This is a genomic window from Actinoplanes sp. NPDC026670, from assembly GCF_040638175.1.
GTDB lineage: Bacteria > Actinomycetota > Actinomycetes > Mycobacteriales > Micromonosporaceae > Actinoplanes.
Genome location: NZ_JBEZXU010000011.1, coordinates 154754 through 212424, shown reverse-complemented (window position 1 = coordinate 212424; position 57671 = coordinate 154754). Strand labels below are relative to the sequence as shown.

The window sequence follows — 57671 nt, the reverse complement described above, 5'->3', positions numbered from 1 at the left end:
AGGAGAAGCTGGCCTTCTCGAAGGTCTTCGCCGACCTGCCGGGCGCGATCGTGGGCAGCTCCGGCCGGGAGGCGGTGACCATCCCGGCGCAGTCCTCGGTCACCGACGACCCGGCGAAGAGCCCCTACCCGGTGTGGCGTCTCACCGCCCAGTACGTCCGCGGCTACAAGGTCGTCTGGCACGGCGTCGTCTACGAGGCGAAGTGGGCCAACCAGGGCACCGACCCGTCGGCCGGCGGCGACTCCACCACACCCACCCCGTGGTCGGTGATCGGCCCGGTGACCTCGACCGATGTGGCGCCGTCGCCGAGCCCGACGGTCACCGGCGTGACCGACGAGTGGGACCCGAAGACGATCTACTCGCGCGGGCAGAAGGTGATGTTCAACGGGTTGCCGTACGAGGCCCGCTGGACCAGCACCGGGGACGCGCCGTCGACCGAGTACCCGATCAGCCCCGACGACCCGTGGAAGCCGTTGTTCATCGTGCCGGGCGAGCCGGTCACCAACTGAAACCTGTCTGACGTCCGGCTAGCCGGACGTCAGACAGGTATGACGAACGGCTAGCCGGACGTCAGACAGGTATGACGAACGTCCCCGGGCCGGCCGGCCCGGGGACGTTCGTGTCATTTCAGGCGCCGCCGCACGTCCTCGGCGGTGCTCGCGCCGGGCGACCACGGGGCCACCCACGGCGCGTCCGACGGCGGGTGGATCACGCCCTCCTCCACGAAGGCGTAGCGGCCGGACAGCACCCGCTCGGCGGCCGTCACGTCCAGCCGGTCGGTGTTGTCCCACAGGGCGGCGAACCTCGCCTCGGCACGCAACCGGGCCTGCCGGCAGAACAGGTCGGCCAGCTCGCGGCCCTCGGGGCGGTCGTCGCGCTCGGCGTGGGCGCGCACGCACACGGCGGTCATCGCGAACAGTTCGGCGCCGATGTCCACGATCCGGCCCAGGAACGCCTGCCTGCGCTCCAGCTTTCCCTGCCAGCGGGACATCGCGTAGAACGTGGACCGGGCCAGCTTGCGGGACGTGCGTTCCACGTACCGCAGATGCGCCGCCAGCGGGCCGAATTCGCCGTACGCCGCCGGATTCTGACCTTGACCCACCGCAAGGGTGGGCAGCCACCGTGCGTAGAACGCCCCGGCCCGTGCCCCGGCGCGGGCCTTGCGGCCGAGATCGGCCTCCGGGTCGATGATGTCGCCCGCCACCGAGAGGTGCGCGTCCACCGCCTCCCGGGCGATCAGCAGATGCATGATCTCGGTCGAGCCCTCGAAGATCCGGTTGATCCGCAGGTCGCGCAGGATCTGCTCGGTCTCCGAGGGGCGCTCGCCGCGGGCGGTCAGCGACTCGGCCGTCTCGTAGCCGCGGCCGCCGCGGATCTGCACCAGCTCGTCGGCGACCTGCCAGGCGATCTCGCTGGCGAACAGCTTGACCAGCGCCGCCTCGATCCGGATGTCGTTGCGGGCGTCGTCGGCGATCAGGCAGCAGAGATCCAGCATGGACTCCATGGCGTAGGTGGACGCCGCGATGAACGCGATCTTCTTGGCCACCGCCTCGTGCGAGCCGACCGGACGGCCCCACTGCACCCGGTCCGCCGACCACTCCCGGGCGATCGCCAGCGCCCGCTTGCCCGCGCCCACGCACATCGCCGGCAGCGACAGCCGGCCGGTGTTCAGGGTGGACAGCGCGATCCGCAGCCCCTTGCCGAGGCCGCCGATCACGTTCGCCTCCGGGACGAACACGTCGTGGAAACGGGTCACGCTGTTCTCCAGGCCGCGCAGCCCGAGGAAGGCGTTGCGCCGTTCCACCGTGATGCCCGGCGAGTCGCCCTCGACCACGAACGCGGTGATGCCCTTCTCCGGGACCCGGGCCATCACCACGAGCAGGGTGGCGACCGTGCCGTTGGTGGCCCACAGCTTCACGCCGTTGAGCTTGAAGCCACCCTCGACCGGCTCGGCCACGGTGCCCAGCCGGGCCGGGTCGGAGCCGACGTCCGGCTCGGTGAGCAGGAACGCGGACACCTCACCGGCGGCCAGCCGGGGCAGGAAGGCCTTCTTCTGCCCGGGTGTGCCGAACATCTTCAGCGGCTGGGGCACACCTATCGACTGGTGCGCGGACAGCAGGGCGCCGACGGCGGCGTTCACCGAACCGGTCATCGTGAGCGCCTGGCAGTAGTGCAGATTGGAGAGCCCGAGCCCGCCGTACTCCTGGTCGATCTTCATGCCGAAGGCGCCGAGCTCGGCGAGGCCGTGGAAGACCTCGTCGGGGATGCGGGCCTCGCGCTCGATGCGGGCGCCGTCCACCTCGGAGCTCAGGTAGCCGGCCAGGCGGTCGAGGAATTCGGGCCGTGGCGCGGGCGCCGGCCGTGGGTGGATCAGGTCGAGACGGAAGCGGCCCAGGAAGAGTTCCTTACCGAAGCTGGGCTGGCGCCACTCGGACTCGCGAGCGGCTTCAGCGGTCTGCCGTGCCTGTTTCTCCGAGACGTTCGTGCTCATCACATACCCCCTCCTCCGGGCCACGCTACGCACTCGCGTTACCGAGTGGTAGCCGTCGGTAGGCATTCGGTTGCACCCCTTCGCTGCGGTCCGGGCGGGCCGAACAGTCCTGGCGTAACCAGCCAGCCACTGGAAAGTTCAGGAGAGTCAATTGCTCGAGTCGAAGCTCAACCGCCGTTTCTTCCTCGGTGCCGGCGGTGCCGTTGCCGGATCGATCGCCCTCGGCGGTCTCGGATCGTCGGCCGCGATGGCCGCCGACGCCGGACTGACCCCGGACGCGGTCCTTGCGAACCTGCTCGCCGGCAACAAGCGCTTCGTCGCCAGCAAGTGCAAGCACCCGCACCTGAGCCGCGAGCGGATCGGGGTCGTCTCGAAGGGACAGCACCCGTTCGCGATCATCCTGGGCTGCGCCGACTCGCGGGTCGCTCCCGAGCTGCTCTTCGACCAGGGTGTCGGTGACCTGTTCGTGAACCGGGTGGCCGGCAACGCGGTCGACCCGCTGCTGCTGGGCAGCATGGAGTACGCGGCCGAGGAGTTCGTGCCGCCGCTGGTCATGGTGCTCGGCCACGAGCGCTGCGGCGCGGTCGCGGCCACCCAGGGCTGTGTGCGCACCGGCGGCACGGCGCCCGGCCACATCCAGGCGGTCGTCGAGGCTCTCACCCCGATCGTCGGCCCGTACGCCGGTGACGGTGACGCCGCGGTCGAGAACGGTGTCCTGGCGAACATCAAGGCGCAGGCCGCGGCGGTTCTGGCGCAGAGCGACATCATCCGGGAGAAGGTCGAGGCCGGGCACATGAAGGTGGTCGGCGCCCGTTACGACCTGGACTCGGGCAAGGTCACCGTCCTGGCCTGACGCACGTTTCGGGGGCGGCACCGTCACGGTGCCGCCCCCGCATGCGTTTCTAGTGGCGGGTCAGCGTGACCGACGTGCACGTGGTGGCGGCCGGGCAGAGCCGGACCTGCACGCTGGTGTCGGTCGCCGCGATCGGGCTGGTGAACGATCCCCGGGCGCCGCGCAGCACGGTGAGCCGGGTGGTCGCGCTCGACCTGGTGACGGTCACCGCGATCGAGCTGTACGAGTTGTTCACGGCCGTCCCGGACAGGACGTTGCTGTCCCAGTTGACCAGGCCCGACACTGACGCCGCCGAGCAGTTCAGCGGGTACGCGCAGAGGTTGAACGAGTCGGTCGCCGCCAGAGCCGGTGATGCGAACAGGCCGGCTGAGATCGTCATGCCGGCCGCCGCGGCCACGGCGAGATTGCGGGCGCGTGCCATGGTGGTGCCTCCATATCCCCGTTGAGCCCGGTGTCCCCGTTAACATCGGACTTCTTCGATACCATTGCACTGCCGCCGGGTGTCGGCAAGGCGGCGATATGCCACATTCATGAAGCTGTGGTGGATTTTGCGTCCCGGAAACCATCAGAACTCTCATGGCGAATTCCTAGGAAACGCTTCTAGGGTCGATGAATGCAGAGTCCGGTGGTCGCATCGTGATGACGGTGCTCCGCCCGGACGGGCCGGTCGCGCCGGAGCCCGTCCCGGAGGAGCCGAAAAGACGGTGGAACGCCCCTGAGCTGCGACGCAGGGTGCTGATCGGGGCGATCGTGACCTGGGCCGTGGTGATCACGGCGGTGGTGGCCGTGCGTGGCGGGGGTGGTGATCCCGCGCCGGCCGCGGCCCGCCCCTCGGCGTCGCCCTCCGCGTCCGACGCGCCGCTCACCGTGGCCGAGATCTACCAGACGCTCACCCCGTCGGTGGTGCTGATCCGGACGACCGGGCACGACTCGCAGAACCGTCTGGAGGCCGGCACCGGCACCGGTGTGATCGCCAACGCCGACGGCACCATCCTGACCGCTCTGCACGTCGTCGACGGCGCGGAGAGCATCGAGCTCACCTACGCCGACGGGACGACGGCGGCCGCCCAGCCGGCCAGCGAGGACCCGGCCCGCGACATCGCCACCCTCACCCCGGACAAGCTGCCCGAGACGCTGATCCCGGCGGTGCTCGGTGGCGGCAGCCGGGTCGGCGACGACGTGGTGGCGATCGGCAACCCGCTCGGTCTGACCTTCAGCACCAGCAGCGGTGTCGTCTCCGGCCTGGAGCGGGTGCTCAACCGCGATCAGGGCGAGGCCGACATCGAGGGCCTCATCCAGTTCGACGCGGCGGTCAACCCGGGCAACTCCGGCGGGCCGCTGATCAACGACCGGGGTCAGGTGGTCGGCATCGTGATCGCGCTGGCCAACCCGAGCGGCGCCGGCACCTTCATCGGCATCGGCTTCGCCGTCCCGATCGGCGCGGCCCTCGGCGGCACCGGCGAGGGCGACGGCCAGTCGCCTCCCCTCTGAGCTAATGAAAGTGACGGACAAATGAGCTGGACCGACGCCCCGCCCGCCTCCGCCGGCCCGATCGAGAAGGTGCTGTACGAGGTCAAGAAGACCATCGTCGGCCAGGACAATCTGCTCGAGCGGCTCATCGTGGCGCTGCTGGCCCGCGGGCACATCCTGGTCGAGGGCGTGCCCGGTCTGGCCAAGACGCTGGCCGTCAAGTCGCTGGCCGAGGCGATCGGCGGTGACTTCCACCGGGTCCAGTTCACCCCCGACCTGGTGCCCGCCGACATCGTCGGCACCCGGGTCTACAACCAGCAGAAGGCTGAGTTCCAGGTGCAGCTCGGCCCGGTCTTCACCAACCTGCTGCTGGCCGACGAGATCAACCGGGCGCCGGCCAAGGTGCAGAGCGCGCTGCTGGAGACGATGCAGGAGCGGCAGGTCACCATCGGCCGGGAGACCCACAAGCTGCCCAGCCCGTTCCTGGTGATGGCGACCCAGAACCCGATCGAGAACGAGGGCGTCTATCCGCTGCCCGAGGCGCAGGTCGACCGGTTCATGATGAAGGTCGTCGTCGGCTACCCGAGCGTCACCGAGGAGTTCGTGGTCGTCGAGCGGGCGCTCGGCCGGGCCGCCGCGATCCAGAAGATCATCGACCCGGTCACGCTCGCCGCGCTCCAGGAGGAGGTCGACAAGGTCTACGTCGACCCGTCCCTGATCGAGTACGCGGTGAACCTCGCCCACGCCACCCGTGACCCGGCCCGGGTCGGGCTGACCGATCTGGCCCGCTACGTGACGTTCGGCGCGAGCCCGCGGTCGTCGATCAGCCTGGTGCTGGCCGGGCGGGCGCTCGCCTACATTCGCGGGCGCGAGTACGTCGTACCCGAAGATCTCGCTGACCTTGCCCTTGATGTTCTGCGGCATCGGCTGGTGCTCTCCTACGAGGCGCTGTCCGACGAGGTCACCCCCGATCTGATCATCGCGAAGATCCTGGCGAACCTGTCGTTCCCGGAGCCCGCGGGCCGGGGGCGGTAGATGGCCAGCGCCCCTGACCGGCTGCTGCGGCGTCTGGAGTGGAAACTCGGGCGCCGCCTCGACGGGCGCCTTCAGGGCTCCTATCGGACCGTGTGGCACGGCGCCGGGCTCGATTTCACCGACCTGCGGGCGTACACGCCGGAGGACGACGTCCGGCACATCGACTGGAACGTCACGGCGCGGCTCGACGAGCCGTTCGTCCGGCAGTACACCGAGGATCGAGAGATGACCGCCTGGATGGTGATCGACAGGTCGGCGTCGATGCGCTTCGGTGGTGGCGCCGGTAAGGAGTCGACGGCCTCCGATCTGGCGGTGGCGATCGCCCGGCTGATCTCCCAGGGCGGCAACCGGGTCGGCGCGATCCTGTTCGACAATCAGTCCCACAAGGTCATTCCGCCGCGCGCCGGCCGGGATCAGGTACTGCGGATCGCTCGTGAAGCGACTAAAGAAGTCACGAAAAAGTCGGACAAAACGACCGACCTGACCGGGATGCTGCGGCTGGCCGCCGCGACCACCGCACAACGGCGCAGCCTCGTCTTCGTCATGTCCGACTTCATCGGCGACCCGGGCTGGGACCGTCCGCTGGCCCAGCTCACCCACCGCCACGAGGTCGTCGTCATCCGGGTCGTCGACCCGGCCGAACTCGAACTGCCCGACCTCGGCCTGATCCTCGTCGAGGACGCCGAGACCGGCGAACAGCTGCTCGTCGACACCAGCGACCCGCTGCTCCGGGCCCGGCTCACCGAACAGGTCGGCGCCCGCGAGGACGAGCTGGCCGCCGGGATGCGCAAGGCCGGCGTCGACGCCCACCGGATCACCACCGACCAGGACATGCTCGCCACCCTGGTCGACATGGTCCGCCGCTCCGGACGGAGGCGCCGGTGACCTTCCTCTACCCGGCCGTCATCGGCGTGGCGGTCCTGGTCGGCGCCGCGGCCGTCGCCGGTTACGTGGCCCTCCAGAAAAGGCGTGCCGCGGCGCTGAAACAGGCCGGCTTCGCCACACTTCAAAAGAGCCGGCTCCGCCAGCACCTGCCGTACGGGCTGCTGCTGGCCGCCCTCCCGGTCATGCTGATCGGCCTGGCCCGCCCGCAGGCCGAGGTCGCCGTGCCGCGCGTCGCCGGGACCGTGCTGCTCGCCTTCGACATCTCCAACAGCATGTCCGCCACCGACGTCGCCCCCAGCCGGCTCGGCGCCGCACAGGAGGCGGCCAAGGCGTTCGTCGAGGAGCAGCCGGACACCGTGGACGTCGGTGTGCTCGTCTTCGGCGACCAGGCGTTGCTCACCCAGGCGCCCACCGACGACCACGCGGCCGCGTCCGCCGCCATCGGGCGGGTCACCCCCAGCGGCGGCACCTCCCTCGGGCAGGCCATCCTCGTGGCGCTCGGCACGATCACCGGCAAACCGGTCAGCCTCCCGGCCGAGGGGCAGGCGCCGACCACCCAGGACCTTGGTTACTGGCCGTCGGCCACCATCGTGGTCTTCTCCGACGGCGAGGAGACCGGCGGGCCCGACGTGCAGGCCGCCGCCGAACTCGCCGCGGCCGCCGGAGTCCGCATCCAGACCGTCGGCGTCGGCACCGCCAAGGGCGCCACCGTCGAGGTCGACGGCTTCCAGCTGGGCACAGCCCTGGACGAGACGCTGCTGACCACCGTGGCGCAGGTGACCGGTGGGGCGTACCAGCAGGCCGGCGACGCGGCCGCGCTCACCGACAGCACCAAGTCGATCGACCTGCGCCTGACCACCGAGAAGGAGCCGATCGAGCTGACCGCCGGATTCGCGGCGGCCGCCCTGCTGCTCCTGACCCTCGGCGGGCTGCTGGGCGTCCGCTGGCACGGAAGGATCGTCTGATGTCGCTGAGCTGGCCCTGGGCGCTGGCCGCGGTCCTCGCGGTGCCACTGCTGCTGCTCGCCCGCTGGTGGTTCAACAGGCGCCGCAAACGCACCGCGGTCACCGTGTCCAGCATCGCCCTGATCCGGGCCGCGCTGCCCGGCCGGACCGCCTGGCGCCGCCGGATCCCGGTCTACCTGTTCCTGATCGGGCTCGTCGCGCTGGCCGGCGGCATCGCCCGGCCGCAGGCGTCGGTCGCGGTCCCGTCCAACGACACCACGATCCTGCTGGCCATCGACGTGTCCGGATCGATGTGCAACACCGACATCGCCCCGAACCGGCTGGCCGTCGCCGTCGACGCGGCCCGCGAGTTCGTCGAGGCGCAGGAGGGCGACACGAAGATCGGCCTGGTCGCCTTCTCCGGCATCGCCGGTCTGCTGGTCCCGCCGACCACCGACAAGGACCCGCTGCTCGAGGCGATCGAGAACCTCAAGACCGCCCGCGGCACCGCCATCGGCCAGGCCATCCTCACCTCGATCGACGCGATCGCCGAGATCAACCCGGACGTGGCCGCGACAGGCGTCGAACTCGACGGGACCATCCCGGACGGCACCGCCGCCGACTACGAGCCGGACACCATCGTGGTCCTCACCGACGGCTCCAACACCACAGGCGTCGACCCGGTCACCGCCGCCGAACAGGCCGCGGCCCGGCGGCTGCGCGTCTACACGATCGGGTTCGGCACCACGAACCCGCAGCAGATGGTCTGCACCGCCGAACAGGTCAGCGGCGACTCGGCGTTCACCGGCGGCGGCTTCGGTGGCGGCGGGTTCGGCGGTGGCGGTGGCGGGCGCGGCGGCGGCAACCGGGAGATCGACGAGGACGCGCTGACCGAGGTCGCCGACCTCACCGGCGGCCGCTACTTCAAGGCCGAGGACGCCGAGCAGCTCACCGACGTCCTCGGCGACCTGCCCCGCGAGTTCGGGCTCACCAAGCAGAACGTCGAGGTCAGCGTCTGGTTCCTGCTGCTCGGCACGTTGCTGGTCAGCGCGGCCGTCGGCCTCTCCCTCTGGTGGAATCGCGGCCCGGCGATCCGTCGCCCGCAAAACCAGGTGTAGTACGCCCGGGACTGCCCCCGACCGCATCGGGGCGGTCCCGGGCCTACGCCGCGACGCCCGGCGGTCCGTCCCGGCCGAAACGCGTCCGCCGGGCTGAAGCGGCCCGCCACCGGAGACCGCCGGCCGTCGCTCACCCCTGGAATGCGCGAGGTATTCCGTGGCTCAGCGACGGCTCGCGGTCCGGCGCCGCGGCCGGAGGCCGTCGGCCGTCGTTGAGGACGGGAAAGCGGGCGCCATAACCGCGGTGGGCGACGGCTCGCGGTCTGGTTGCGCGACTCAGGGACGTCAGCCGTCGCTCACCCCTGGAAAAGGGCGTCATAACCGCCGTGGGCGACGGCTCGCGGTGTTCGGTGACGGGCCGCTTCAGCCCCGGCGGGCGCGTTGCGGCCGGGACGGGCCACCTGCGTCGCGGGGTAGGGGCGGGGCTGGGTGGATTCTGCGGGCGGGGTGGCCGTACCGCATCAGGGGTTGAGGCGGTGGTGACGTTGAGCCGCCATCCGGACCGGGGCGTTGGGCTCGCCGAAGCGGTCGTAGCCGGGGCGGCGTTCGACGATCTCGAAGAAGACGCGGCCGCCGAAGACCGGGGTGTAGAGGTGTAGCAGTTCGTGGCCGGACGGGTCCCGGTCGTAGAGGATTCCGTGGGCGGCGAGTGTGGCCACGAAGTCGGCGTCCAGGGCGAACCGGGCGGCCAGGTCCTCGTAGTAGTTGTCCGGGACCGGTAACGCGGGGACGGTCAGGGCGGCGGCCGTGGCGATGATGTCGGTGGTGCTGAAGGCCACGTGCTGGGGATCGGCGACCGCGGGCGCCCAGTCGCCGCGGCGGAGCAGGGCCACCGTCAGGGCCAGCCGGACGGCGCGGGACGGGTTGGCGATGGCCCGGGAGCGCATCAGGCCGAACGGGGCGGCGTATTCCTCGGTGGCCAGATGGTCCAGATTGAGCACCGAATGGTAGAAGAGTCCCGCCTCGTCGAAGTGGTCGAACGGCTGGGCCAGTCCGAGATGGTCGACCGCCAGCAGTCCGGCGCCTTCTCCGGCGGGAACGCCGGTGGGCAGGAAGTCGGATCGCCAGTCGTCGCCCGGGTGGGTCACGAAGACGCTGGTTCCGTCGGGGGCGGTGATGGCGGCCAGTTCGGCTTCGCCGGGTTCGCGGACGTTCGGGTGGGCCGGGGCCAGCAGCGCCTCGGCCCGCGCCAGGGAACGGCTCGGATCGGCTGAGGTGACCGCGAACGCGCTGATGGCGGCCGGTCCGGGGTGGGTCACGGCGCTGTTCAGGACGATCCGGGCGGCGCCCTGTTCCCAGAGTTCGACGGGCTTGGTGCGGTGCTGGCCGGTGTGGGCGAAACCGAGGCCGCGCAGGGCCGTTCGCAACTCCGGGCCGGAGCGGCCGTCGACGGCGAACTCGGTGAAGGCGTGGCCGGTCAGTTCGGGCGCGTCCGGCAGCCGGCGGGTGCCGAGGTCGTCCTCCAGCGCGATCAGGGAGCGCATCGCGTCGATCGCGGTACGGGCCGGGTCGGACTGGCGGAACACGTCGTTGAAGACCTCCAGCGACAGTGGGCCGTCGTAGCCGGCGGCCAGCACCAGGCGTACGAAACCGGACAGGTCGAAGGCGCCCTGGCCGGGGAAGAGCCGGTGGTGGCGGCTCCACTGGAGGACGTCCATGCTCAGGTGCGGCGCGTCGGCCAGTTGCAGGAAGAAGATCTTGCCGGGGGTGATCCCGGCGATCCCGGCCGGGCTGACCTCGCGGGACAGCACGTGGAACGAGTCGAGGCACAGCCCGAGCGCGGGATGGCCGGCCTGCTGCACGATCCGCCACGAGCGGTCCCAGGTGGAGACGTGCCGGCCCCAGGCCAGGGCTTCGTAGGCGATTCGCATGCCGTGGTGATCGGCGCGTTCGGCCAGTTCGGTCAGTTGCGCGGCGGTTCGGCTGTCGTCCGCCACGGCGTCCGGGGCGACCGAGGAGCAGACCAGGACGGTGTTCACCCCGAGCGCGGCCATCACGTCGAACTTCCGCTCCGCCCGGTCAAGACTCTTCCGGAAATGTCCGTCCGACGTGGAGTCCAGATCGCGGAACGGCTGGTAGAGGTCGATGCTCAGGCCCAGGTCGGCGCACCGTTTGCGGACCTCGGCCGGCGCCATCGGCGACACCACGAGATCGTTCTCGAACAGCTCGATGCCGTCGAAACCGGCCGCGGCTGCCGCCGTCAGTTTGTCGTCGAGGGTTCCGGAGAGGCAGACGGTGGCGATCGACCGGCGCATGCGGGACTCACTTTCGTAGATAGCCGGTCACCAGGTCGCCGAGCATCGTGCGGTAGTGCTCCCTGCGCTCCGGGTCGAGCAGGTCCCGGTCGAAGAGCGCGCCCCACGTGTGGCGGTTGGCGACGCGGAAGAAGCAGAACGAGCTGATCATCATGTGGACGTCGAGGGCGTCGACGTCGTCGCGGAACAGGCCGTCGTCGACGCCCCGGGCCAGGACGCCGCGGAGCAGGTCGACCGCCGAGCTGTTCAGGTCGACGAGCCGGGCCACGTGGTTCATGTGTTTGGCGTGCTGCGCGTTCTCCACGCCGACGAGCTTGATGAACGCGGGGTGCGCCTCGTGGTGGTCGAAGGTGACCTCGGCGAGCCGGCGGACGGCGGCGACCGGGTCGAGGTGGTCGACGTCGGCGGTCCGCTCGGCGGCGCGGATCTCCGAGTACGCCCGCTCCAGGACCGCCAGGTAGAGCTGCTCCTTACCGCCGAAGTAGTAGTAGATCATCCGTTTCGTGGTCCGGGTCCGGGCGGCGATCTCGTCGACCCGGGCACCGCTGTAGCCGTTCTCGGCGAACTCTTCGGTGGCCACGTCTAGGAGCTCGGTGCGGGTCCGCTCGGGGTCGCGCTGTCGCTCTGCCACGGCCTTCTCCTGCGTCATGGAACCAAGTCTGCCGTGGGCCTTGACAGTGTCACCCGTCACACCCGATAACTAACGTACCAGTTCGTACATTAGCTGAGGAGATCACAGTATGGCGGCCTGCCGATGCGGGTTGATCGGGACCGGGATCGGCGCGTCGCTGTCGCCCGCACTTCATGAGGCCGAGGGGAGCCACCACCAGCTCGGGCTCACCTACACGCTGTTCGACGCGGAGACTCCCGCGGACCTCGAACGGCTCCTGGCCGAGGCCGAGCGGGCCGGCTTCGCCGGGCTCAACATCACCCATCCCTTCAAGCAGCTGGTCATCGAGCACCTCGACGACCTGTCGCCGAACGCCCGGAACATCGGCGCGGTGAACACCGTGGTCTTCCGGAACGGGCGGCGGCAGGGGCACAACACCGATGCCTACGGGTTCGCCGAGTCCTTCCGGACCCAGCTGCCCGGCGCGGCCACCGGCCACGTCGTGCAACTGGGCGCGGGCGGCGCCGGCGCGGCCTGCGGTCATGCCTTGCGTGATCTCGGCGTCGAGCGGCTGACGATCGTGGATCCGGACCGATCCCGCGGTGGGGAACTCGCTGAACGCCTGGGCGCGGACCACCGGACAGGAGCCGATCCGGCCCTCCTGAAGAACGCCGACGGGCTGGTCAACACCAGTCCGATCGGCATGCGCCACCACCCGGGGATCCCGCTTCCCGCAGAGTCGCTCCACCGTGGCCTGTGGGTCGCCGACATCGTTTACATGCCGGTCGAGACCGAGCTGCTGCGTGCAGCCCGGGCCGCCGGACTGAAGGCGGTCGGCGGCGCGGCGATGTGCGCCTATCAGGCCGCCGCCGCGTTCGAGCTGTTCACCGGGCGTACCCCCGATATCGCGCGGATGTTGCTTCACCTCTCCCAACTCCTGGAGCACGGACATGTTGACCGAGACCACCACTCGTGAACTTCCCGAACCACCCGGACTACGCAAGATGGTCGGGCCCGGCGTCGTCGCCGTCGGCATCGGCATGGCGGCCGGCGAGATCATCCTCTGGCCCTACCTCACCGCCATCGGCGGCCTCGGCCTGCTCTGGCTGGCGTTCACCACGCTGGCCGTGCAGTTCGTGATCAACATGGAGATCGAGCGCTACACGCTGGCCACCGGCCAGACCGTGGTGGCCGGGTTCTCCCGCTGGTGGAAGGGCTGGGGCATCATCATCTGCCTGGCCGGCGCCTTCCAGTACGTGTGGCCCGGCTGGGCGACGAGCGGCTCGACAGTCTTCACGTACCTGATCGGCGGCGGCGACCCGGTGTGGATCACGGTCGCCACCCTGGTGGTCATCGGCGCGCTGCTGTCGCTGTCCAAGGTGGTCTACAAGACCGTCGAGCGGGTGGAGACCGTCAAGGTCGTCCTCACGCTGTTCTTCCTCGCCGTCGTGGTCGTCTTCGTCATCTCGCTGAGCACCTGGGGCGACGGCGCGAAGGCCACGGTCACCGAGTTCGGGCAGATCCCGGACGGCATCACGTTCACCATGCTGCTCAGCGCGATCGGCGCGGCCGGCGCCGGCGGTGTGCACAACCTGGTGCTGAGCAACTGGATCCGGGACAAGCGGTACGGCATGGGCGCGCACGTGCCCCGGCTGGTGTCCCCGATCACCGGCCAGGAGGAGGCGGCCGGTGGCGGCGACCGCTACCAGTTCCCCCTGGACGAGACGTCGATGAGCCGCTGGAACCTGTGGTGGAAGCGGGCCAACGTCGAGCACCTGGTCACGTTCGTGGCGGTGTGTTTCGTGACGATCGGTGTGATGAGCCTGCTCGCGTACGAGACGCTGTTCGGCCGGGGCGACCTCAAGTCGGACCCGTCGTTCCTGCGGATCCAGGGCGACATCTTCGAGGCCGAGGTCGGCACCTGGCTGAAGCTGCTCTTCCTGGCGGTCGCGGTCGTCTCGCTGTGGGCGGCGGCGATGGGCCTGCTCGACATCATCGGGCGGCTGGCGTCGGACTTCCTGCGCCGTAACTACCTCACCGACTCGACGCGGTGGACCGAGCCGCGGCTCTACCTGCTGGTGGTGTGGATCGAGATCGTGCTCGGCTCGGCGATCCTGCTGGCCGGGTTCACCCAGCCGCTCGGCCTGCTGATCGTCTCCACCTGCGCGGCTTCGGTGGTGACGCTGCTCTACTCGATCCTGCTGGTCCGGCTGAACACCAAGGACCTCCCGGCCCCGATCCGGGTCCGTGGCTGGCGACTGGGCGGCCTGCTGCTGGCGATTGCCTTCTACGGCTTCTTCGCGATCGCCATGGTGGTCACCCAGCTCGACAAGCTGTAGGTGATCGGGGGCCGTCCAGACGGACGGCCCCCGATGCTCAGACCCGGCGGCGGCGGGTCCAGGAGAAGCCGACCAGGCCGGCGAGGGCGGCCAGGACGCCGCCGCTCGCCGTCCAGATCCAGCGGGACGAGAAGTCCGGGAGCCAGTCGAAGTAGTCCTCATCCGAGACCGGCGAGGCAACCGGCGCCGGTGTCGTGAGGATCTCGCCGGGGCGGTTGTCCGGGACCAGCGGGGCGGCCAGTGAGCCCTGGTCGGCGCCGGTGTCACCGGTCGGCGCGGTGAGCCTCAGGTTCACCTCGACCGGCAGGCCCAGGTCCTTCTCCGGCAGGTCGGTGCTGGACAGCCGCACGTAGTAGGTGCCGGGCAGGGGATCGCCGTCCCACGGCTCGGCCCACGAGCGGACCTGCCGCAGCCGGCAGCCGAGCGTCACCGCCGTGGCCGACGTCTCGGCGACCGGGCTCTGCTCGCCGCCGACACAGGCCTGCCGGCGGCGCAGCCCGTCGAAGACCTCGACGGTCCACGCGTGCTCGCCGGTACGGCCTTCGGCGGGCAGTTTCACGTCGATCGCGAGTTCGGGCCGCTGCCCGGCGTCCGCCGGGAACTGCCAGTAGAGGTAGTCGCCGGTCACCGCGGAGACCTTGACCGGCTGATCCGCCGAGATCGGCACCGCGGTCAGGTACGACGTGCCGGCGCTGCTGACCAGCGGAGCCGGCCCGGCCGACGGGTCGGCCAGGAGGAGAGCCGCGGCGAGTACGAGCTGCTGCATGATCAGTTCTCCTTCCACTTGGCGACCCACCAGCGGGTCAGCCAGCCGGCCAGCACCCCGGCGATCAGGCCGGCGATCACGAGCACGAGAAGCAGCAGGAAACCGCTGCCGAGGCCGGGGGCGTCGGGCGCCTGGGAGGCGGCGACCAGGCCGATGCTCAGCTCGACCGGCATGCCCGGCGCGCCGGCCGCGGTGGCCGAGGCGAACGAGTTGCTCACGATCAGGCAGATGTCCGAGGTCGCGGAGAGCGCCGGTTCCTCGTCTCCGGACCAGCGCAACCCGGCCGAGATCACGTCGGCGCGCCCGCTGCCCGCGTCCACGCCGCGGACCAGTTCCCGGCCGTCCACGGTGGCCGCTTTGACCAGCACCCCGTAGTCCCGGTTCAGCGGCCGGTCCAGGGCGATGCTGACCGAGGCCCGCAGTTCGTCGCCGTCCCGGACGGAGACCCGGTAGAACCGGTGCTCGCCGATCAGTTCCCGGTCGGTGTAGACGCCGGCGGCGAGCAGGGGCGCGGTCGCGCAGTCCGGCGCGCCCTTGACCACGGCCGGGGTGACCGGCGGCGGCTGCGCGGCCCGGTCGACGAGCTGCTTGATCCGGTCGGTCAGCTCCTCCTCGCTCTGCGCCGCGGCGTACGTGCCCCCGGTCGCCTGGGAGATGCAGACCAGCTGCTTGCGGGTCTTCTCGTCGGGGGCCAGGCCGAGCGTGTCGACGACCAGGTCGGTGCCCTGGGCGGCCAGCTCACGGGCCACGTCGCAGGGGTCGGGCGGGGTGCAGGTGTCCTCGCCGTCGGTGATCAGGACGATCCGGCGGGCCGATCCGGCGCCGTCGAGGTCCTTGGCCGCCTCGCGCAGGGACAGGCCGATCGGGGTGAACCCGGTCGGTTTCAGGGTGGCGATGGCGTTCTTGGCGGCGACCCGGTTGACCTGGCCGACCGCCACGATCTGCTGGGTGTCCTTGCAGCCGAGCTTCTTGTTCTCGCCGCCGTAGGTCGCGCCGAGCACCCGGATGCCGAGCTGGGTGGTCTCCGGCAGCGCGTCGACGACCTCGTTGAAGGCACGTTTGGCGACTGCCATCCGGGTCTCGCCGTCGATGTCGGCGGCCTTCATCGAGCCGCTGACGTCGAGGACCAGCTCCACCACCGGGGGTTCGGGGGTGGTCTCGTCGGCGTGGGCGGGGGAGGCGCCGAGAACGGCGGCCGCGATCAATCCTATTGCTGCCACTATGGACAGTTTTCTGTGGATCACGCGGCAAGATCATAAACATACTTCATCGGTACGGGTCTCTCGGGGCGGCGCGACCCATGGATGAACGTGTGATGAACAGCTCGCTCCGGCGTACGTATTGGCGGGTATTTGCGGCGGTTTCTGGCAGGTCAGGCGGTCGTACTATCCGGTCCCGAGCACCTCGATGCCGTCCGGAGTGGAAATGCCCGAGCAGAGCGGCCGCTATCAGAAGATCACGCTGCTGGGAAAGGGCGGGATGGGTGAGGTGTGGGAGGCGCTCGACAGCCACACCGGCCGGACCGTCGCGCTCAAGCTGCTCACCTCGGCCGCCCTCCTCGACCCGGAGCTGCGGGAACGCTTCCTGCGGGAGATGCGCCTGGCCGCCGAGATCGAGAACCCGTACGTGGTGGCCGTCTACGACTTCGCGGCGACGCCTCAGCCGTACATCGCGATGCGCCTGATCCGTGGCATCACCCTGGCCGAGGAGATCCGGATCGCCCCGCTCAACCCGGCGCGGGCGGTCGACATCGTCCAGCAGATCGCGTCCGCGCTGGCCGCCGCACACGCCAAGGGCCTGCGGCACCGTGACGTGAAACCGTCCAACATCATGCTGGAGCGCGGGCACCGGCAGGGGCACGATCACGCGTACCTCTTCGACTGGGGTATCGCGCACCGGATCGACACGGCCGACCCGGAGATCACCCGGGGTGGGCAGATCGTCGGCACGCCCTCCTACATCGCCCCGGAACGCCTGCTCGGCACCCAGTCGGACCATCGCGCCGACATCTACTCGCTGGCCGTCGTGCTCTACCAGGCGCTGACCGGGAAACTGCCGTTCGGCGACACCGGCATGCCGTTCCCGCTGCGGGCGCACCTGTTCGACCCGCCGCGCGGGCTGCCGCCGACGATTCCGGCCGAGTTGCGGCGGGTCGTCGAGAAAGGCCTGGCCAAAGACCCCGATCAGCGGTACGCGAGCGCCTCCGACTTCGGCGAGGAGGCCTGGGCGGCGCTGAACCCGCAGGCCGAGGCGCCGTCCCGGCTGTCCCGGGACGTGGCGTGGCCGGCCGGCGGCGGTGTGCTGGGCGCGGCCGCCGGACTGGGGCTGGCCTCGGCCGGCCTGCTCGACGCGACCTCGGCGCTGTGGGCGCTGCCCGCGCTCGCCGCCGCCGGCGCCTTTCTCGGCTGGGGCGTCCGGCCGGGCACCACCGGCCGGGACGACTCGACCCGCCTGATCGACGGAGCGACCCGATGAGACTCCGGCTGCTCGCCGTCGCCGTGGCGGTGCTGCTCATTCTGGTCGTCGTCTGGCGGGTGGCCACCCGTGAGGAGGCCGTGGCCACCGGCACGTGCGCCACGGCACCGACCGAGGTCAACGGCATCGTCGGCTCGGAGAAGGAGGCGTACCTCAAGGATCCGCGGGTCGTCGACGTGTTCCGCTGCGCCGGGTTCACGCTGCGGATCGACGCGGACGGCTCCCGTGACATGGCGAAGCGGGTCGCCGACGGGTACGACTTCGCGTTCCCCTCCAGCACCCCGACCGCCGAGAAGATCATGGAGGAGCGCGGGATCACCGAGTCGTACAAGCCGTTCTCCTCGGTGATGGGGGTGGCCACCTTCAAGCCGACGGTCGAGGTGCTGCGCGGCAAGGGCGTGGTGCGGACGGTCAAGGGCCGCGACGTCGTCTCGATCGCACGACTGGTCGAGATGAGCCGGGCCGGCACCACCTGGAAGAACATCAACCCGGGCTCGCCCAACGGCAACGTGGTGATGCTGCGGACCACCGACCCGGCCGACTCCAACTCGGCGATCATGTTCCTCTCCATCGCGTCGGCGGTGCTCAACGGCGACCGGCCGGTCAGCGGCGCCGACGCGCTGCCGAAACTGGTGCCCGACCTGTGCCGGCTGGTCCTGGACCAGGGCACCAAACCGAACACCAGCGGCGTGCTCTTCGAGGAGTACCTGACCGGTGGCCCGGAGCGGATCCCGATGGCGCTGGTCTACGAGTCGCAGTTCCTGGACACCGTCTCCGAACAGCGGGTGCCCGCCGACGGCGAGCGGGTGCTGCTGTTCCCCGACCCGACCGTGTACGCCTGGCACACCCTGGTGCCGCTCACCCCGGCCGGCCGGGAGGTCGGGAAGCTGCTGCGTGACGACGTGACCCTCAAGGACATCGCGGCCGAGTACGGGTTCCGCCCGCAGGGCCGCACCCTGGCCGACCGCCCGAACCCGCCGGTGGTCGTCGAGCCGCCCGACTACCAGGTGCTCGAACTGATGCTCGACAAGCTCGCCGAGCAGCGGAAGGCCGCACAGTGCCCGAAGTGAGACGTGTCCTGGCCGCCCTGCTCGCGGCGACGATCCTGGCCGGCTGCACGGGGGCGGAGACGCCACCGCCGCCGTCCCTGCTTCCGGTGAGCTCCGGACCGCCGGCGACGCTGCGGGTGCTGGCCGGCAGCGAACTGGCCGACATGCAGCCGATCCTCGACGAGGCGGCGAAGGCGACAGGCGTCTCGGTGCAGATGGACCTGATCGGCAGCCTGGAAGGGGCCGAGACGGTCGCCACCGGTAAGGCCGACGGGAAGTACGACGCGCTGTGGTTCTCCTCGAACCGCTACCTGGAGACACTGCCCGAGGCGAAACAGCGGCTCGGCAACGCCACCCGGATCATGGGCTCGCCGGTGGTGCTGGGCGTCCGCGCATCCACCGCACAGCGCCTCGGCTGGACCGGCCGGACCGTCACCTGGACCGACATCGCGACCGCCGCCGGCCAGGGCGAGCTGACCTTCGCGATGACCGACCCGGCTGCCTCCAACACCGGTTTCTCGGCGCTGGTGGCGGTCGCCTCGGCGCTCGACGGCAGCGGCCGGGCCCTGGACGCGGCCGCGATCGATCGGGTGGCCGCCCCGCTCACCGCCTTCTTCAGCGGGCAGCGGATCACCGCCGGATCGTCCGGCTGGCTCACCGACGCGTTCCTCGGGCGGATGACCGGCGCCGATCCCGGTCCGGCGGTGGACGGGCTGATCACGTACGAGGCGTCGCTGCTGGAGCTGAACACCTCCGGCAGGCTGCCCGAGCAGCTGACCGTGATCCGGCCGGCCGACGGGGTGATCAGCGCCGACTACCCGCTGACCCTGCTCACCGGCGCCGCCACCGGGATCCGTGACGCGCACGAGCGGCTGGCCGCCTACCTGCGCGGCGCCGCCGTCCAGGACCGGATCGTGCGGGACACCCGACGGCGGCCGGCGGTCACCGGGATCACACTGCCCGCCGAGTTGCCGGCCGCCCCCGTGGAACTGTCCTTCCCGGACACCCGGGAGGCGATCGACGCGTTGCTCACCGCCTACCAGGACCGGCTGCGGCGGCCGTCCCGGACGGTGTACGTGCTGGACGTGTCAGGCTCGATGCGGGGCGCCCGGATCACCCAGCTGAAGACCGCGCTCGCCGGGCTGACCGGCCTGAACACCTCGCTGACCGGGGAGTCCTGCCGGTTCCGCAGCCGCGAGGAGGTGGTTCTGCTCCCGTTCAGCTCGAAACCGGCGGCCGCGCAGCGGTTCACCGTGGACGCCGCCGACCCGCAGCCGTCCCGCGACCGGATGCGGGCCGCCGTCGGCCGGCTCTCCGCCGGCGGGGACACCGCCGTCTACGACTCGCTGCTCGCCGCCTACCGGGAGCTGGACGGCGCTGCCGACCGGAACCGGTTCGCCAGCATCGTGCTGATGACCGACGGCGAGAGCAACCGCGGCCGGGCCCTCGCCGACTTCACCGCCCAGCTGCGGAGACGACCGGCGACCGCCGAGCCGGTGCCGGTCTTCCCGGTGCTGTTCGGGGAGGCCGCCGAGGAGCAGATGCGGCAGGTCGCCCAGGCCAGCGGCGGCGAGGTGTGGGACGCGCGGGGTGGCGACCTGACGAAGGCGTTCTGCCAGATCCGCGGTTACCAGTGACCGGCACACACGCTATTTGAAGGCCGCGTGGCCGGTGAGGGCCTGGCCGATCACCAGCGTGTGGATCTCCGAGGTGCCCTCGTAGGTGAGGACCGACTCGAGGTTGTTGGCGTGCCGCAGCGGCGAATACTCCAGGGTGATGCCGCTGCCGCCGAGGATGGTGCGGCACTCCCGGGCGATGGCCAGCGCCGTCCGCACGTTGTTGAGCTTGCCGACGCTGATCTGGTGCGGCTTGATCGTGCCGGCGTCCTTGAGCCGGCCCAGGTGCAGCGCGAGCAGCGCCGACGTGTTCAGATCGACCGCCATGTCGGCCAGTTTCCCCTGGGTGAGCTGGAAGGCGGCGATCGGCTTGCCGAACTGGACACGCGACTTCGCGTAGTCGACCGCGGTACGCACGCAGTCGAGCGCCGCGCCGGCCGAGCCGAACACGATGCCGAACCGGGCCTCGCTCAGGCAGCTCAGCGGCGCCCCGAGCCCCTGCGCGCCGGGCAGCTGCGCCGACGCCGGCAGCCGTACCTCATCGAAGGAGAGCTCGCCGGTGATCGAGGCCCGCAGCGACAGCTTCTTCTTGATCGTCCGGGAGGTGAAGCCGGGCGTGTCTTTAGGGACGAGAAAACCCCTGACCCCTTCTTCGGTACGGGCCCAGACGGTCGCCACGTCGGCGATGCTGCCGTTGGTGATCCACATCTTGGACCCGTTCAGGATCCAGTCGTCGCCGTCCCGAACCGCCCGGGTGCGCATGTTCGCCGGATCGCTGCCGAAATCGGGCTCGGTGAGACCGAAACACCCGATCGCCTCCCCGGCCGCCATCCGGGGCAACCACTCCTGCTTCTGCTCCTCCGACCCGTACCGCCAGATCGAGAACATCGCCAGCGAGCCCTGCACCGAGACGAAACTGCGCAGACCCGAGTCGCCGGCCTCCAGCTCCAGGCAGGCCAGGCCGTACGCGACCGCGCTCGTCCCGGCGCACCCGTAGCCCTCCAGGTGCATCCCGAGGACCCCGAGCTTGCCCAGCTCGGGCGCCAGCTCGCGGGGGAAGGTGCCCTCCTCGAACCAGTCCGCCACGTGCGGGCGCACGTGGTCGCTCACGAACCGCGCCACCGTCTCGCGGATCTGCCGTTCCTCGTCACTGAGCAGGCTGTCGATGTCCAGCAGATCGAGCGGGTCGGTGAGGGTCATGACCTGATTCTGCACCGGCGGGCTCGTCAGCGTTCTCTCAGAGGGGTGATCTAGCCTCTTGATCATGGCGGCCTCGATACCTGGACTCAGCGACCTCGTCGATCCGGACGTCCGCGACCGGGTCGCGGAGTTCCTGACGGAGGTGGAGCAGGGGCTGCTGGCCGCGGTCACCAGTTCCGACCCGCTGATCGACGAGGCCGCGGCACACCTGGTGCGAGCCGGCGGCAAACGGTTCCGCCCGCTCACCGTCGCGCTCGGCGCCCAGCTCGGCGACCCGTCCCGGCCCGAGCTGCTGACCGCCGCCGTGATGATGGAGCTGACCCACCTGGGCACCCTGTACCACGACGACGTGATGGACGAGGCGCCGCTGCGGCGCGGCGCGGCCAGCGCGAACTCCCGGTGGAGCAACCGGATCGCGGTCTACGTGGGCGACTTCCTGCTGGCCCGGGCCGCGGAGATGGCCGCGAGCCTGGGTGACGAGGCGGTCCGCCTGCAGGCAGGCGTGCTCGTTCAGCTGGTCCGCGGGCAGCTCGCGGAGACCGTCGGCCCGCGCGGCGGCGACCCGATCCGGCACCACCTCCAGGTCGTCGAGGACAAGACCGCGTCGCTGATCGCCACGTCGGCCCGGTTCGGGGGTCTCTTCTCCGGGCTGCCCGAGCAGCACGTGCGGACGCTCGCCGAGTACGGCACCGCGATCGGCATCGCCTTCCAGCTCTCCGACGACCTGCTCGACATCGCCTCGGAGACCGCCCAGTCCGGCAAGACCCCCGGCACCGACCTGCGCGAGGGTGTGCCCACCCTGCCGGTGCTCTACGTGTTGTCCGACACTTCGTCAGGCAGCCCCCGTTTGCGGGAACTCCTGTCGAAAGGCCCGTTGACCGACGATGAGGAGCACGCTGAGGCGCTCGGCCTGCTGCGTGAGTCGGCGGCGCTGAAGCAGGCGCGGGAGACCGTGCACGGTTACGCCGAGGCGGCCCGGCGCAGCGCCGGCACCCTGCCCGCCGGGCCGGCCCGGAAGGCGCTCGAACAGCTCTGCGAATACATCGGCGAACGAACCGGCTGAGTTTTCTTCACTCCCCCGGCCTGGTGCCGATGGACGCTGTGCCAATTCTCTGGAAGAGCACAGCTGGGAGTGAGATGCGACGGGAAGAAGACGAGGGCTTCACCATCGTCGAGCTCATTGTCGCCTTGGCGGTTCTGAGTGTCGCCATGGCAGGCCTGGGCATGTTCTTCGTGGACGGCACATCAGCCGTTTCACAGCAGCGCGACGAGCGTCAGGCGTCACAGGTGGCGGCCACCGCCCTGGAGCAGATCCGGGCTCTGGAGGCCAAGGCGCTGATGGTGGGCCGGGGCAAGGACTCCGTCACGGCGCAGTGGAAGGCCGCAACCGACACCAGTGCCTTCAAGGAGCGGCTCAAGCCGTACCTGAAGAGCATGGAGATGGAGTGGTCGGCCGACGCCGACCCGGCGGCCGGTGACGAGGCGGCCATCCCCACCAAGACCAAGACGGTGACCGTGGGTGGCATCACCTTCGAGCAGTCGATCTTCGTGGGTGGCTGCGAGGTCTACTTCATGACGGCCGACGACGACTGCGTCGACCCGTCGACGGCCGCCAAGCGGCCCGCCGACACGACCACGATCCTGGAGTACTTCCGGGTCGTCGTACTGGAGACCTGGCCGCACAAGAGCTGCCCGGAGACCGGGGGGCGCTGCGCGTACATCGCCTCGACCCTGGTGTCCCGGGTCGCCGAGCCGGTCTTCGACGTCAAGCGCCCGTCGCCGGTCGTCCGGGATCTGACCCTCAACCCGGTGCCGGTCTTCTACAACGGCGTCACCATCGCCAACCCGTTCCAGTTCAAGGCCACCGGCGGCACGCTGCCGAACACGTGGACCTTCACCGGCCTGCCGCCCGGCATCACCGGCTCGGCGGACGGCTTGCTCAGCGGGAAGCCCACCAAGACCGGGACCTACTCCGGCGCGACCGCGAAGGTCACCGACGACTCCGGCCGCACGGACACCCTCAGCAACATCACCTACCGGGTGGTGGACCCGCCGACGATCACCCTCGCCTCGGCTCCGCGGACCCACGTCGGCGAGGCCGCGACCATCCAGCCGACCGCGGCCGGCGGTGACCTGACCGGCAGCCCCAAGTACGTGTTCAGCGCGACCGGGCTGCCGGCCGAGATGGCCATCAACAGCAGCACCGGGGCGATCACCGGCAACGCGATCGCCACCTACACGGCGGTCATCCGGGTCACCGACATCAACGGCGCCTTCGCCGAGGTCACCTACACCCACACGGTCTACCCGGACCTGGTCCTGGTGAAGCCGGCCGACCAGCAGGTCAGCTCCGGCGCCTCGGTCAACGCCACGGTGTCCGCATCAGGTGGTTACGGCACCTACACCTACGCGGCCACCAACCTGCCGACCGGCGTCACGATCAACACCAGCACCGGCAAGATCACCGGTGTCCCGCTCATCCCCGGCCGCTACCTGCCGACGGTCAGTGTGACCGACGGCCTGAGCCTGACGAAGAGCGACCGGTTCGTGCTGGTCGTCTCGAACCCGGCGGCTCTGGGCTTCACCTCGCCGACCACGGAGATGACCTCGACCTTGAACCAGGCGGTGACCGTCCCGGTCACCACCAACGCCGCGACCCTCGGCAACAAGGCCACCACGGTCACGGCGGTCGGCCTGCCGCCAGGCCTGACCTACAACAGCGGCAAGGACACCATCAGCGGTACGCCGACGAAGGCCGGCACCTACGTGGTGACCCTGACCGCGGTGAGCGTGACGCCGGCCCAGACCGCGATCACCACGTTCGTCTGGACCATCGCATGAAACTGATGAAGAGAAGGGAGAAGCGGGTGCGGCGGCGCGGCGATGAGGGCTATTCCCTCGTGGAAGTCCTGGTTGCGGCCAGCCTGATGTCCGTGGTGATGGCCGTGTCGGTGACCGCCATCCTGCAGATCTACTCAAGCATCAACCGCACCGAGGAGACGGTCTCGGTCCGCGACGCCATCGACGTCAGCTTCCGGCGGCTCGACCGGGAACTGCGGTACGCCACCTGGGTCTCCGACGCCAAGGCGGTGAACGGCCGCTGGTACCTGGAGTACGCGCTGCCGCTGGACAAGAACTCCGAATACCCGTGCCGGCAGATCAAGCTCGAGAACGGGGTACTCACCCTGGCGTCCTGGAAGCTGCCGTCGACCAGTCCGGCGAATCCGTTCGTCATCGCCTCGGGCGTGACCGCGGACACCACCAAGGGGCCGGTCGAGCTCTACGCACCGGGCGCCAAGCCGTACGCCTCGGCCGCCGCCGGCACCGCTGGTGTCGGCACCTCGTTCGAGACGCAGTTCCAGCAGATCCGGCTCAAGTTCGCGGTCAAGGTCGGCAAGGTCTCCCTGCCCTTCGACAGCGTCTTCACCGCTCAGAACATCGCCCGCGGATCGTCGTCGTTCAACGACTGCAGCAAGGGAAGGCCGACCTCATGACCACGCTCCGCTTCTCCCGCGATGATCGCGGTTCGCTGCCGATGGCGATGATGATCGTGACCGTCGGTGTCGTCATGGCGGCCATGATGCTGCCGGTCGTCGTCCAGCAGATCAAGACCACCCGCGGCATCGTCGACCGCAATACCGCCCTCAACGGGGCTCAGGTCGGCCTCGACGTGGTGATGGCGCGGGTCCGGGCCGCCTCCGCCGACAAGGACGGCGACGGTCAGTTGGAGGGCCAGCTCGAAGACATGCCGAAGTGTCTGGTCGAGGGTGACGCCGGGGTCTCCGGCACCGGCGAGAAACTCAAGTACAAGGTCGTGATCGAGTACTTCAACCAGGATGGTGACTCGTTGCTGTGTCCGCTCACCAAGGTGCCGGCCACCGCCAAGGTGACGTCCATCGGGTTGTCGCCGCAGTCCGCCGACTCCACCGATGAGAAGAAGCAGTTGAACGGGTCCCGCAAGCTGACCGCTACTTACGTCTTCTCCACCAGCAACACCAACATCCCGGGCGGCGCGATCCGGATCGCCGCGACCACGACCGGCAGCCTGTGCTTCGACGCCGGCTCGGCCAAGCCGACGGCCGGCACCGCCCTGGTGGCGAAGGTCTGCAACGGTTCCAGCAGCCAGCAGTTCGGCTACACGGCGGACCTGTACCTCAAGCTGATCAACTCGGAGAGCGGGACCAACAACAACCTCGGCATGTGCCTGACGCCGGCCAGCACCACGCACGCCAACAACGTCGCCCTGGTCTTCAAGAACTGCCCGGACGTGACCCGGTCCACCGAGTACCAGTGGAGCCTGGACGGCAGCAGCCAGTTCCACTCGACCAGCACCAAGTCGGCGATCGAGAGCTACTGCGTCAACCTCAAGGCCGCGAACACCATCGGCACCGCGGTCATCCTCAACACCTGCTCGGGCAACACCTCGCTGGTGATCTGGCGGTCCGACCCGGGTGTCGGCGCCGGCATGGCCGGTGACACCACCAACCAGCTCGTCAACTACGCCCAGTTCAGCCGCTGCCTCGACGTGACCAGCAAGAACACCAGCTCGTCGTACATGATCGCGTGGTTCTGCAAGCAGAGCCCGGCCGCCGCGGTCGACTGGAACCAGATCTGGACCCACCCGATCCCGGTCGCCCCCGAGTACAAGAAGACCGGCCCGATCGCGGTCAGCTCGAACAACAAGGACTACTACTGCTTGAAGTCGCCGCAGAGCACGTCCTCGACCATCTACGTCACGACGGTGTCCTGCGACCCCAAGTCCACGACGCTGGCCGACAACCTGATGTGGACCGTCTACCACGCCACCGACAACTACGCCTCCAGCTACCGGATCATGGACAGCAAGGGCTACTGCCTTCAGCCGACCGACCTCAACGCCGCAGTCAAGGACACCCACAGCGACGGCACGAGCAAGGTGAAGGTGGAGAAGTGCAGCAGCTCCGAGCTGCAGAAGTGGAACGCGCCCGCGAACATCAGCAAGCTGACGCCGATCACCGACGTCAATGAGGAGTGAGAAGGGCTCTTCCCCGGACTCGGGCTTCACCCTGGTGGAGACCATGGTGGCGATCGCCGTCGTCCTGGTGGTGACGGGATCGCTGACCGGGCTGTTCGTCGGCACGAGCCGGCTCGCGCATCTGCACGGCGACAAGCTGATCGCGATCCAGCTCGCCGACGACGCCATGGAACGGGTGCACGCTCTGAAGGTCGCGGCCGTCCTCACCGGCCGCGACCGGCAGAGTGTCACCGCGCAGTGGGCCGCACCGCTCGACGCGGTCGGCCCGATGCTCGACACCGCCCTCACCGACATCGTCTACGACACCGACGCCGCAACGGGCGCCGGCGCCACCGCGAAGCTCCCGACCACACCGCTGGAGCAGACCCTCAACGGGCTGACCTACCGGCAGCACTTCTACATCGGCAGCTGTGTCCGGCCGAGCGCCGACTCGTCCGAGTGCATCGCCGCCTCCGTCGCGGCCGGGCGTAGCAACCTCATCCCGTTCTACCGGGTCGTCGTCGCGGTGACCTGGCCCGGCATCCTTTGCCCGGACGACCTCTGCACGTACGTCAGTTCGTCGCTGATCGGCAGCAAGACCGAGGAACCGGTCTTCAACACGAACAGCAGCGCCGGCGTGCTGACCATGACCACCGAGATGGACGCCGTCGTCTACAACGACGTCACGCTGCCGGTGTCACTGAGCTTCACGGCCAGCGGCGGCGAGGGCAACCGCAACTGGTCGGCGCTGAACCTGCCGGCCGGACTGTCGATCAACGCGAACACCGGCGCGGTCAGCGGCACTCCGACCACGGCCGGCACCTATGCGACCCGGGTCATCGTCACCGACATCTACGACCAGGAGGACTACGTCGCCTGGAGCTGGCAAATCAAGGCGCTGCCGGTGATCAGCACCAGCAACACCAGCGCGTCGACGATCAGGGGCGGGGTCGCGTACACCAAGACCTTCGCCGTGACCGGTGGCTCCCCGACGCTCGTCTGGTCGGCGACCGGCCTGCCGCCGGGCCTCACCATGGCCTCCGACACCGGTATCGTCTCCGGCACCCCGACCGCGGTCGGTAGCTGGACCTCGACGGTCACCGTCACCGACGGCTACGAGCAGGCGGCTTCCAAGACGTTCACCTTCACGGCCGCGTCCCTGTCGCTGAGCGTCGCCGCACAGACCTTCACGATGGGTACGGCCACCACGGTCACGATCGCGGCGGCCGGCGGCATCCAGCCGTACGTGTACACCGGAACCAACCTGCCCACCGGGCTGACCATGGACTCCTCGACCGGTGTGGTGACCGGGACCCCGTCCAAGGCCGGCAGCTGGACCGTCGTGATCAAGGTGACCGATGCGGCCGGCAGCACGCTCAGCCGGAACGCCACCTGGAAGGTGACGTGATGAGGCGGCGTGACGACGGTTTCACCCTGGCCGAGCTGATCGTCGCGACGTCGCTGATGGGGGTGGTCACCGCGGTGACCACCGTCGCCATCGTGCAGATCTACCGGTCGTACAACTCGATCGACGCCGAGATCGAGGCGCAGACCCAGGTCACCGCCGCGTTCCGGACCCTGGACCAGGAGATCAGGTACGCCCGGAGCATCAGCGACCCGGCGACCATCGACGGTGACTTCTACGTCGAGTACCTGGTCAACCTCGACGACGTGGACACCTGCGTGGAGTTGCGGCTGCGCCCGTCGACGAGCGAGCTCCAGCGCCGCCAGTGGGTCAAGAACGCCGCTTCGCTCGCCCCGACCAGCTGGACCACGCTCGCGTCGCTGACCACGTCGGCGCAGCCGTTCACGGTCACCCCGGCCGACGCCAACGCCCTGGACGCCTTCCGCTATCAGCGGCTGCGGGTCTTCTTCACGGCGAAGGTCGGCTCCGGCGACGCCTCGGCGAGCCGGGTCACCGACATCACGTTCACCGCGCTCAACGCGACCGCCGACGACAACTCGGGCACCTGTACCGAGGCCAGGGGAGTGAGCTCATGAGGTCGTGGCGCCGCCGCGGGGACGACGGGTCGCTCCCCATCGCCGTCCTGATCACGCTGGTCGGCGTCAGCCTGAGCGCCATGCTCACCTCGATGGTGGTCAACGCGATCAGTGACTCCAACCTCCAGGCCCGGCGGGTGCTGGCACTGCACGCCGCGCAGGCCGGGCTGGACATCGGGCTGGCCCAGGTGCGTGGCGCGGTCAAGACCAACGCCATCACCGGCGCCGAGGAGGGCGACCGCTCCGCGCTGCCGTGCAGCCCGCTCACCGGCACCGTCGGGGCCGGCAACGCGTCGTCGTACACGGTCTCGGTCAACTACTACCGCACCGATCCGCAGGGCAAGGACGCCGCCTGGCTGACCGACAACGCGATCTCCTGCGCCACCGTCAACGGGCCGCAGTACGTGCCGGCGTACGCCCGGTTCACCGCGGTCGGCAAGGCGGTCACCGGCGGGCGCACCCTGACCCGGACGCTGAGCGGCACCTACGTGCTGCACACCACGAACGCCAACATCTACGGCGGGCTCATCCACGCCTATCGGACCAGCAGCAGCGTCAAGGACTACTGCATCGCGGCCAGCTCCGGCGACCCGTCCACCACCACCGTCACCATGCAGCTGTGCAGCCCCGGTGCGGTGTCGCAGACGTGGGCGTACACCGACAATCTCCAGATCGTGCTGGTCGCCTCGCAGAAGCCGTCCCGCCCGCTCGGCATGTGCCTGGAGGCGGGCACCACCCACGTCACCGGCAACGTGGTCACCGTGCAGCCGTGCCAGGGCTCCAAGCCGTCGATGTACCGGCAGCAGTGGAGCTTCAACGGCTCCGCCGAGTTCGTCGGCTCCGAGCTGACCGCCGGCACCAACACCGACGGGTCCTGCTTCTACCGGGAGTTCGACGGCGTCGCGGACAGCCAGCTCCTGCTGATCGTCAACTCGTCGGCGTGCAACACCAGCTCGGTCAACGCCCGCCGGTGGTCGCCGGATGCCGCGGTCGGCGCAGGCATGGCCGCCTCCCCGGCCGGGCAGGCGGTCGGCCAGCTGGTCAACTACAACCAGTTCGGCAGGTGCCTCGACGTCACCGAGAAGAACGTCAACTTCGGCCACCTGATCGCCTGGCCGTGCAAGCAGAACCCGAACCCGGCCAACGTCGAATGGAACCAGCGGTACAGCCTGCCCGCGCTCGACTCGTCGAAGGCCGGCACCGCCGACAACCACGCCACCGGGACGATCACCACCAACAACGGCACGCTCTACTGCCTGACCAGCCCGTTGTCGACCGCGGTGGGCCAGTACGTGCAGACCAAGACCTGCACCGGCGCCGCCAACCAGCGATGGACCGTGTACGGCGAGACGAACAAGTACGCCAGCAGCTACCAGATCATCGACAGCACCGGGCGGTACTGCCTCCAGCCGCGTGACCCGAAGTCGGCCAATCCGGACTACTACCAGCCGACCACGTACAAGATCAGCAAGATTTATGTCGCCGAGTGCGACGGCTCCACTCTCCAGAAATGGAACGCCGACCAGAACGTCATTGCCGCCCTCGCCCTGAAGGACGTCAAGGAAACGAACTAGGTGGGAAAGAACTAGGTGGGGAAGAAGTTGCCGTAGACGTCGAGTGCGGCGCCGGCGGTGGCAGCGATCGCCTCGTAGGTGTCGCCGCCGGCGTTGCGCCCACCCGTGGGGTGGGTGTACTTCGCGGTGAACGTGTACGTCCCCGGGGCCAGCGTGTCGTCCGGGGAGAGGGTGAACCGGTAGAGCAGGGCACCCGCCTCCTCGGTGACCGTGGTGCTGACGCTGCCGCCGGGGACCTGCTTGGTGCCGCCGCGCGACACCAGCCCGTCGGTACGCGCCACCCGGATCACCACTTCCAGGTCGGTCAGCTCCTCGGTGGTCTTCACCGTGACGACGCTCGCGCCCTGGGTGTCGCCGCTGTCCGGGTCGATCGAGCCGTCCGACCAGAGCGGCCCCTGACTGACCCGGGTGAAACCGGGTTGCCCCTTGGTGAGCGACGGCGACGGGGTGGCGGACGGGGTGGTCCGGTCCGGGGTCGGCCGGTTGGTCGGCGGCTTGGCCGGGCTGCTGGTGGCGGGACTGGACGGCGCGACGCTGACCGGATCGGTGGAGACCGGGCTGGCCTCGGTGGTCGCCGGGGCGATCGACTGCACCGGAGCGGCCTCGTCCCGGTCGTCGGCGCCGGCCAGCGCCCACGTGCCGATGCCGCCTCCGCCGAAGACGGTCACGACGGCGGCGACCACGGCGGCCATCCGGAACCGGGGGCCGCGCCGGGCGCCCGGCAGGACAGCCCGCCGGCGGCCGTGGCCGGTGTCCTGCATCGCGGCCATGGTGATCCGGTCCAGCATGGCGTCACGGTCCGGGCGGTGCCGGTCCGCCTCGGCCCGCAGCGCCGCCCGGAGCCGGTCGTCGGAGGGTTTCATCGTGCCGCCTCCCAGCCGTCGATGCGGACGTGGTCACCCAACAGTTCGGCCAGCTGTTTCGCCCCGCGCGAAGTGGAGCTCTTCACCGCGCCGACGGAGATGCCGAGGATTGTCGCGACCTCGCGTTCCGGCAGGTCGAAGGCGTAGCGCAGGACCACGCAGGCACGCCGGCGGTGCGGGAGCCGGCGCAGCGCACCACGGACGTCGAGGACGGCGGGCACGTCGGTGTCCCGGCCGCGGCGCAGCGACTCGAACGACAGCAGGCGCTCCCGGCTGCGGCGGCGTACCCAGTTGCGGGCCAGGTTCATCACGATGCCATGACCGTAGGCCACCGGGTCGTCGGCCGCGATCACCCGGTCCCAGTGCCGCCACACCTCGGTCAGCGCATCGGCGGCCAGGTCGTCGGCGACGTCGGACTCGCCGGTCATCAGGTACGCCAGACGCGACAGTGAGGCATGATGCCGCTCGAAATACGCGTGGAAGGCATCGTCACGCAACCGGCACACACCTCCTCGTTGCCATCAGACCGGACGGCGGTAGAGATCAGACCGGACGACGTTAGAGATCGGGCCGGGTCCGGGGCAAGGGCTGTTCGGCCGGTGAGACGTGGATATCAGCGAGCCATCGTCTACCTTCTCGATCATGGAAATAGGGATTGCCGGATTCCTGGCCGGCTTCCTCATCTCGATCGTGACCGCGCCGGTGGGTGTCTCCGGCGCGGTGTTCCTGCTGCCCGTCCAGCTCAGCATCCTGCACGTGCCCAACCCGGCGGTCACCCCGACGAACCTGCTCTACAACGTGGTCGCCGGCCCCGGCGCCCTGCTGCGCTACCCGCGGCAGGGCGGGTTCGACAGGCCGCTGACCCGGCTGCTGATCGCCGGCACCCTGCCCGGGGTGGTGCTGGGAGCGTTCCTGCGGGTGTTCGCGCTGCCCGGCCCGCGGGTGTTCCGGCTGGTCGTGGCGGCGGTGCTGCTGCCACTCGGGGTCTGGCTGTGCCTGCGCGCGGTCCGGCCCGCCCCGGTCGTCGAGCGGCGGCGTGACCTGCCGATCGTCTGGCTCGGGCTGGGCGTCGGCACGGTCGGCGGGATCTACGGCATCGGCGGCGGCTCGCTGCTCGGCCCGATCCTGGCCGGCAGTGGCATCCCGATGGCCACGGTGGCGCCGGCCGCGCTGGCGTCCACGTTCGTGACCTCGATCGCCGGCGCCGGCACGTACGGCCTGATCGCCCTCACCACCGGCGGCGCCGAGATCGCGCCGCACTGGACGCTCGGCCTGCTCTGCGGTCTCGGCGGCCTGATCGGCGGCTACCTGGGCGCCCGGTTGCAGCGGCACCTCCCGGAGGCGGCGCTGCGGTTCCTGCTGGGCGCCCTGGCGATAACCCTGGCCGTCGTCTACCTGTTCCAGGCCTCCTAGCCCGCGGGAGGCCTGGAACCGTCACGTCAACGGAGCGACCGGCACCGGGCTGACCCGCCAGATCCGGGCGGCGTAGTCGGCGACCGTCCGGTCCGAGCTGAAGAAGCCACTGTGCGCCGTGTTGAGGATCGACATCCGCGTCCAGCGGCCCGGATCGCGCCAGGTCTTCTCCACGTGCTCCTGGCACTCCAGGTAGGAACGGAAGTCGGCGAGCGTCAGGTACTCGTCCCAGTCGAGGAGGCTGCCCGCCACCCGCCGGCCGACGTCACCGAAGACACCGGAGGTGAGGGTGTCGATCGCAGCCCGCAACTCCTCGTCCCGCTCGTAGAAGTGCCGCGGGTGGTAGCCGTTCATCCGGGCCTGGGCGGCCTCGTACGCGTCCATGCCGAAGAGGAAGAAGTTGTCCTCACCGACCCGGGCGCGGATCTCGATGTTCGCGCCGTCCAGGGTGCCGATGGTGACGGCGCCGTTCAGGGCCAGCTTCATGTTGCCGGTGCCGGACGCCTCCTTGCCGGCCAGCGAGATCTGCTCGGACAGGTCGGCGGCCGGGACGATCCGCTCGGCCAGCGTCACGTTGTAGTTGGCGGGGAACACCACCTTGAGGTACGGCGACGCCACCGGATCCGCCTCGATCCGGGCCGCGACCGTGGCGATGAGCTGGATGATGTCCTTCGCCGCGTGGTAGGCGGGCGCGGCCTTGCCGGCGAACAGCACCGTGCGCGGCACCCAGTCGGCCGCCGGGTTCTGCCGGATCCGCTGGTAGAGCGTGATGACGTGGAGCAGTTTCAGCTGCTGCCGCTTGTACTCGTGGAACCGCTTGATCATCACGTCGGTGAGCGAGTCGGGGTCGCCCACGGCCAGGTCGACCTTGTTGGCCCGCTTGATCGCCTGCCAGCGCTCACGGAACGAGGCGTCGTCGGCGAGCCGCTCCAGCCCGGCGAGTTTCTCCAGGTCACGCAGCCAGCCGTCGTCGCCGAGGCCCTCGGTGATCAGATCGGACAGCCGCGGGTTGGCCAGCTTGACGAACCGGCGGGGCGAGACGCCGTTCGTGACGTTCTGGAACTTGGCCGGCCACAGGGCGGCGAAGTCGTCCAGGACCGTCTCGCGCAGCAGTTTCGAGTGCAGCTCGGCCACCCCGTTGACGGCCTCGGTGCCGACCACCGCGAGGTGCGCCATCCGAACCCGGCGCTCCGGCTCCTCCTGAATGATCGACATCCGGCGCAGGCGGTCGTGGTCGCCGGGGAACCGGGCCTCCACCTCTCGCAGGAACAGCATGTTGATCAGGTAGACGATCTCCAGGTGCCGGGGGAGCAGCTTCTCGAACATCCGGACCGGCCACGTCTCCAGGGCCTCCGGCAGCAGGGTGTGGCAGGTGTACGCGAAGGTGCGCCGGGTGATCTCCCAGGCCTTCTCCCACTCCACCTCGTACTCGTCGACGAGCAACCGCATCAGCTCGGGGATCGCGATCGTCGGATGGGTGTCGTTGAGCTGGATGACGGTCTTGTCGGCGAACGTGTCCCAGCCCTCGTTACGCAGCCGGAACCGGCGCACGATGTCCCGCAGCGAGCAGGAGACCAGGAAGTACTGCTGCTTGAGCCGCAGTTCCCGGCCCAGTTCGGTGCTGTCGTCAGGGTAGAGGACCTTGCTGATGTTCTCGGCGCGGACCGCCTCCTGCACGGCCTCCGCGTACTGCCCGGCGGAGAACCGGCTCAGGTCGAACGAGGCCTCGCTGGCCTTCGCGCTCCACAGCCGGACGATGTTCACCGTCTCGGTGCCGTAGCCCGGAACCAGCATGTGGCTGGGCTCGCCGAGCACGATCTCACCCGGCACCCAGGTCTTGCGGGTCTCCGAACCGGCGACCGGCTCGGTGTGCCCGTAGAAGCCGACCGCCTGCCTGTCGTCGGGCGCCGGGAACTCCCACGGATTGCCCTGGAACGCCCAGTCGTCGGGCAGCTCGGCCTGCCCGTGCTCGGTGATGATCTGACGGAAGATGCCCAGGTCGTAACGGATGCCGTAGCCGACCGCGGGGATGTCCCGGGTGGCCAGCGAGTCGACCAGGCAGGCGGCGAGACGGCCCAGGCCGCCGTTGCCGAGGCCCGGCTCGACGTCCAGGTCCTCCAGGTCCTCCAGGCTGAAGCCGAGGGCCTTGACCGCCTCGGCGGCCAGCTCGCCGGTGCTGGAGTAGAGCAGGTTCTGTTCGAGCTGCGCGCCCAGCAGATACTCCGCGGAGAGGTAGTACACCCAGCGCGGATTGCTGGCGAACTGTGCCGCGGCGGTCCGGGCCCGGCGCTCGGCGAGATGGTCGCGCACGGTCTGGGAGAGAGCCTCGTACGCATCCCGTGCGCTCGCCGACTCCACCGTCGTGCCGCGCCGGTAATAGAGGTTGCTCAACAGGTCCTGCTGGAACTCATCGGTGGTCCTGCCCAGTTTGCGTAGACCGATGCCCTGTCGAAGATCCATGCCGTCATTGTGCCCTCCGGAGGTTTCAGAACACCCCTCTTGGAGCTAACGGCCGGAGCGTCCCCTTTCCGACACGACGTCAGGTCCGGGTCATTCGCCTGGTCAGCTCGGTGCGGCGGGCTTGCTGCACCGACCTGGCCTTGCCGGTCACGAAGCCGCGCAGCGGTCCGGGCGAGCGCACCTCGATCGTCTCGGTCACCTCGGTGCCGGCGCCGTCCGCGACCAGATCCACCGTGGAGTCCAGCCGCACCGCGCCGGGACTGACCACTGAGCTGATCACCTGGCCGTCCAGGGCCGTCATCGTCACCCGGATCGGGTTGTCCCACCGCAGCGGGCCCCACCGGAACCGTTCCACGGCCACATACGACACGGCGTCGCGCCCGAGGTCGTCGCGCGCCGGACGGACATCCCGGACGACCACCACGAGCGGGGACAGCCCGACGTAGCTCTGTGGGTCGGTCAGATGGGCGAACACCTCGGCGGGTGGCGCGCCGACGGTATAGGTGACGCTGAACCGGTCGATCGGCATGCGCCATTCTCGCAGTCCCACCCGAGCCGTAGCCGCACGGCCGGGGTGGGACACTTCCGTGTGCTCCAGGAACTGCTGCCGCCCTCCGTGATCACCGCCGAGGCGTTCACCGACGACCCGGACGAGCCGTGCTTCCCCGGCGAGGAGGATCTGGTCGCGAGGGCTGTCGACGGCCGCCGCCGGGAGTTCGTGACCGCCCGCCGCTGCGCCCGCGAGGCCCTGGCCCGGCTCGGCTACGCCCCGGTGGCGATCCGCCCCGGACCGCGCCGTGAACCGGTCTGGCCGGACGGGGTGGCCGGCAGCATCACCCACTGCGCCGGCTACCGGGCCGCCGCCGTCGCCCGCATCACCGACGTGACCAGCCTGGGCATCGACGCCGAGCCGCACGCCCCGCTGCCGCCCCGGGTGTTCCCGGCGGTGACCACGCCCGGCGACCGGGAACACCTGGCCCACCTGGCCGCACAGGACCCCACGGTGCACTGGGGCCGGCTGCTGTTCTCCGCCAAGGAAGCCGTCTACAAGGCGTGGTTCCCGGTGACCCGGCGCTGGCTCGGCTTCGAGGAGGCGAGCCTCACCATCGACCCGGAGCGGGGCACCTTCGCCGCCCGGATCCACATCGAATCGCCCTGGCCGGCCCTGCACGGGCGCTGGCTGGTGTCCGAAGGGCTCGTGCTCACCGCGGTGACCATCAGCCGGTGAAGTCGCCGGTGAAGTCAGTCGTAGTGCTGGAGCTCCGGCCAGACCAGGGACCACGGCCGGTCCATCCGGCACACGTGGACGCGGATGCCGACCTCCTCGTTCTCCACGCCTGACGAGTTGCGCAGGGTGGTCTTGGCCGCGCACGTCCCGAGCCCTTCGGGCGGGGTGTCCAGCACCGCGATCACGATCTTCTTCGAGTCCGGCGGCGGGCCGTACTCGTGCAGCGCGTTGTGCCCGCTGTAGACCTCCGGCAGGCGCAGCGACGGGCCGTACCGATCGAGCGCCCCGGCCTCGCCGTAGTTGCCGGTGAACAGCACCGACCGGGCCTTGTCGGCGGCCGACAGCCCGGCCCACACCGTGCCGATCTGCCACACGTAGTCCCGCCAGCCGACCTGGTCGGCGATCGTCTGGTTGACCTCGGCCGGCAGTGTCCCGGCCAGATCCTCCTCCGGGATCACCGGCAGCGACGACACCACGGCGGCGGCCGACATGACCAGCGCCGCGCCGCCGGTCAGCAGCTGACGGCCGCGCCGGCCGGCTGCCCAGCGCGCCACCGCGACCGCGCCGATGGCATGGAGCCCGAGCAGGAGCCCGGCCGTGTAGTAGGGCTGCCCGGCGACGACGAAGACCACGACGAGCATCAGCGGGTACGCCACCGCCAGCGCCCGCAGCCGCCGCAACCTCGGATCCCGGACCAGCACGACCAGCCCGGCGATCCACACCGGAGGCAGTGCCAGCCACGCGAACTGGAGCGGCAGCAGCATCACCCGGGACTCGTCGCCCTTGTTCTCCGCGATCGCGGCCGCCATCTCCGCCTGCGGGAACCCGTTCACCACCTGGTAGATCAGGTTCGGCGCGCCGATCACCAGAGCCGCCGCCACCCCGAACCAGAGGTGCCGGGACCACAGCACCGGCCGTGGCCCGGCCAGCAGCAGGCCCGCCGCCAGACAGACCAGCAGCAGCACGACGAGATGCTTGTTCCACAGGCCTAGCCCGGCGACGATCCCGGCGCCGAGCCACGCCCACGGGCGGCCCCAGAGCAGCGCCCGGACCACGAAGAACAGCACGCCGGCCCAGACCAGCAGGTCGGGTGTGGAGGTCGAGGTGACGTGCGCCGACGACAGCGGGAACACCCCGAACACCGCGGACGCGGCGAGCGCCTGCGCGGCCGTCCCGCCGCCTGCCTCGCGGGCGATGGCGGCCACCACCAGCGCGGTGAGCATGAGCAGCACGGCGGCCGGCACCCGGATCGCCCACAGGTTGTCGCCGAACATCTCGATACCGAGCCGGACCAGCATCGGCGTGAACGGCGGCTGGTCGGGGTAACCCCATTGCGGGTGCTCGCCGAGGACCCGGAAGTACAGCTCGTCACGGTGGTAGTCGTAGTCACTGGCGGTGATCAGAAGCAGTAGCCCGGCGGCTGACGCGATCAGGCCGACGGGCCACCAGGCGTACGGCGGGCGGGCGGATTCCATACGATGCGTGTCCACATTGCTACTCAGCGCGTCGACCACTGATTCACCGTACGGGTTGCCGCCCACCGGCCGCCAATGTCAACTCGACCAGCCCGCCCCCAGGAGGCAGGTGCCACACCCACGGCACGCCCCGTCACCCTCGACCGTGCCGTCGGCACGCAGCGCGTACGGGCAGGGTTCACCGGTGGGTGTCGGATACCGGCGGTCCGGCTCGACCTCGGGCGGCTGTTCCGAAACGGTCGTGGTGGTCATGCCTCCATTGGCCCACGGCACGCCCCGCCGGGAACCGGGCCGGAAGTCCCGCCGATTCGGGCGGGTCATCCCGTGGATCCCCGGTGCAATCATGAGTTCGGCAACATCCGTCGATGTCCACGGAGGAGTGTTGACCGAGCCCCGACCGAGTGAGCCCGACGGGCCGGCCGCGATCCAGCGGGCCCGTGCCGGCGTGCGCTCCTGGGTGCGGGCGGCCGGTCAGCGGACCCGGTCCGGGCTGCGGTCGGCCAGCCCGTACGCCATCCTCGCTTTTCTCACCGCCTCGGCGGTCGCCCCGATCGCCGGCGCCGGGCTCGGCGCGTCCGACGCCTTCACCGTCGCCCTCGACCAGGTCGGCGGCCTGGGCAGCAACTTCCTCGCCGACACCCTGAACGAGACCGCGAAACGGCTGCGCGAGCAGGACCCGAAGGCGACCGGCTGGACCGAGGAGCAGTGGCGTGACGCGATCGCCGCCGATCTGCTGCCCCGGCTCGCCGCGGCCGACGAGCGGGGCCGGGCCCTGCACGACGAGGTCTCCCGGGTGCTGCGCGAGGTGGACGCGGTCGGCGCCGCGATCACCGAGGCGGCGAACACCGACGAGGAGCTCCGGCACGCGCTGGAGGCGGCGTTCCGGGAGCTCGGCATGGGCGTCGGCGAGCTGGGCTGGATGCTCACCGAGGTTCGGCAGAGCGTCGACGGTCTGCGCCGGCAGTTCGCGGTGCAGAGCCTGGAGCTGAGCCGGCAGCTGGAGCAGGTCCGGCGGCACCTGGCCGAGGTGACCCGGGAACAGCTGCCGGCCGGCGACGAGGTGCCGGCCGATGTGCCCGGGGGAGTCGTTCCGCCGTACCCCGGTCTGGTCAGCTTCCAGCCGGAGGACGCGCCCCGCTTCCGTGGCCGGGAGACGCAGATCGCGCAGCTGCTCAGCCGGCTCGCCGAGCAGGCGGTCGGCGGCCCGCCGCTGATCGTCACCGGGGTGTCCGGCGCGGGCAAGTCGTCGCTGCTGCGGGCCGGTCTGCTGCCCGCCCTCGGGGCCGGGGTGCTCGGTGACGAGCCGGCGTCCTGGGCGTGGGTGCTGACCAGTCCCGGCTCGTCCCCGCTGGCCGACCTGGTGGCCCGCCTGCGCGGTCTGACCGGCCCGGACCGCGAGGTGCCGCACGACGACCTGCTCGAAGCCGTGCGCGAGGAGCCGTACCGGCTGGGGGCGCTCGCTGCGAAGGCGGCCGCCGCCGGTCGCCGCCCGGTCGTGGTGATCGACCAGTTCGAGGAGCTTTTCACCCAGTGCCCGGACCCGGCGGAACGGCTCGCCTACGCGTCCGCGCTGGCCTCGGCGGCGCCCGCGCTCGTGGTGATCGCCGTCCGCTCCGACTTCTACCGGGAGTGCGCCGCGCTGCCCCCGCTCGCCCGGATCCTCGCCGCCGGGCACGTGGTCCTCGGCGCGCTGGACGCCGACGCGATCCGCCGGGCCGTCGTCGAACCGGCCGAGCACGCCGGCCTGACCGTCGAGCCGGGCCTGCCCGACCTGCTCCTGCACGATCTGGGCGCGGACGGGCGGGACGGCTACGAGCCGGGGGCGCTGCCGTTGCTGGCCCACGCGCTGCGCGCCACCTGGGACCGGCGCGAGGGGATCCGGCTCACGGTGGCCGCCTACCGGGCCACCGGCGGCATCCGGCACGCCATCGCTGAGACCGCCGAGGGCATCTACCTGGACCTGCCGCCGGACGATCGGGACCGGCTCCGGGACGCGCTGCTCGCGCTGGTCGCGGTCACCGGCGACGGCACGGCCGTGCGCCGCCGTGGCGAGCGGGCGGCGAGCGACTCCCGGGTGCTGCGCCGCCTGGTCCGGGCCAGGCTCGTCACGGTCGGCGCGGATACCGTGGAGATCAGCCACGAGGCGCTGCTGACCAGCTGGCCCCGGCTGGCCGGCTGGGTCGCCGAGGCCCGCGAGGACCTGCTGCTGCGCCAGTCGGTGACCGAGGCGGCCCGCGACTGGGACCGGTCCGGCCGCGACCCCGACCTGCTGCCCCGTGGCTCCCGGCTGCTGGCCGCCCGCGAGCGGGTGCCGGCCGGGGACGGGGTGCCCCCGCTGGTCGGGGAGTACCTGGCGGCCGGGGGCGCGGCCGCCGAACACGAGCAGCGGGCCCGGGAGCGGGCCACCCGGCGGCTGCGCCGGATGGTCGCCGGCCTGGCCGCGGCGCTGCTGCTGGCCGTCGGCGGCGGCCTGGTCGCGGTGGAGGGCCAGCGCACCGCCGGCGCGGCCGGCCGGGACGCCCGGTCCCGGCAGTACGCCGCCGAGGCCCTCGCCCTGCTGGATCACGACGAGCCGGCCGCGGTCCGCCGGGCGCTGGCCGCGTGGGGTGAGGAGCCGACCGCGGAGGCCCGGGGCGCGCTGCTCTCCACCCAGATGGTGCGGTTCGCCGGGCACCTCGGCACGGTCCCGGGCGGCAACTCGGCGGCGGTCAGCCCGGACGGGTCGCGGATCGCGATCGGCGACAACAGGGGTGTGGTCCGGCTCTGGGACACTGCGACGCTCACCGAGGTCGGCCCGCCGCTCGCCTACCCCGCGCCGCCGGCCGGGCTGGACAAGGTCTGGGTGAACTCGGTGCAGTTCTCCCCGGACGGCCGCTATCTGGCTTCCGGCGCGATCGTGCCGGACGGGGTGCGGATCTGGGACGCGGCGACCGGCGAGCCGGTTCGCACCCTTCCGGCCTACGGGGCGGTCGGCTGGCTGCCCGGCACTGCCACGGTGGTGGCGACCCGTACCGACGGGCAGCGTGATCTGGGTTTCTGGGACGCGGTCACCGGCCGTTCGATCCGCACCATGGCGGCCGGCGGCGACGGTGTCATGTCGCTGTCGGTGAGTCCGGACGGCAAGCATGTCGCGACGGCCGGGGCGGCCGGCCGCGCCGAGGTCCGGCGGATCAGCGACGGTGCCCGGACGATGTCGCTGACCGGCCCGCAGTACCTCGCCTTCGCGCCGGACGGCTCGCTGATCACGAACGAGGCGAGCAGCGGCGGCCACGGCCGGCTCAAACAGTGGGAGGCCGGCACCGGCCGCAAACTCCGGGACATCACGCCGGCCGACCACACCAGCGCCCCGCCGGCCCCGTTCGTGGTCACCGGCGACGGCATGATCATCGCGGCGGCCGCCTTGCGCAACGCGGACCTGTGGTCGCTCAGCGACGGCACGCTCAGCACCCTGCGTACCGGCCTGTCCTCCTACGGCGCGGCCGCCGCGTCGGCGAACGGGCAGGTGGTCGTGGTGACCGCGCCGACCGGGCCGTCCGTGGTGCACAGGCGGGTGGTGAACTCGCTGAACACCGACGGCGAGGTCTACGGCGCGGTGTTCTCGCCGGACGGGCGGCGGATCGCGGCCGGCGGTGCGGACGGCACGGTCCGGATCTGGGACACCGCCACCCGGGAACCGACCGGCTCGTTCCGGCCGGCCGGCCCGGTGAGCGGCCTGGTGTACACCGCGGACGGGCTGCTCGGCATGATCACCGCCGCGCGGACCCTGGAGGTGTGGGACGAGTCCGGGAGACGGCAGCACTCGGTCGCCCTGGGCCTGTGCGGCGGCGACCTGGCCGTGTCGCGGGACGGCGAGTTGCTGGCGGTCGCGCTGTTCAGCTGTCTCGGTGAGAGCGAGACCTGGCCGCCCGGCGAGATCCACGTGTACGACGTGGCCGCCCGCCGGATGCGCGGGAAGATCATGCTGGCGAAACCGGACGAGGAGAAGAACGAGTCGGCGTACGCGCTCGCCTTCTCCGCCGACGGGTCGGTGCTGCACGCCGGGGTCACCCTCAGCAGCGTCGCGCGGGAGAATGCCGGGTTCTCCGGGATCCTGCGGTCCTGGCGGGTGGCCGACCTGACCCCGGTGGGCGAGGCCCGGCCGCTGGGCGCCTACCAGCCGCTGGATCTCGCGGTCGCGCCGGACGGCCGGACGATGGCGGTGACCGGGACGAACCGCCTCGTCGACGTGCGCAGCGGGGACGGCGCGGTGTCCCTGTGGACCACCGCGGAACAGGGTGACCAGATCGACCGGGTGGCCTTCTCCCCGGACGGGCGCACGATGGCGGTCAGCGACCGGAGCGGGCCGATCCATCTCTGGGACACGACGGCCCGGGCCCGGACCGCCACCCTGCGCGGGCACATCGACGCGATCGGCGCGCTGGCGTTCGCGCCGGACGGCGGGCTGCTGATCAGCGGATCCTTCGACTCACTGGTGTCGGTGTGGCCGCTGGATCCCGCGGTGGCCGGCCGCCGATTGTGCGGCATAGCCGCCGGGCTGAGCCGCAACGACGCCCAGCCCGTCCCGGACTATTGCCAACAGTTCCGCCAGTGATGTGCCCCGCCGGACCAAGTTGGAAATGCCGGATTCGTCCCCGGCAGGCTCGTAGATCTCGGCGAGCGGCGAACCGGGGTTCCGAACGCGGGTCAGATCTGGCGGTTTCGGCCGGCGGCCATGCCGGCGATGATCTGCGGGATCATCAGGGCCACCATCAGGGCCAGCGGGACCCGCCAGCCGCCCGAGGCGTCGTGCAGCGCGCCGATCAGGATCGGGCCGGGGATCGCGAACAGGTACCCGATGCTCTGCGCGAACGCCGACAACTGCACCACCGTCGCGGGTGTCCGGCCGCGGAGCGCGATCATCGTGAGGGCCAGCGGGAACGCGGCGTTGACGACACCGAGCAGGATCGCCCACACCCACGGGGCGGCCGCCGGATCGGCCCACAGACCGGCCCAGCCGGCGATGCCGAACAGGCCGAGCGTGAGAGCGATGCCGCTCTGCGAGCGGAGGCGGCCGGCGTACGACGACAGCAGGAACGACAGCGGCACGCCGAGCAGGGACGTGACCGCGAACAGGACACCGGCCAGGGCGGGGGAGAGGCCGGCGTCGCGGTAGATCTCCGGGAGCCAGCCGATGATCACGTAGGCGGAGGTGGACTGCATCCCGAAGTACACGGCCAGGGCCCAGGCGACCGGGTGCCGGCTCACCCGTACCGCAGAAGGGGTGTCGGAAGCGATCGCGGTCTCGCGCGTGCGGGCCATCAGCAACCACGGGGGAAGGGCGAGCAGCGCGGCGAGGGACCAGCAGGCCAGGCCCAGCCGCCAGTCGCCGTCGAAGGCGCCGGTGATCGGCACGGTCGCGGCAGCGGCCGTGGTGGCGCCGATGTTGAGCGCCACCGAGTAGAGGCCGGTGACGGTGCCCACCCGGTCCGGGAAGCGGTCCTTGACGATCGACGGCAACAGCACGTTGACCAGCGCGATCCCGGCCAGGGCGACCGCGCTGAACAGCAGGAACAGCGCGGAACCGCCGGTGAACGGCCGGATCGTCAGGCCGGCCGCCAGGAGCAGCAGGCCGCCGAGGATGACACGCGCCGAGCCGAACCGCCGGGCGAGCCGGGGCGCGGCGAGACCGATCGAGGCGAAACAGAGCACCGGCACCGAGGTGAGCAGCCCGGCCACGGTGGCGCTCATCCCGAGCCCGGCCCGGATCTCGGTGAGGACCGGGCCGATGCTGGTGACCGCGAGCCGCAGGTTGACCGCGGCGAGGAGCAGGGCCGTCAGTGCGAACAGCCCGCCGGCCCGGGTCTTCTCCTGGATCACCACACCACCCAGCGTATCGGGTGATGGGCGTAACACTCCTTACACGGTGGTCACGCGGCGGCGGCCGGCTCCTGCTCGCGCTCGATCTGCTCGTTCCACTCCCGCTTGCTGGACTGCCAGCCGTCCTCGTTCATCCCGCGCCGCCAGTAGCCGGAGATGGACAGCTGGGACATCGGGATGCCGTGCTCCACCCGCAGGAACCGGCGCAGGTCGCGGACGAAACCGGCCTCGCCGTGCACGAACGCCTGCATCCGCCCGGCCGGGAACTCCAGGCCGCGGACCGCGTCGACGAGCGACTCGCCGGCGTCCCGGTGCAGCCAGGTGATCTCCGCGTCGGCCGCGGTCTCGATCTTCTGCTCCTCATCCGGCCCGGCGACCTCGACGAACACCCGTGCCTTGGCGCCCTCGGGCATCCGCTCCAGGGCGGCGCTGATCGCCGGCAGCGCGCTCTCGTCGCCGGCGAGCAGGTGCCAGTCGGCGGTGGTGTCGGGCGCGTAGCCGCCGCCCGGGCCCATGAACCGGATCACGTCACCAGGCTTGGCCGCGGCCGCCCACGGGCCGGCGATGCCCTCGTCGCCGTGCACCACGAAGTCGACCCACATCTCGCCGGCCTCGGGCAGCCACTTGCGAACCGTGTAGGTCCGGACGACGGGCCACTGGTCGCGCGGCAGAGTCTCGCGGATGACGCCCTGGTCGAACGGCTCCGGATAGGTGACCCCGGGCAGCGGGAACAGCACCTTGATGTAGTGGTCGGTGAACTGCCCGGCCTCGATCCGGGTCAGAGCCGCACCGCCGACCACGACACGCACCATGTGCGGGGTCAGCTGCTCGACGCGGGTGACCACACCCTCGTGGGCCGGTCGCGCGGGTCGGTTCGCCATGGAGTGCACCTCACTGCCGGAAACGGGAACTGCCGATACTGCCAGTGGAAAGGATCTCGGGAGGTAAGGCTACCCTTATTCTGGCCGATCTACCCGTCCGCCTCCGCTTTCCTGAAATTTCTCACCCAGCGGCTGATTTCTACGGCGGTTCGGTGGATACGCAGCATAGAAGGCATCCGCCCGGGTCAGCGGAACGCTTCCGCAAACTGATCCTTCACCCTTTGCGACCTCATCGGGTACGGCCACAACCCGCCAAGCGCAACCGAGCCGTCCCGCCACATCCGGTGGCGACGGGGCTGCCCGCTCCGGGCCGAAGCGCACGCACGGTAGCCGGACAGACGCGAACGGCGGGCCGGACCGAAGTCCTGCCCGCCGTTCGGCGTTCGTGGCGCGGGGTCAGCGCCGGGTGGTGCGGGGCGCGGTCAGCGCCAGGTGTTGCGGGGACGGCTCCGGAGCATGGCCGCGATCAGCAGGCCGACCAGGACCAGTACCGCGCCACCGCCGATCCACGCCAGGTTGCTGCTGATCAGGGTCGTCTGGACGGCCTGGGCGGGCGGTTCGGCGACCGTGTCGGTGGTGTTCTCCGGGTCGTCGGGGGCGCCGTCACCGGGGTCGGCGGCGAGGCCGGGACCGTCGGTGGGCTCGGGCTCGGAGTCGTACTCCGGCTCGACCGCCTGGGTGGTCTTCTTGGTCGTCGCCGGCTTGGTGGTGGTCTCTTCCGACTGGGAAGATTCTTCAGAGTTTTCAGACTCCGAAGATTCGGACTTCGTCGAAGCCGGGGTCTTGGTCGGCGTCGGGGTCGCCTTGGTGGTGTTCCCCTTGGTGCCGGCCTCGGACTCGTCGTCGCTGTCCGTGGTCGTCGTGGTGTTGCGCGGGGTCGCGGTGACCACGGTGCTGTTCGGCTTCGCGGTCGCCGGCTTGGTGGCCGGTGTCGTGGCCGGCGGGGTCGTCGGGGTCACTTCACCACTGTTGGTGTTGTTGCCCCCGTTGTTGTTCCCGCCGTTGTTGTTGCCGCCGCCGTTGTTGCCACCCTGGTTGCCGCCGTTGTTGCCGCCGCCCTGGTTGCCGCCGTTGTTACCGCCGTTGTTCCCGCCCTGGTTGCCCCCGTTGTTTCCGCCACCGTTGTTCGCGGCGCGGGCGATGACCCGGACGGAGTCGAGAGCGGGAGTCTGGTTGGCGCGCTCCATCATCGGGATGCGGTGCGAACCGTCACCGGCCCACGAGGAGCACTGGAACTCGCCCTCCTGGGGCAGCCCCGGCACCTGGATCGTGACGGTGTCCGGTTCGGCGCCACCGCGGCTGTCCTCGGTGGCCACGAAGAACGCCGGGACCGGCGCGGGCTCGGGCGCCTCGTCGTCGTTGTTCAGGATCCGGCAGGCGGTGTGGAAGTGGCCGCGGACCAGGCCGTTCTGCAGAACGCTGGACTCCACGTAGTAACCGCCCTGGCCGGCCGCGAGGAACCGGTCCCGGATCAGGTTGCGGGTGCTGATCCGCAGCTGGAACGGCGCGCCGACGGCGACCTCGTCCGGAGCCTCGGTGATCAGCAGCGTGGGGTTGTTGGCGGCGACGCCCACCTCACCGAATTCGGTGGAGACGCACCGGTTGCCCTTCTGGAAGCCGTCGTGGGCCTCCAGGTCGCTGTCCACACAGGTGTCGGTGAGGATCGTCAGGTTGTTGCCGACGACCTTCCCGGCCCCGCTCTCACCGGCTTTGGTACTGGCGGCGGGCGTGTCCGCGGCGTTGGCGAACTGGGTGAAGCCGATCACCCCGCCGATAGCGGTGATCACGGCGCCGGCGGCCAACAGCCGGGTACGTCGTTGCCCCGAGCTTCGCATGACGAGACCTTCTTTTCCCGATTCCCGGTCAATGACGGCGCTGGTTCCCGGCGCCGACCGACCAGACGTTAAGGGCGCGTCTCACAGAAAGCAATTCCGGAACCGGGTTCGCCGATTTCTTATGGCCGCCTTAAAGAAAATATGTGGATCGGGCCTCGAACCCCAAGCATCCTCCGAACGGATGATGTCCGGGGTTCACGCGATCTCCGAAAAAAGTCCCTGACCAGGGATGGTAACTGATCGGATGGCTGTCGCCACTATCCGTCAGCGGGCCAGAAACCGCGCGCCGCATAGACGTCGCGCAACACCTCGATACGGTCCGTCATGATGCCGTCGACGCCCATGTCGAGAAGCCGAATCATTTCTTCGGGATCGTCGATCGTCCACACATGGGCGTGCAATCCGAGCCGGTGCAGATAGGTGAGAAATCGCGGAGTGAGCACGGTGACCGGGCCGTGCCGGACCGGGATCTGGACGGCGACCACCGACTCGGGCAGCCGCAGGCGCAGACCGGCGGCCGAGGCGATCCGCAGGCGGGCGGTGGCGCGCATGCCGAGCGAGGTGGCCACCCGTGGCCCGGCCAGCGCGCGGACCCGGGTCAGCCGGGCGTCGCTGAACGAGGCGAGCAGCACCCGGTCCTCGGCGGCGGTGGCCCGGACCGCGGCGACGGCCGGCTCGACCACCCCGTCGGCCTTGACGTCGACGTTGAACCGGATCTCCGGCCAGGCGTCCAGCACCTCGTCGAGCCGGGGCACGGCGGCCGCGCCGCCCACCCGTACCGAGGCGAGATCGGCCCAGGTCAGGTCGGCGATCAGCGCGTGTCGCCCGGCGACCCGGTCGAGCCGTTCGTCGTGGATGACGACCGGGACCCCGTCCGCGGTGGCGTGCACGTCGGTCTCCACGTACCGATAACCCATGTCGACGGCCCGGCGGAAGGCTTCGGCGGTGTTCTCGTCGCCGTCGGCGGCGCCGCCGCGATGCGCGAAGGCGAGCGGTCCCGGAGCGTCCAGGAACGGGTGGTTCACCGGGGCAGTATGCCGGGGCTTGTTGGCGTGGGCCAAAAGAGGTCGAATGACGGTGGCGGCGAAGAGGGGGCGCGATGTCCGGACCCACGGTTGTCATCATCGGCGCGGGGATCGTCGGGTGCGCGCTCGCCGACGAGCTGACCGGTCGCGGCTGGACCGCTGTCACGGTCCTGGATCAGGGGCCGCTGTTCGAGACCGGCGGGTCCAGTTCGCACGCGCCGGGGCTGGTCTTCCAGACCAATCCGTCCCGGACCATGTCGCGGCTCGCCCGCTACACCGTCGAGAAGTATTCCGGGCTCGGCTGTTTCTCCCCGGTCGGCAGTCTCGAGGTGGCGACGACGCCGGCCCGGCTCGCCGAACTCCACCGTCGTTTCGGGTTCGGGCAGTCCTGGGGAGTCCCGTCATCCGTCCTGGATCCGGCCGCCTGCGCAACCCTCTACCCATTATTGGACAAATCATTAATTACCGGCGGGCTTTATGTGCCGTCCGACGGACTGGTCCCGACGGTCCGTGCCGCCGAGGCGCAGGCTGCCCGGGCCACCTCCCGGGGCGCCCGCTTCCTCGGCAACGTGACGGTGACCCGGGTCCTCTCGCACGCCGGCCGGGTGACCGGGGTGGCGACCGCCGACGAGGAGTTCCCGGCGGACCTGGTGGTCAGCTGCGCCGGGCTGTGGGGTCCGGCGGTCGGGGCGATGGCCGGCGTGCCGATCCCGCTGTTGCCGATGGCCCACCAGTACGTCCGGACCACCCCGGCCGGCGCCGCCGACACCCTGCCGATCCTCCGCCACCAGGACCGTGACCTGTACTTCCGGGCGCACGGCGACAGGTTCGGGGTCGGCTCCTACCTGCACGAGCCGATGCCGGTGGACCTGGCCGACCTGCCCGGCGACGCCCATCCGTCGAAGCTGCCGTTCACTCCGGATGCCTTCAAGCAGTCCTGGGCGGCGGCCGGCGAGCTGATCCCGGCACTGCGCGGCGCGGCCCTGGAGGAGGCGTTCAACGGGGTCTTCTCGTTCACCGCCGACGGTTTCCCGCTGCTCGGCGAGGCGGCCGGGCTGCGCGGGTTCTGGGTGGCCGAGGCGGTGTGGGTGACCCATTCGGCGGGCGCGGCCAAGGCGGTCGCCGAGTGGATGGTGGACGGCCGGCCCGCGATCGACCTGCACGAGTGCGACCTCAACCGGTTCGACGCGGCCCAGCTCGCCCCGGACTACGTGCGCCGGCGGGCGATCCGCAACTTCGTCGAGGTCTACGACATCCTGCATCCGGCCGACCCGCCGTCGGTGCGTAACGTCCGGGTCAGCCCGTTCCACCCCCGGCAGACCGAGCTGGGCGCGGTCTTCGGCGAGGCGGCCGGGTGGGAGCGCCCGCTCTGGTACGCGACCAACCCGCCCCCGGAGGCGCCGCGCCCACGGGACGAGTGGTCGGCCCGGCACTGGTCGCCGATCGCCGAGACCGAGGCCCGGCTGACCCGCCGCCGGGTCGCTCTCTACGACATGACCCCGCTGACCCGGATCGACGTGACCGGCCCGGTCTCCTTCCTGTCCGGTCTGGTGGCCGGCGACGTGGACCGCCCGGTCGGCACCGTCGTCTACACCTTTCTGCTGGATCAGGCGGGCGGGGTGCGCAGCGATGTCACGGTGGCCCGGCTCGGCGAGGATCGGTTCCGGGTCGGCGGGAACGGTCCGCTGGACGTCGGCTGGCTGCGCCGGCACGCCCCGCCCGGCGTCTCGGTGCGTGACGTCACCGGCGGGACGTGCGGTGTCGGACTGTGGGGTCCGGCCGCCCGCGAACTGGTCGCGCCGCTCACCGACGTGGACGTGTCGGCCGAGGCGTTCCGCTATTTCCGGGCCCGGGAGGGGCACCTCGGCACGGTTCCGGTGACCATGCTGCGACTGTCCTATGTCGGCGAGCTGGGCTGGGAGATCTACACCGAGGCCCAGTACGGCCTGCGCCTCTGGGACACCCTGTGGGAGGCGGGCCGGGAGCACGGGCTGATCGTGGCCGGCCGGGTGGCGTTCGACAGCCTGCGCCTGGAGAAGGGGTACCGCGCCTGGGGGCGGGACATGACCAGTGAGGACGACCCGTATCAGGCCGGCCTGTTGCCGTCGGGTGACCGGCCCCCGGATCGGCGGCTGACCTGCCTCGTGCTGGCCGACACCGGGGACGTGCCGCTCGGGCGTGAGCCGGTGTACGCGGGCGGGTTCCCGGTCGGGCACGTGACGAGCGCGGCGTACGGCTGGTCGGTGGGCGCCCCCATCGCGTACGCCTGGCTGCCCTCGGCCCTGGCCGTGCCCGGAACGCAGGTGGAGGTCGGCTATTTCGACCGGCTGCTGCTCGCCACCGTGGCGGCCGAGCCGCTGTTCGACCCGAAACACGAACGACTAAGGCGCTGATCTGCGGATTCTCCGTCGCGGGCGGCCCGGATGTGACTAGCATCGAGTCGATCAGGGCGGGCGTGATGCCGTTCCCGCCGTTCACACGATCGTGGGTTCCCGGCCGGGCTTACCGGCCGGTCTACGCGGCGTGCCGCGCGCAGATCGTCTCGAAACGAAACCGTCCGGGGTAAATAACGGGACTCGCTCACACGGCTTCGCGGACTGCCCTAGCTTAGGCCAGGTCTAAGTCGGGCAAATCCGTTTGAAGTGGAGTATGTCGTGCGCTTTTCTCGTACGTCCAGGGTCGCGCGGGGCGGTCTCTGGGCCTCCGCCCTGCTCTCCATAGTGGCCGCGGTGAATTCGGGAGGAGCGCTCGCGGCCGACATCGACCCCCCGTACACACCGCCGCTGGCCCTCAACGGGACCGCCTCCCTGATGTGGCGCGCCGGGGACGACGAACGCGTCATCCGCCTCACCGACGGCGGTTACCGCCAGGCCGGGTCGGCGTGGAGCATGCAGATGGTCGACCTGACCCGCTCGTTCGAGACCACGTTCACCGCCCACCTGCGGGCCGGCAAGGTCGGCGCCGACGGGATCGCCTTCGTCGCGCAGGGCGAGGGGCCCCGCGCGCTCGGCGGCTGGGGCGGCGGCCTCGGTTACCGCGGCATCTGGCGCAGCGTGGCTGTCGAGTTCGACATCTTCCAGAACACTCCGGACCCGAGCAGCAACCACCTCGCGGTCTCGGTCAACGGCAACCCGGACCGGCACGAGTCGGCCGCCGAGTCCTCGATCCGGCTCTACGGCAAGCCGTTCCAGGCCCGGATCAGGTACGACGCCGGCCAGCAGCGCCTGACCGTCTACGTCCGCCCGCGGGCCGGCAAGGCCACCGAGGAGCTCCTGCTCGACCAGCGGGTGAACCTCGCCCAGAAGGCCGGCGTGCCGTTCGGCTGGGTCGGGTTCACCGGCGCCACCGGCAGCCTCACCGCACGCCAGGACGTCTACGAGTGGTCGGTCGACGTGCCGCACGCGTGAGCGCACCGTTCCGCCGGGGCCTCGCGCCCCGGCACCTTCCCATGCTCCGGCCCGGACCGGGCCGACTCGAGCCTCCCCGATCGGAGAGAGTTATGCCCACGGTCGACCGTGTGCTTCCCGGCGAGACGAACACCGTCATCGACATCGAGGCCATCCAGGCCGCCGTCCCGGCGATCCCCGACCTTCCCGACGACCCGGACGACGGCGCCGAGCCGGAACCCCGGGTCAGCGTCATCGTTCCGGCGCTCAACGAGGCGCGGAACATCCCGCACGTGTTCGCCCGGCTCCCGCAGGTCGACGAGATCGTCCTGGTCGACGGTGGTTCCGTCGACGACACGGTGGCGGTGGCCCGCCGGCTGCGGCCCGACATCCGCGTCGTCCGGCAGAACCGCAAAGGCAAAGGCAACGCGCTGGCCTGCGGGTTCGCGGCGTCCACCGGCGACATCATCGTGATGATCGACGCCGACGGCTCGACCGACCCGCTGGAGATCCCCCGCTTCGTCGAGGCGCTGCGCGAGGGCGCCGACTTCGCCAAGGGCTCCCGGTTCCGGCCGACCGGTGGCAGCGCCGACATCACCCGGCTGCGGCGGGCCGGCAACAAGTGCCTCAGCATGCTGGTGAACGTCCTGTTCCGGACCCGGTACAGCGATCTCTGCTACGGATACAACGCGTTCTGGGCGCACTGCCTGGACGTGTTCGACCTGGACAGCACGTCCCCGATGCCGGACAACGCGGACGGCCGGCTGTGGGGCGACGGGTTCGAGATCGAGACCCTGCTCAACCTGCGTGCCGCCCGCGCCGACCTGAAGATCACCGAGGTCGCCAGCTTCGAGCACAACCGCATCCACGGGGTCAGCAACCTCAACGCCCTCACCGATGGTATGCGCGTGCTGCGTACCATCGCTCGCGAATGGCCCCGGCGGGCCCGCGTCAGGCAGGTCGCCGAACGGCAGGTCCGATGAGGATCGGCATCGTCGCGAACGCCTACCACCCGGACATCGGCGGGGTGGAGACCCATGTGAAGCGGCTCTGCGCCGGCCTGGTCGCGGCCGGCGACGAGGTCGAGGTGATCACCCAGCACGCCGTCCGGTCGGTGGAGACCGTCGACGGTGTGCTCGTCCGCCGTTTCCCGCTGACCGTCCCGGCCGGCAACTACCGGCTGTCCGTCCCGCTGTGGCGCTGGCTGCGCGCCCACGCCGGCGACTACGACGTCCTGCACGCGCACAGCTACCACGCTCTCGCCGCGCTCTGCGCCGCCTTCGGCAACCGGTCGCCGCTGGTGTTCACGCCGCACTACCACGGCACCGGGCACACCAGGTTCCGGGCCGCGCTGCACCCGCTCTACCGGCCAGTCGGCCGGGCGATCATGAACCGGGCCTCCGCCGTCGTCTGCGTCACCTCGGCCGAACGTGAACTGGTGCTCCGGGACTTCCCGGCGGTCAGCACCCGGGCCGTGGTCATCCCGAACGGCACCGACCCGCGCCCGGCCCGTGGCCCGGCCTCGCCCCGGACCCGCCGGATCCTCTGCGTCGGACGGCTGGAGCAGTACAAACGGGTCGACCGGGTGATCCGGGCGATGACCCGGCTCGGCCCCGAGCACCGCCTCGACGTGGTGGGCACCGGCCCCGCCGGGGACCGGCTGCGCCGGCTCGCGGCCGGACTCGGACTGGCCGGGCGGGTGGTCTTCCACGGCCGCCTCGACGACGCCGCCTTCGACTCGTGCCTGGCCCAGGCCTCGGCGGCGGTCTCCGCCTCCACCCACGAGGCCTTCGGCATGGCGGTCGCCGACGCGCTCGCGGCCGGCCTGCCGACCGTGGCCACCCCGATCCCCGCCCACCGCGAGGTCGCCGGGCTGGCCGGGGACAGCGCGTGGCTGCGGTTCGCCGACCCGGACGACGAGAACGCGCTGGCCGCCGCCCTCAAGGACGCCGCGGCCATCGGGCGTACCCGGCCCGCCATCCTGCCGACCTGGTCGGACGTCGTCGGCGCGACGCGCAACATCTACGCCGCGGTGGCCCGCCGCCAGAGCACCGCGGGGGCCGTCGGCCGATGAGCGCTGCTACGGCCAGTCCCACCATCGGCCGGCGGGACGGCCGGGACCCGGGACCGGCGCCGCGCGCCTGGGCCGGGCCGGTCGCCGCCGGGCTCACCCTCACGATCACCGGGGCGGCCGGGACCGCCGCCCTGGTGACCGCGTACCAGCGGGCCGAGTGGGGGCAGGACGGCCAGTTCACCTGGTTCTGGGCGGGCATGCTGGTGTTCAGCCTGCCCGCGGCGTACTGGGCGATCCGCCGCGACTCCAGCGCCCGGCTGCGCCTGGCCGTCCTGGTCGGCTACGCCTGCTTCACCTACCTCCCGAAACTGCTGCGCAACCCGGCCGGCCCGCTCTACCACGACGAATACGCCCACTGGGGACAGAGCCGCGACATCGTCCTCGACGGACTGCTCTTCCAGCAGAACTCGATCGTCCGGGTCATCGGCGACTATCCGGGCCTGCACGCCACGGTCGCCTCGCTGGCCACCCTCACCGGCGTCACCGTGTGGCAGGCCGCCCTGTTCGTGCTGATCCTGGCCCACGTGCTGCTCACCCTCGGCGTCGCGGTGCTGGCCGGTCAGCTGTGGCCGGAGCCGCGGGTCGCCGCCGCGGCCGCGATCGTCTACAGCCTGAACAGCTCGTTCCTCTACTTCGACACCCAACTCGGCTACGAGTCGCTGGCCATCGGCGTGATGGTGTGGGCGCTGGCCTGCGCGATGCTGGCGATCCGGGCGGTCAGCACCCGGGCCCGGCTCGGCTGGGCCGCCCTGTTCCTCCCGTTCACCGTGGCGATCACGGCCACCCATCACCTGACCGCGATCTGGCTCACCGGCATCCTCGGGCTCATCGCTCTGGCCTGCACGATCTTTCGCGCGCCGGCCCGTACCGCATGGGCTCTGACCGCGACCGCGGGCGCCTCGGTGTCGATGTGGATGGCCGCGGTGTCGCCACGGACCGGCACCTACCTGGAGCCCTACCTGGGCCGGGCCCTCGATCAGTTCGGCGGCATGGCCGGCGGCGGCTCCGGCGGCCGCACCCTGTTCAACCAGTCGGTGGCGCCCTGGTGGGAACAGCAGGCCGCGTTCCTCGCCCCCGGGGTGGCCCTGCTCGCCGTCGTCGGCGCCGCCGTGCTCTGGTGGCGCCGCCGCCGGTTCACCGATCGGCTGACCCGGGCCACGTCCGGCGCGATGCTGCTGCTCGCCGCCCTGTACTTCCCGGCCACGCTGCTGATCCTCACCCCGTCCGGAGCGGAGGGCGCACGCCGGTCCTGGGCTTTCAGCTACCTCGGCATCGCCGTGGCGACCGCCCCGTTGATCATCGCACTGCTGGACCGCGCGCGCCGCCGGATCAGCGGTTCCGCGATGTTTCTCCTGGCGACGTGCGCGCTGATGATGGTCGGCAACACGGCCGCCGGCATGAACCCGTCCTACCGGTTCCCCGGCCCGCCGGTCTTCGGTTCGGACACCCGCGCGGCCACCCCCGAGCTGCTGGCCGCGTCGGAGTGGCTGCGCGAGACCCGGGGCCGCGGCGCCCGCCTGGTCGCCGACCGCTACTCCGGCCTGATCTTCGGCTCCTACGGCGAGCAGGAGCCGACCACCGGCTCCGAGAGCTTCCCGGCCTACCAGCTGTACCTGGCGCAACCCGGCCGCCCGATGCCGCCGGCCCTGATGGAACAGCTGCGGGCGTGGCGCTTCGAATACCTGGTGGTCGACCGCCGGATGTCCGAACAGGTCCCCGACATCAAGATCTACTTCGAGAACAACGAGCCGATCCCGCACGACGGGAAACCCGGCTTCACCAGGGCTCAGCTGACCAAGTTCGACACCATGCCATGGCTGATCAAGGTCTACGACGGGCCGCACATCGCGATCTACCGCTTCGACTTCGGCAGCCAGGGCCAGAACCTCCACATGGGAGTCCCATGACCCTCCCCCCACCGTTGCGAACTCCCGCCGTCCGGTTGCTGCTGGTCGCGTACCCCGCCCTCGCCGGAATCCTCCCCGCCACCGGCCGCCTCTGGCTCACCGTCCCGCTCTGCCTCACCGCCCTCGCGGCCACCGGCGCCCTCTGGATCCGCGCCCTGCCCGGCCTCCCCGCCGAAACCGGCGTCCCCGCGGCCCGGCCCGGACTCGCCGCCGCCGCCGGCCTGATCACGATTCCGCTGCTGGCGCTCGTGCTGCATGCGGCCGGACATCCGGTACGCCCGGCGCCCCTCGTCATCGCCTGCGCCGCACTGGTCACCGTCCTCGGCGCGGCGGCCGCCCTCCGCGATCACCGCGCCACCCGGCGGTCCACGACCCGGCCCGGCCTTCCGGCCCAGCGCCGCCACAAAACCTCGCCTCCGGCATCGTCCGGTTCCCTTTTCCGGTACGGCCGGACGAGCGCTCCGGACCTGCCGGCCACCGACGGCCGGCCCACTCCGTCGTCCCAGGCCCCCGATCCGGACCTCACGGCCGACGGCCGCACGGGTCCCGAAGGCGGCGTCGCGTCCGGAGTGGCGGCTGCCGCTTCCACCTCCGAGGACTCCGATTCCGTGCCCGGTCGCGGTGATTTCGCGCCGAACGGCCCCGGTTCCGCTTCCGGGGCGGCCAGCGGCGGGACGCTGCTCGACGCCGAGCTTCTCGGGCCGGGCCGGGGCCCGGTCCGTACCACTGTGGCGGTGACGATTCCGCTGGTCCTGGCGGTCGGTGTCGGCGGGTGGGCGGTGCACGCCTACCTGACCGCGCCGCATCCGGCCGAACCCGGCTATCTGAGCATCGCCCTGAACGGCTGGGCCGCCGCGGTCGAGGGCCCGGTCACGGTTCCGGCCCGGGGCCTGGTGGTCCCGGTCCGGGTGACCAGCGCCGGTATCGCCGAGACCACCCGGCCGCTGCAACTACGGGTGGGCGGCCGGGTGGTGGCGAGCCGCCCGATGACGGTGGCCGCCGACTCGGTCCGCTCCCTGACCGTCTACGTCCCGGCTCTCCCCCCGGACGGACGCCTCCGCAACGTGGCCATCAGCGTCGGCGTCACCAGCATCGGCTTCTACGCCCGAGGCCACGCTGACACGGTTCTCACCCCCCAGACCACCGCCGGCGCCGCGGTGACCGGCCCCGGCGTCGGCTCGCATGCCCCCGCCGGGCCCGGCGGAGCTCCTGGCGTCCCGGGCGCACAGCCTCGACCTGCCGGTCCTGCTTCAGGCGCGGGTGTCCGGTCCGGCGGCGGAGATGTCCACTCGGGCGGTGGCGTGCCTGCCTCCTCGAACGGTGACCGCGCTGGTGGTGTGCGTGCGTCCTCGAACGGAGACCGAGCCGGTGGTGTGCGTGCCTCCTCGGGCGGCGACCGCGCTGGTGGTGTGCGTGCGTCCTCGAACGGAGACCGAGCCGGTGGTGTGCCTGCCTCCTCGGGCGGCGACCGCGCTGGGGGTGTGCGTGCCCACTCGGGTGGCGACCGTCGCGGTGGTGTGCGTGCCCAGTCCGGTGGCGATCGTGCCCCCGGTGTCCGGCCGGCTCCGGTCCGGACCGGCGGAGTGCGGACCCCGTCGGTCGCGTCCAGTGGCGCCGTGACCGGCCCAGCCGGCGCTGGTCCTGCCGGTGGCACCGGCCCGGCCGGCGGCACCGGCCCGGGGACGGGCCGGCCCGACCCGGCGGCTCCCGTGCGGGCCGGCGATGGCACGGCCGGCGCCGAGGACCGCACCCGTTCGGGCGGCACCAAGGGCGGCCGGGCCAAGACCGGCCCGGTACCGCCGCCCTGGACCGGCCCGGACGGCTCGATGTGGCCCGCTTCACCGGGTGACGTCGTTCCGGATCCGAGCCGAGTGGCCTGCTCGGGCAAGCGGCGTGCCGTCCTGGCCGGAGAGCAGACCCCATGCTGACCACCGCCGTACGCCGCCTGTCCGGCAACTCCCTGGCCCGTAACAGCCTGCTGATCATGGCAACCACGGTCGGCAACGGCGGCCTGGGCTACCTCTACTGGATGCTGGCGGCCCGCTCGGTCCCGCCGGATCGGATCGGTACCGCGACCGCCCTGATCTCCGCCGCCACCGCGGTCAGCATGATCGCCAACCTGGGCGCCGGCCACATGTTCATCCAGCGTCTGCCCGGCAGTTCCTCCGCCACCTGGTCCCGGATCGTCGGAGCCGGCCTGTTCGCCGGTTCCGCCGCGACCGCCGCCACGGCCACCGCGGTAGCCGTGATCGTCCCGCTGTTCTCCGGCAACTTCGGTTTCCTGTCCGGCCCCGGCGGAACGTTCGCCCTGGTCAGCGCCGCGCTGGCGGTGACCCTGACGACCCTGCTGGACAACCTTTACGTGGCCCACCGGGCGGGTCAAGGCATGCTGATCCGCAACCTGGCGGTAGCCGGCGGCAAGATCCTCACCCTGCTGGCGGTCCTGGCCGCCGGTTTCCAGGACTCCGTCGCGGTCCTGCTCTCCTACGTGCTGCCGACCCTGCTGATCAGCCTGATCACGATCCCCGTCGCCACCCGCCGCCTGCGCCCGTCCCCACACACCGAATCCCGCCGGCCCGCCGACCGGCGGTCCGCGCCGGCGGATCGTCGTGCCGAACTCCCGCACCGGCGAGGCACGCCGATCGGGCTTCCGGCCGAGCTCCCGCACCGGCGGGGCGCGCTGGCCGGGCTTCGGGCCGAGCTTCCGCACCTGCGGACCGCGGTCACCGGGCACCACCTGATCAACCTGACCCAGGCGGGTCCGGCCGCGTTGCTGCCGGTGCTGGTCACAGCTCGTCTCGGCGCTGACGCGAACGCCCACTTCTACCTGGCCTGGATGACCGCGTCGATGCTGTTCATGGTGTCCCCGGCGGTCGCTTCGGCCCTCTACGCGGAGCGCACCAACGCCGCCCCGGTCCCGGTGACCAGGGCCGCGACGGTGGTCCTGGCCATGGTCGGCGCCCCGGCGGCGGTGCTCCTGATCGCCGGCGACCGGATCCTCGCCCTGTTCAGCGCCGGCTATGCGACCGAGGGCGGCCTCCTGCTCCAGATCCTGGTGCTGGCCGCGCTCCCCGACGCGGTGGCCAACCTGGCGGTGGCGCACTGGCGCTCCCGCAACGAATTCCGCCTGTGCCGCCGCCTGAACCTGGTCCGCGCCGTAACCTGCCTGTCCCTGGCATGGCTGCTGCTCCCCGGCGCCGGTGTGACCGGAGCCGGCATCGCCTGGCTGACCGGCCAGACCGCCGCCGCCCTGCTGGTAGCCGCAGTAGCCGTGTCCCGCCGCCCCAGACCGCCAGCCGTCGCTGACGGCGGGAATGACGTCGCCGATACCGCGGTGAGCGACGGCTCGCGGTCTGCTGCCCACGCCGCCGGACCATCAGCCGTCGCTCACAGCTGGAATGGTGGTGCGATTAGCGCGGTGGGCGACGGCTCGCGGTCTGCTGCCCACTCTGCCGGACCGCCGGCCGTCGCTGACGGCGGGAATAGCGCCGCCGATACCGCGGTGGGCGACGGCTCGCGGTCTGCTGCCCACTCTGCCGGACCGCCGGCCGTCGCTGACGGCGGGAATAGCGCCGCCGATACCGCGGTGGGCGA

Annotated in this window: 45 protein-coding genes and 1 pseudogene (1 of these 46 cut by a window edge); 29 read left to right on the top strand and 17 right to left on the bottom strand. The window is 71.0% G+C overall.

The features are described 5' to 3' along the window. Positions 1–509, top strand: the end of a protein-coding gene (locus AB0E94_RS13960; protein ID WP_360326098.1) for a chitinase. It extends 1093 nt beyond the left edge of the window; the window shows 509 of its 1602 coding nt (coding positions 1094–1602); its start codon lies beyond the left edge, outside the window; it ends in the stop codon at positions 507–509. 113 nt (positions 510–622) lie between these two features. On the opposite strand, the gene AB0E94_RS13955 is transcribed toward AB0E94_RS13960, so the two are convergent. Further along, positions 623–2491 carry an acyl-CoA dehydrogenase family protein gene (locus AB0E94_RS13955; protein ID WP_360326096.1) on the bottom strand — a complete coding sequence of 623 codons (1869 nt, stop codon included), beginning with the start codon at positions 2489–2491 and terminating at the stop codon, positions 623–625. A gap of 151 nt (positions 2492–2642) precedes the next feature. Between AB0E94_RS13955 and AB0E94_RS13950 the strand changes: the two genes are divergently transcribed. Next, positions 2643–3344, top strand: a complete 702-nt coding sequence (locus tag AB0E94_RS13950) for a carbonic anhydrase (protein WP_360326095.1) — start codon at positions 2643–2645, stop codon at positions 3342–3344. Between the two features lie 49 nt (positions 3345–3393). On the opposite strand, the gene AB0E94_RS13945 is transcribed toward AB0E94_RS13950, so the two are convergent. After that, positions 3394–3765: a hypothetical protein gene (locus tag AB0E94_RS13945; protein WP_360326093.1), complete on the bottom strand. Its 372-nt coding sequence runs from the start codon at positions 3763–3765 to the stop codon at positions 3394–3396. A gap of 218 nt (positions 3766–3983) precedes the next feature. Between AB0E94_RS13945 and AB0E94_RS13940 the strand changes: the two genes are divergently transcribed. Genes AB0E94_RS13940 through AB0E94_RS13920 form a run of 5 tightly spaced genes read left to right on the top strand, consistent with a single transcriptional unit; the run spans position 3984 to position 8796 of the window. Next, positions 3984–4835 (top strand): trypsin-like peptidase domain-containing protein, encoded by an 852-nt coding sequence (locus AB0E94_RS13940; protein WP_360326091.1) that lies wholly within the window; start codon positions 3984–3986, stop codon positions 4833–4835. A gap of 21 nt (positions 4836–4856) precedes the next feature. Next, positions 4857–5849, top strand: coding sequence for a MoxR family ATPase (locus AB0E94_RS13935; RefSeq protein ID WP_360326089.1), 993 nt, complete (start codon positions 4857–4859; stop codon positions 5847–5849). Beyond that, entirely contained in the window at positions 5850–6734 is an 885-nt protein-coding gene (locus tag AB0E94_RS13930) for a DUF58 domain-containing protein (protein ID WP_360326088.1), read from the top strand. Then, positions 6731–7699 carry a VWA domain-containing protein gene (locus tag AB0E94_RS13925; protein WP_360326087.1) on the top strand — a complete coding sequence of 323 codons (969 nt, stop codon included), beginning with the start codon at positions 6731–6733 and terminating at the stop codon, positions 7697–7699. The genes AB0E94_RS13930 and AB0E94_RS13925 overlap by 4 nt, the downstream gene beginning before the upstream one ends. Beyond that, positions 7699–8796 (top strand): VWA domain-containing protein, encoded by a 1098-nt coding sequence (locus AB0E94_RS13920; protein WP_360326085.1) that lies wholly within the window; start codon positions 7699–7701, stop codon positions 8794–8796. The genes AB0E94_RS13925 and AB0E94_RS13920 overlap by 1 nt, the downstream gene beginning before the upstream one ends. Before the next feature lie 461 nt (positions 8797–9257). On the opposite strand, the gene AB0E94_RS13915 is transcribed toward AB0E94_RS13920, so the two are convergent. After that, positions 9258–11051 carry a TIM barrel protein gene (locus AB0E94_RS13915; RefSeq protein WP_360326083.1) on the bottom strand — a complete coding sequence of 598 codons (1794 nt, stop codon included), beginning with the start codon at positions 11049–11051 and terminating at the stop codon, positions 9258–9260. Between the two features lie 7 nt (positions 11052–11058). Further along, a complete protein-coding gene (locus AB0E94_RS13910) occupies positions 11059–11682 on the bottom strand; it encodes a TetR/AcrR family transcriptional regulator (RefSeq protein WP_360326082.1) in 624 nt (207 codons plus the stop codon). Positions 11683–11791: 109 nt separating this feature from the next. On the opposite strand from AB0E94_RS13910, the gene AB0E94_RS13905 reads away from it, so the two are divergent. Further along, positions 11792–12637 carry a shikimate dehydrogenase gene (locus AB0E94_RS13905; protein WP_360326080.1) on the top strand — a complete coding sequence of 282 codons (846 nt, stop codon included), beginning with the start codon at positions 11792–11794 and terminating at the stop codon, positions 12635–12637. Continuing rightward, complete coding sequence (locus AB0E94_RS13900) at positions 12612–14000, top strand: Nramp family divalent metal transporter (protein WP_360326079.1); 1389 nt, start codon at positions 12612–12614, stop codon at positions 13998–14000. The genes AB0E94_RS13905 and AB0E94_RS13900 overlap by 26 nt, the downstream gene beginning before the upstream one ends. 37 nt (positions 14001–14037) lie before the next feature. Here the strand turns inward: AB0E94_RS13900 and AB0E94_RS13895 are convergent, their stop codons facing one another. After that, positions 14038–14766, bottom strand: coding sequence for a peptidase (locus AB0E94_RS13895; protein WP_360326078.1), 729 nt, complete (start codon positions 14764–14766; stop codon positions 14038–14040). Between the two features lie 2 nt (positions 14767–14768). Further along, positions 14769–16010, bottom strand: coding sequence for a VWA domain-containing protein (locus tag AB0E94_RS13890; protein WP_360326076.1), 1242 nt, complete (start codon positions 16008–16010; stop codon positions 14769–14771). A gap of 181 nt (positions 16011–16191) precedes the next feature. Between AB0E94_RS13890 and AB0E94_RS13885 the strand changes: the two genes are divergently transcribed. The 3 genes from AB0E94_RS13885 to AB0E94_RS13875 are packed head-to-tail and all read left to right on the top strand — an operon-like array spanning position 16192 to position 19927. Further along, a complete protein-coding gene (locus tag AB0E94_RS13885; RefSeq protein ID WP_360326075.1) occupies positions 16192–17241 on the top strand; it encodes a serine/threonine-protein kinase in 1050 nt (349 codons plus the stop codon). After that, positions 17238–18311, top strand: a complete 1074-nt coding sequence (locus tag AB0E94_RS13880) for a hypothetical protein (RefSeq protein ID WP_360326073.1) — start codon at positions 17238–17240, stop codon at positions 18309–18311. Before AB0E94_RS13885 ends, AB0E94_RS13880 begins: the two co-directional genes overlap by 4 nt. Beyond that, positions 18308–19927 carry a VWA domain-containing protein gene (locus AB0E94_RS13875; RefSeq protein WP_360326071.1) on the top strand — a complete coding sequence of 540 codons (1620 nt, stop codon included), beginning with the start codon at positions 18308–18310 and terminating at the stop codon, positions 19925–19927. The genes AB0E94_RS13880 and AB0E94_RS13875 overlap by 4 nt, the downstream gene beginning before the upstream one ends. Positions 19928–19939: 12 nt before the next feature. Here AB0E94_RS13875 and AB0E94_RS13870 read toward each other — a convergent pair whose 3' ends face one another. Next, on the bottom strand, positions 19940–21106 hold the full coding sequence (locus tag AB0E94_RS13870) for an acyl-CoA dehydrogenase family protein (RefSeq protein WP_360326070.1): 1167 nt from the start codon (positions 21104–21106) through the stop codon (positions 19940–19942). A 64-nt stretch (positions 21107–21170) separates the two neighbouring features. Here AB0E94_RS13870 and AB0E94_RS13865 point away from each other — a divergent pair, with 64 nt between their 5' ends. From AB0E94_RS13865 to AB0E94_RS13835, 7 genes are all read left to right on the top strand, one after another. Beyond that, positions 21171–22169 (top strand): polyprenyl synthetase family protein, encoded by a 999-nt coding sequence (locus tag AB0E94_RS13865; protein ID WP_360326068.1) that lies wholly within the window; start codon positions 21171–21173, stop codon positions 22167–22169. A gap of 74 nt (positions 22170–22243) precedes the next feature. Then, the gene (locus AB0E94_RS13860) at positions 22244–23947 is read left to right on the top strand and encodes a putative Ig domain-containing protein (RefSeq protein WP_360326067.1); all 1704 of its coding nucleotides are present in this window, start codon (positions 22244–22246) and stop codon (positions 23945–23947) included. Between the two features lie 5 nt (positions 23948–23952). Further along, positions 23953–24600, top strand: a complete 648-nt coding sequence (locus tag AB0E94_RS13855; protein WP_360326065.1) for a prepilin-type N-terminal cleavage/methylation domain-containing protein — start codon at positions 23953–23955, stop codon at positions 24598–24600. Then, positions 24597–26120 carry an RICIN domain-containing protein gene (locus tag AB0E94_RS13850; protein WP_360326063.1) on the top strand — a complete coding sequence of 508 codons (1524 nt, stop codon included), beginning with the start codon at positions 24597–24599 and terminating at the stop codon, positions 26118–26120. The genes AB0E94_RS13855 and AB0E94_RS13850 overlap by 4 nt, the downstream gene beginning before the upstream one ends. After that, positions 26110–27507 carry a putative Ig domain-containing protein gene (locus AB0E94_RS13845; protein WP_360326061.1) on the top strand — a complete coding sequence of 466 codons (1398 nt, stop codon included), beginning with the start codon at positions 26110–26112 and terminating at the stop codon, positions 27505–27507. The genes AB0E94_RS13850 and AB0E94_RS13845 overlap by 11 nt, the downstream gene beginning before the upstream one ends. Next, complete coding sequence (locus AB0E94_RS13840) at positions 27507–28100, top strand: prepilin-type N-terminal cleavage/methylation domain-containing protein (RefSeq protein ID WP_360326059.1); 594 nt, start codon at positions 27507–27509, stop codon at positions 28098–28100. The genes AB0E94_RS13845 and AB0E94_RS13840 overlap by 1 nt, the downstream gene beginning before the upstream one ends. Next, positions 28097–29674 (top strand): ricin-type beta-trefoil lectin domain protein, encoded by a 1578-nt coding sequence (locus AB0E94_RS13835; RefSeq protein WP_360326057.1) that lies wholly within the window; start codon positions 28097–28099, stop codon positions 29672–29674. The genes AB0E94_RS13840 and AB0E94_RS13835 overlap by 4 nt, the downstream gene beginning before the upstream one ends. An 11-nt stretch (positions 29675–29685) precedes the next feature. Here the strand turns inward: AB0E94_RS13835 and AB0E94_RS13830 are convergent, their stop codons facing one another. Together AB0E94_RS13830 and AB0E94_RS13825 are read right to left on the bottom strand one after the other, a co-directional pair. Next, positions 29686–30537 (bottom strand): hypothetical protein, encoded by an 852-nt coding sequence (locus AB0E94_RS13830; protein ID WP_360326055.1) that lies wholly within the window; start codon positions 30535–30537, stop codon positions 29686–29688. Next, on the bottom strand, positions 30534–31034 hold the full coding sequence (locus tag AB0E94_RS13825) for a SigE family RNA polymerase sigma factor (protein ID WP_360326053.1): 501 nt from the start codon (positions 31032–31034) through the stop codon (positions 30534–30536). The genes AB0E94_RS13830 and AB0E94_RS13825 overlap by 4 nt, the downstream gene beginning before the upstream one ends. A gap of 145 nt (positions 31035–31179) precedes the next feature. On the opposite strand from AB0E94_RS13825, the gene AB0E94_RS13820 reads away from it, so the two are divergent. Further along, positions 31180–31950, top strand: coding sequence for a sulfite exporter TauE/SafE family protein (locus tag AB0E94_RS13820; protein ID WP_360326051.1), 771 nt, complete (start codon positions 31180–31182; stop codon positions 31948–31950). A 21-nt stretch (positions 31951–31971) separates the two neighbouring features. Here the strand turns inward: AB0E94_RS13820 and AB0E94_RS13815 are convergent, their stop codons facing one another. Beyond that, a complete protein-coding gene (locus AB0E94_RS13815) occupies positions 31972–34410 on the bottom strand; it encodes a glycogen/starch/alpha-glucan phosphorylase (protein ID WP_360326049.1) in 2439 nt (812 codons plus the stop codon). A gap of 79 nt (positions 34411–34489) precedes the next feature. Further along, positions 34490–34939, bottom strand: coding sequence for an SRPBCC family protein (locus tag AB0E94_RS13810; RefSeq protein WP_360326048.1), 450 nt, complete (start codon positions 34937–34939; stop codon positions 34490–34492). Between the two features lie 60 nt (positions 34940–34999). Here AB0E94_RS13810 and AB0E94_RS13805 point away from each other — a divergent pair, with 60 nt between their 5' ends. Continuing rightward, positions 35000–35638: a 4'-phosphopantetheinyl transferase superfamily protein gene (locus tag AB0E94_RS13805; protein ID WP_360326105.1), complete on the top strand. Its 639-nt coding sequence runs from the start codon at positions 35000–35002 to the stop codon at positions 35636–35638. 14 nt (positions 35639–35652) lie between these two features. On the opposite strand, the gene AB0E94_RS13800 is transcribed toward AB0E94_RS13805, so the two are convergent. Together AB0E94_RS13800 and AB0E94_RS13795 are read right to left on the bottom strand one after the other, a co-directional pair. After that, on the bottom strand, positions 35653–37113 hold the full coding sequence (locus tag AB0E94_RS13800) for a glycosyltransferase family 39 protein (RefSeq protein ID WP_360326046.1): 1461 nt from the start codon (positions 37111–37113) through the stop codon (positions 35653–35655). A 78-nt stretch (positions 37114–37191) separates the two neighbouring features. Further along, positions 37192–37365, bottom strand: a complete 174-nt coding sequence (locus AB0E94_RS13795; protein WP_360326044.1) for a hypothetical protein — start codon at positions 37363–37365, stop codon at positions 37192–37194. A 130-nt stretch (positions 37366–37495) separates the two neighbouring features. Here AB0E94_RS13795 and AB0E94_RS13790 point away from each other — a divergent pair, with 130 nt between their 5' ends. Then, complete coding sequence (locus tag AB0E94_RS13790; protein WP_360326042.1) at positions 37496–41704, top strand: AAA family ATPase; 4209 nt, start codon at positions 37496–37498, stop codon at positions 41702–41704. Positions 41705–41796: 92 nt separating this feature from the next. Here AB0E94_RS13790 and AB0E94_RS13785 read toward each other — a convergent pair whose 3' ends face one another. The 4 genes and pseudogenes from AB0E94_RS13785 to AB0E94_RS13770 form a co-directional block, all read right to left on the bottom strand. Then, on the bottom strand, positions 41797–42972 hold the full coding sequence (locus AB0E94_RS13785; RefSeq protein WP_360326040.1) for an MFS transporter: 1176 nt from the start codon (positions 42970–42972) through the stop codon (positions 41797–41799). 47 nt (positions 42973–43019) lie between these two features. Then, positions 43020–43850, bottom strand: coding sequence for a siderophore-interacting protein (locus AB0E94_RS13780; RefSeq protein ID WP_360326039.1), 831 nt, complete (start codon positions 43848–43850; stop codon positions 43020–43022). A gap of 1142 nt (positions 43851–44992) precedes the next feature. Next, positions 44993–45520: pseudogene (locus tag AB0E94_RS13775) on the bottom strand (Pecanex-like protein 1); the annotation flags it as partial. A gap of 422 nt (positions 45521–45942) precedes the next feature. Further along, entirely contained in the window at positions 45943–46710 is a 768-nt protein-coding gene (locus AB0E94_RS13770) for a glycerophosphodiester phosphodiesterase (protein WP_360326037.1), read from the bottom strand. Positions 46711–46784: 74 nt separating this feature from the next. Between AB0E94_RS13770 and AB0E94_RS13765 the strand changes: the two genes are divergently transcribed. The 7 genes from AB0E94_RS13765 to AB0E94_RS13735 all read left to right on the top strand — a co-directional run. Continuing rightward, positions 46785–49103 (top strand): FAD-dependent oxidoreductase, encoded by a 2319-nt coding sequence (locus tag AB0E94_RS13765; RefSeq protein ID WP_360326035.1) that lies wholly within the window; start codon positions 46785–46787, stop codon positions 49101–49103. 336 nt (positions 49104–49439) lie between these two features. Further along, entirely contained in the window at positions 49440–50117 is a 678-nt protein-coding gene (locus tag AB0E94_RS13760) for an L-type lectin-domain containing protein (RefSeq protein ID WP_360326033.1), read from the top strand. Positions 50118–50209: 92 nt separating this feature from the next. Continuing rightward, positions 50210–51079, top strand: coding sequence for a glycosyltransferase family 2 protein (locus tag AB0E94_RS13755; RefSeq protein WP_360326032.1), 870 nt, complete (start codon positions 50210–50212; stop codon positions 51077–51079). Then, complete coding sequence (locus tag AB0E94_RS13750; protein ID WP_360326030.1) at positions 51076–52170, top strand: glycosyltransferase family 4 protein; 1095 nt, start codon at positions 51076–51078, stop codon at positions 52168–52170. Before AB0E94_RS13755 ends, AB0E94_RS13750 begins: the two co-directional genes overlap by 4 nt. Next, entirely contained in the window at positions 52167–54077 is a 1911-nt protein-coding gene (locus AB0E94_RS13745; protein WP_360326028.1) for a hypothetical protein, read from the top strand. The genes AB0E94_RS13750 and AB0E94_RS13745 overlap by 4 nt, the downstream gene beginning before the upstream one ends. Beyond that, entirely contained in the window at positions 54074–56005 is a 1932-nt protein-coding gene (locus AB0E94_RS13740; RefSeq protein WP_360326026.1) for a hypothetical protein, read from the top strand. Before AB0E94_RS13745 ends, AB0E94_RS13740 begins: the two co-directional genes overlap by 4 nt. Beyond that, positions 55999–57671: hypothetical protein (locus AB0E94_RS13735; RefSeq protein WP_360326024.1), on the top strand; the 1673-nt coding region annotated here is incomplete at its 3' end. The genes AB0E94_RS13740 and AB0E94_RS13735, both read left to right, overlap by 7 nt.

What these genes read in the sequence shown, in the direction of transcription:
- AB0E94_RS13955 (WP_360326096.1), bottom strand. Translation starts at nt 2,491, where the DNA reads ATGAGCACGAACGTCTCGGAGAAACAGGCACGGCAGACCGCTGAAGCC.
- AB0E94_RS13945 (WP_360326093.1), bottom strand. Translation starts at nt 3,765, where the DNA reads ATGGCACGCGCCCGCAATCTCGCCGTGGCCGCGGCGGCCGGCATGACG.
- AB0E94_RS13940 (WP_360326091.1), top strand. Translation starts at nt 3,984, where the DNA reads ATGACGGTGCTCCGCCCGGACGGGCCGGTCGCGCCGGAGCCCGTCCCG.
- AB0E94_RS13935 (WP_360326089.1), top strand. Translation starts at nt 4,857, where the DNA reads ATGAGCTGGACCGACGCCCCGCCCGCCTCCGCCGGCCCGATCGAGAAG.
- AB0E94_RS13930 (WP_360326088.1), top strand. Translation starts at nt 5,850, where the DNA reads ATGGCCAGCGCCCCTGACCGGCTGCTGCGGCGTCTGGAGTGGAAACTC.
- AB0E94_RS13920 (WP_360326085.1), top strand. Translation starts at nt 7,699, where the DNA reads ATGTCGCTGAGCTGGCCCTGGGCGCTGGCCGCGGTCCTCGCGGTGCCA.
- AB0E94_RS13915 (WP_360326083.1), bottom strand. Translation starts at nt 11,051, where the DNA reads ATGCGCCGGTCGATCGCCACCGTCTGCCTCTCCGGAACCCTCGACGAC.
- AB0E94_RS13905 (WP_360326080.1), top strand. Translation starts at nt 11,792, where the DNA reads ATGGCGGCCTGCCGATGCGGGTTGATCGGGACCGGGATCGGCGCGTCG.
- AB0E94_RS13900 (WP_360326079.1), top strand. Translation starts at nt 12,612, where the DNA reads ATGTTGACCGAGACCACCACTCGTGAACTTCCCGAACCACCCGGACTA.
- AB0E94_RS13895 (WP_360326078.1), bottom strand. Translation starts at nt 14,766, where the DNA reads ATGCAGCAGCTCGTACTCGCCGCGGCTCTCCTCCTGGCCGACCCGTCG.
- AB0E94_RS13885 (WP_360326075.1), top strand. Translation starts at nt 16,192, where the DNA reads ATGCCCGAGCAGAGCGGCCGCTATCAGAAGATCACGCTGCTGGGAAAG.
- AB0E94_RS13880 (WP_360326073.1), top strand. Translation starts at nt 17,238, where the DNA reads ATGAGACTCCGGCTGCTCGCCGTCGCCGTGGCGGTGCTGCTCATTCTG.
- AB0E94_RS13870 (WP_360326070.1), bottom strand. Translation starts at nt 21,106, where the DNA reads ATGACCCTCACCGACCCGCTCGATCTGCTGGACATCGACAGCCTGCTC.
- AB0E94_RS13865 (WP_360326068.1), top strand. Translation starts at nt 21,171, where the DNA reads ATGGCGGCCTCGATACCTGGACTCAGCGACCTCGTCGATCCGGACGTC.
- AB0E94_RS13860 (WP_360326067.1), top strand. Translation starts at nt 22,244, where the DNA reads ATGCGACGGGAAGAAGACGAGGGCTTCACCATCGTCGAGCTCATTGTC.
- AB0E94_RS13855 (WP_360326065.1), top strand. Translation starts at nt 23,953, where the DNA reads ATGAAGAGAAGGGAGAAGCGGGTGCGGCGGCGCGGCGATGAGGGCTAT.
- AB0E94_RS13850 (WP_360326063.1), top strand. Translation starts at nt 24,597, where the DNA reads ATGACCACGCTCCGCTTCTCCCGCGATGATCGCGGTTCGCTGCCGATG.
- AB0E94_RS13845 (WP_360326061.1), top strand. Translation starts at nt 26,110, where the DNA reads ATGAGGAGTGAGAAGGGCTCTTCCCCGGACTCGGGCTTCACCCTGGTG.
- AB0E94_RS13840 (WP_360326059.1), top strand. Translation starts at nt 27,507, where the DNA reads ATGAGGCGGCGTGACGACGGTTTCACCCTGGCCGAGCTGATCGTCGCG.
- AB0E94_RS13835 (WP_360326057.1), top strand. Translation starts at nt 28,097, where the DNA reads ATGAGGTCGTGGCGCCGCCGCGGGGACGACGGGTCGCTCCCCATCGCC.
- AB0E94_RS13830 (WP_360326055.1), bottom strand. Translation starts at nt 30,537, where the DNA reads ATGAAACCCTCCGACGACCGGCTCCGGGCGGCGCTGCGGGCCGAGGCG.
- AB0E94_RS13820 (WP_360326051.1), top strand. Translation starts at nt 31,180, where the DNA reads ATGGAAATAGGGATTGCCGGATTCCTGGCCGGCTTCCTCATCTCGATC.
- AB0E94_RS13815 (WP_360326049.1), bottom strand. Translation starts at nt 34,410, where the DNA reads ATGGATCTTCGACAGGGCATCGGTCTACGCAAACTGGGCAGGACCACC.
- AB0E94_RS13810 (WP_360326048.1), bottom strand. Translation starts at nt 34,939, where the DNA reads ATGCCGATCGACCGGTTCAGCGTCACCTATACCGTCGGCGCGCCACCC.
- AB0E94_RS13800 (WP_360326046.1), bottom strand. Translation starts at nt 37,113, where the DNA reads ATGGAATCCGCCCGCCCGCCGTACGCCTGGTGGCCCGTCGGCCTGATC.
- AB0E94_RS13795 (WP_360326044.1), bottom strand. Translation starts at nt 37,365, where the DNA reads ATGACCACCACGACCGTTTCGGAACAGCCGCCCGAGGTCGAGCCGGAC.
- AB0E94_RS13780 (WP_360326039.1), bottom strand. Translation starts at nt 43,850, where the DNA reads ATGGCGAACCGACCCGCGCGACCGGCCCACGAGGGTGTGGTCACCCGC.
- AB0E94_RS13765 (WP_360326035.1), top strand. Translation starts at nt 46,785, where the DNA reads ATGTCCGGACCCACGGTTGTCATCATCGGCGCGGGGATCGTCGGGTGC.
- AB0E94_RS13755 (WP_360326032.1), top strand. Translation starts at nt 50,210, where the DNA reads ATGCCCACGGTCGACCGTGTGCTTCCCGGCGAGACGAACACCGTCATC.
- AB0E94_RS13750 (WP_360326030.1), top strand. Translation starts at nt 51,076, where the DNA reads ATGAGGATCGGCATCGTCGCGAACGCCTACCACCCGGACATCGGCGGG.
- AB0E94_RS13745 (WP_360326028.1), top strand. Translation starts at nt 52,167, where the DNA reads ATGAGCGCTGCTACGGCCAGTCCCACCATCGGCCGGCGGGACGGCCGG.
- AB0E94_RS13740 (WP_360326026.1), top strand. Translation starts at nt 54,074, where the DNA reads ATGACCCTCCCCCCACCGTTGCGAACTCCCGCCGTCCGGTTGCTGCTG.